Annotated in this window: 50 protein-coding genes and 2 riboswitches; of the genes, 40 read left to right on the forward strand and 10 right to left on the reverse strand. The window is 41.9% G+C overall.

Annotated features, from left to right (window positions below; translation table 11 throughout):
* The first annotated feature begins 392 nt into the window (after nucleotides 1–392).
* The 11 genes from M3593_RS22755 (at nucleotide 393) to M3593_RS22805 (ending at nucleotide 8,977) form a co-directional block, all read left to right on the forward strand.
* Nucleotides 393–635, forward strand: a complete 243-nt coding sequence (locus M3593_RS22755; RefSeq protein ID WP_144480178.1) for a hypothetical protein — start codon at nucleotides 393–395, stop codon at nucleotides 633–635.
* A complete protein-coding gene (locus tag M3593_RS22760) occupies nucleotides 589–1,491 on the forward strand; it encodes a GNAT family N-acetyltransferase (RefSeq protein ID WP_251544937.1) in 903 nt (300 codons plus the stop codon). The genes M3593_RS22755 and M3593_RS22760 overlap by 47 nt, the downstream gene beginning before the upstream one ends.
* Nucleotides 1,492–1,612: 121 nt before the next feature.
* Nucleotides 1,613–2,059 carry a DUF5381 family protein gene (locus M3593_RS22765; protein ID WP_251544938.1) on the forward strand — a complete coding sequence of 149 codons (447 nt, stop codon included), beginning with the start codon at nucleotides 1,613–1,615 and terminating at the stop codon, nucleotides 2,057–2,059.
* 13 nt (nucleotides 2,060–2,072) lie between these two features.
* Nucleotides 2,073–2,717 (forward strand): coiled-coil domain-containing protein, encoded by a 645-nt coding sequence (locus tag M3593_RS22770; RefSeq protein ID WP_251665140.1) that lies wholly within the window; start codon nucleotides 2,073–2,075, stop codon nucleotides 2,715–2,717.
* 171 nt (nucleotides 2,718–2,888) lie between these two features.
* On the forward strand, nucleotides 2,889–3,416 hold the full coding sequence (locus M3593_RS22775) for a YceI family protein (protein ID WP_144480170.1): 528 nt from the start codon (nucleotides 2,889–2,891) through the stop codon (nucleotides 3,414–3,416).
* A gap of 739 nt (nucleotides 3,417–4,155) precedes the next feature.
* A complete protein-coding gene (locus tag M3593_RS22780; RefSeq protein WP_483308944.1) occupies nucleotides 4,156–5,364 on the forward strand; it encodes an MFS transporter in 1,209 nt (402 codons plus the stop codon).
* A gap of 54 nt (nucleotides 5,365–5,418) precedes the next feature.
* Complete coding sequence (locus tag M3593_RS22785; protein ID WP_144480166.1) at nucleotides 5,419–6,522, forward strand: AI-2E family transporter; 1,104 nt, start codon at nucleotides 5,419–5,421, stop codon at nucleotides 6,520–6,522.
* 445 nt (nucleotides 6,523–6,967) lie between these two features.
* The gene (locus tag M3593_RS22790) at nucleotides 6,968–7,105 is read left to right on the forward strand and encodes a hypothetical protein (RefSeq protein WP_251544941.1); all 138 of its coding nucleotides are present in this window, start codon (nucleotides 6,968–6,970) and stop codon (nucleotides 7,103–7,105) included.
* 144 nt (nucleotides 7,106–7,249) lie between these two features.
* Nucleotides 7,250–8,242, forward strand: coding sequence for a DUF3231 family protein (locus M3593_RS22795; protein WP_251544942.1), 993 nt, complete (start codon nucleotides 7,250–7,252; stop codon nucleotides 8,240–8,242).
* A 203-nt stretch (nucleotides 8,243–8,445) separates the two neighbouring features.
* Nucleotides 8,446–8,583, forward strand: coding sequence for a hypothetical protein (locus M3593_RS22800; protein ID WP_251544943.1), 138 nt, complete (start codon nucleotides 8,446–8,448; stop codon nucleotides 8,581–8,583).
* Nucleotides 8,584–8,725: 142 nt separating this feature from the next.
* Entirely contained in the window at nucleotides 8,726–8,977 is a 252-nt protein-coding gene (locus M3593_RS22805) for a hypothetical protein (RefSeq protein WP_144480160.1), read from the forward strand.
* Nucleotides 8,978–9,050: 73 nt separating this feature from the next.
* Here the strand turns inward: M3593_RS22805 and M3593_RS22810 are convergent, their stop codons facing one another.
* Nucleotides 9,051–10,055 carry a DUF3231 family protein gene (locus M3593_RS22810; RefSeq protein WP_251544965.1) on the reverse strand — a complete coding sequence of 335 codons (1,005 nt, stop codon included), beginning with the start codon at nucleotides 10,053–10,055 and terminating at the stop codon, nucleotides 9,051–9,053.
* Between the two features lie 171 nt (nucleotides 10,056–10,226).
* On the opposite strand from M3593_RS22810, the gene yiaA reads away from it, so the two are divergent.
* The 7 genes from yiaA (at nucleotide 10,227) to M3593_RS22845 (ending at nucleotide 16,802) form a co-directional block, all read left to right on the forward strand.
* Nucleotides 10,227–10,697 carry an inner membrane protein YiaA gene (gene yiaA / locus M3593_RS22815; protein WP_144480158.1) on the forward strand — a complete coding sequence of 157 codons (471 nt, stop codon included), beginning with the start codon at nucleotides 10,227–10,229 and terminating at the stop codon, nucleotides 10,695–10,697.
* An 18-nt stretch (nucleotides 10,698–10,715) separates the two neighbouring features.
* Complete coding sequence (locus M3593_RS22820; RefSeq protein ID WP_251544944.1) at nucleotides 10,716–11,171, forward strand: PaaI family thioesterase; 456 nt, start codon at nucleotides 10,716–10,718, stop codon at nucleotides 11,169–11,171.
* A gap of 924 nt (nucleotides 11,172–12,095) precedes the next feature.
* Nucleotides 12,096–13,199 carry an ABC transporter ATP-binding protein gene (locus M3593_RS22825; RefSeq protein ID WP_251544945.1) on the forward strand — a complete coding sequence of 368 codons (1,104 nt, stop codon included), beginning with the start codon at nucleotides 12,096–12,098 and terminating at the stop codon, nucleotides 13,197–13,199.
* On the forward strand, nucleotides 13,196–13,999 hold the full coding sequence (locus M3593_RS22830) for an ABC transporter permease (protein ID WP_251544946.1): 804 nt from the start codon (nucleotides 13,196–13,198) through the stop codon (nucleotides 13,997–13,999). Before M3593_RS22825 ends, M3593_RS22830 begins: the two co-directional genes overlap by 4 nt.
* Before the next feature lies 1 nt (nucleotide 14,000).
* On the forward strand, nucleotides 14,001–14,804 hold the full coding sequence (locus M3593_RS22835; protein ID WP_144480150.1) for an ABC transporter permease: 804 nt from the start codon (nucleotides 14,001–14,003) through the stop codon (nucleotides 14,802–14,804).
* Nucleotides 14,801–15,874, forward strand: coding sequence for an ABC transporter substrate-binding protein (locus M3593_RS22840; protein ID WP_251544947.1), 1,074 nt, complete (start codon nucleotides 14,801–14,803; stop codon nucleotides 15,872–15,874). Before M3593_RS22835 ends, M3593_RS22840 begins: the two co-directional genes overlap by 4 nt.
* A gap of 142 nt (nucleotides 15,875–16,016) precedes the next feature.
* Complete coding sequence (locus M3593_RS22845) at nucleotides 16,017–16,802, forward strand: cupin domain-containing protein (RefSeq protein WP_251544948.1); 786 nt, start codon at nucleotides 16,017–16,019, stop codon at nucleotides 16,800–16,802.
* Between the two features lie 806 nt (nucleotides 16,803–17,608).
* Here M3593_RS22845 and M3593_RS22850 read toward each other — a convergent pair.
* Complete coding sequence (locus M3593_RS22850) at nucleotides 17,609–17,764, reverse strand: hypothetical protein (protein ID WP_251544949.1); 156 nt, start codon at nucleotides 17,762–17,764, stop codon at nucleotides 17,609–17,611.
* A gap of 189 nt (nucleotides 17,765–17,953) precedes the next feature.
* A riboswitch (cyclic di-AMP (ydaO/yuaA leader) is annotated at nucleotides 17,954–18,103 on the forward strand.
* A 97-nt stretch (nucleotides 18,104–18,200) separates the two neighbouring features.
* Between M3593_RS22850 and M3593_RS22855 the strand changes: the two genes are divergently transcribed.
* Complete coding sequence (locus tag M3593_RS22855; protein WP_251544950.1) at nucleotides 18,201–19,550, forward strand: TrkH family potassium uptake protein; 1,350 nt, start codon at nucleotides 18,201–18,203, stop codon at nucleotides 19,548–19,550.
* A gap of 43 nt (nucleotides 19,551–19,593) precedes the next feature.
* Here M3593_RS22855 and M3593_RS22860 read toward each other — a convergent pair whose 3' ends face one another.
* The 3 genes from M3593_RS22860 to M3593_RS22870 all read right to left on the reverse strand — a co-directional run bounded on the left by M3593_RS22860 (nucleotide 19,594) and on the right by M3593_RS22870 (nucleotide 21,830).
* Nucleotides 19,594–20,040, reverse strand: a complete 447-nt coding sequence (locus M3593_RS22860; protein ID WP_251544951.1) for a GNAT family N-acetyltransferase — start codon at nucleotides 20,038–20,040, stop codon at nucleotides 19,594–19,596.
* Nucleotides 20,041–20,536: 496 nt separating this feature from the next.
* Nucleotides 20,537–21,304, reverse strand: coding sequence for a DUF1129 family protein (locus tag M3593_RS22865; protein ID WP_251544952.1), 768 nt, complete (start codon nucleotides 21,302–21,304; stop codon nucleotides 20,537–20,539).
* A gap of 181 nt (nucleotides 21,305–21,485) precedes the next feature.
* Nucleotides 21,486–21,830 carry a PadR family transcriptional regulator gene (locus tag M3593_RS22870; RefSeq protein ID WP_144480139.1) on the reverse strand — a complete coding sequence of 115 codons (345 nt, stop codon included), beginning with the start codon at nucleotides 21,828–21,830 and terminating at the stop codon, nucleotides 21,486–21,488.
* Between the two features lie 188 nt (nucleotides 21,831–22,018).
* Here M3593_RS22870 and M3593_RS22875 point away from each other — a divergent pair, with 188 nt between their 5' ends.
* From M3593_RS22875 to M3593_RS22895, 5 genes are all read left to right on the forward strand, one after another.
* Nucleotides 22,019–23,002, forward strand: a complete 984-nt coding sequence (locus M3593_RS22875) for a c-type cytochrome (RefSeq protein WP_251544953.1) — start codon at nucleotides 22,019–22,021, stop codon at nucleotides 23,000–23,002.
* Between the two features lie 145 nt (nucleotides 23,003–23,147).
* A complete protein-coding gene (locus M3593_RS22880) occupies nucleotides 23,148–23,333 on the forward strand; it encodes a hypothetical protein (RefSeq protein ID WP_251544954.1) in 186 nt (61 codons plus the stop codon).
* An 83-nt stretch (nucleotides 23,334–23,416) separates the two neighbouring features.
* A complete protein-coding gene (locus M3593_RS22885; protein WP_251544955.1) occupies nucleotides 23,417–25,486 on the forward strand; it encodes a DUF4179 domain-containing protein in 2,070 nt (689 codons plus the stop codon).
* A gap of 192 nt (nucleotides 25,487–25,678) precedes the next feature.
* Complete coding sequence (locus M3593_RS22890) at nucleotides 25,679–26,269, forward strand: MEDS domain-containing protein (protein ID WP_251544956.1); 591 nt, start codon at nucleotides 25,679–25,681, stop codon at nucleotides 26,267–26,269.
* 713 nt (nucleotides 26,270–26,982) lie between these two features.
* The gene (locus M3593_RS22895) at nucleotides 26,983–27,318 is read left to right on the forward strand and encodes a hypothetical protein (RefSeq protein ID WP_144480131.1); all 336 of its coding nucleotides are present in this window, start codon (nucleotides 26,983–26,985) and stop codon (nucleotides 27,316–27,318) included.
* Between the two features lie 56 nt (nucleotides 27,319–27,374).
* On the opposite strand, the gene M3593_RS22900 is transcribed toward M3593_RS22895, so the two are convergent.
* From M3593_RS22900 to M3593_RS22910, 3 genes are all read right to left on the reverse strand, one after another.
* Nucleotides 27,375–29,258, reverse strand: coding sequence for a M48 family metalloprotease (locus tag M3593_RS22900; protein ID WP_251544957.1), 1,884 nt, complete (start codon nucleotides 29,256–29,258; stop codon nucleotides 27,375–27,377).
* Between the two features lie 302 nt (nucleotides 29,259–29,560).
* Complete coding sequence (locus M3593_RS22905) at nucleotides 29,561–30,016, reverse strand: GNAT family N-acetyltransferase (protein WP_251544958.1); 456 nt, start codon at nucleotides 30,014–30,016, stop codon at nucleotides 29,561–29,563.
* A 119-nt stretch (nucleotides 30,017–30,135) separates the two neighbouring features.
* The gene (locus M3593_RS22910; protein ID WP_251544959.1) at nucleotides 30,136–30,681 is read right to left on the reverse strand and encodes a GNAT family N-acetyltransferase; all 546 of its coding nucleotides are present in this window, start codon (nucleotides 30,679–30,681) and stop codon (nucleotides 30,136–30,138) included.
* A gap of 136 nt (nucleotides 30,682–30,817) precedes the next feature.
* On the opposite strand from M3593_RS22910, the gene M3593_RS22915 reads away from it, so the two are divergent.
* Together M3593_RS22915 and M3593_RS22920 are read left to right on the forward strand one after the other, a co-directional pair.
* Nucleotides 30,818–31,036, forward strand: a complete 219-nt coding sequence (locus M3593_RS22915) for a hypothetical protein (protein WP_251544960.1) — start codon at nucleotides 30,818–30,820, stop codon at nucleotides 31,034–31,036.
* Nucleotides 31,037–31,285: 249 nt separating this feature from the next.
* Nucleotides 31,286–31,756, forward strand: a complete 471-nt coding sequence (locus M3593_RS22920; RefSeq protein WP_251544961.1) for a peptide-methionine (S)-S-oxide reductase — start codon at nucleotides 31,286–31,288, stop codon at nucleotides 31,754–31,756.
* An 84-nt stretch (nucleotides 31,757–31,840) separates the two neighbouring features.
* Here the strand turns inward: M3593_RS22920 and M3593_RS22925 are convergent, their stop codons facing one another.
* Nucleotides 31,841–32,473, reverse strand: a complete 633-nt coding sequence (locus tag M3593_RS22925; protein ID WP_144480121.1) for a flavodoxin family protein — start codon at nucleotides 32,471–32,473, stop codon at nucleotides 31,841–31,843.
* Nucleotides 32,474–33,031: 558 nt separating this feature from the next.
* On the opposite strand from M3593_RS22925, the gene M3593_RS22930 reads away from it, so the two are divergent.
* Both M3593_RS22930 and M3593_RS22935 read left to right on the forward strand, forming a co-directional pair.
* Entirely contained in the window at nucleotides 33,032–33,400 is a 369-nt protein-coding gene (locus tag M3593_RS22930; RefSeq protein ID WP_144480119.1) for an ArsR/SmtB family transcription factor, read from the forward strand.
* On the forward strand, nucleotides 33,393–35,522 hold the full coding sequence (locus tag M3593_RS22935; RefSeq protein WP_251544962.1) for a heavy metal translocating P-type ATPase: 2,130 nt from the start codon (nucleotides 33,393–33,395) through the stop codon (nucleotides 35,520–35,522). Before M3593_RS22930 ends, M3593_RS22935 begins: the two co-directional genes overlap by 8 nt.
* Before the next feature lie 840 nt (nucleotides 35,523–36,362).
* Here the strand turns inward: M3593_RS22935 and M3593_RS22940 are convergent.
* Entirely contained in the window at nucleotides 36,363–36,863 is a 501-nt protein-coding gene (locus M3593_RS22940) for a ferritin (protein ID WP_144480115.1), read from the reverse strand.
* 189 nt (nucleotides 36,864–37,052) lie between these two features.
* Between M3593_RS22940 and M3593_RS22945 the strand changes: the two genes are divergently transcribed.
* The 12 genes from M3593_RS22945 (at nucleotide 37,053) to M3593_RS23000 (ending at nucleotide 50,267) form a co-directional block, all read left to right on the forward strand.
* On the forward strand, nucleotides 37,053–38,069 hold the full coding sequence (locus tag M3593_RS22945) for a DUF3231 family protein (protein WP_251544963.1): 1,017 nt from the start codon (nucleotides 37,053–37,055) through the stop codon (nucleotides 38,067–38,069).
* A 634-nt stretch (nucleotides 38,070–38,703) separates the two neighbouring features.
* Entirely contained in the window at nucleotides 38,704–39,513 is an 810-nt protein-coding gene (locus M3593_RS22950) for a class I SAM-dependent methyltransferase (protein WP_251544964.1), read from the forward strand.
* Nucleotides 39,514–39,814: 301 nt separating this feature from the next.
* A riboswitch (cyclic di-AMP (ydaO/yuaA leader) is annotated at nucleotides 39,815–39,951 on the forward strand.
* Between the two features lie 86 nt (nucleotides 39,952–40,037).
* Nucleotides 40,038–41,261, forward strand: coding sequence for a dicarboxylate/amino acid:cation symporter (locus M3593_RS22955; RefSeq protein ID WP_144480108.1), 1,224 nt, complete (start codon nucleotides 40,038–40,040; stop codon nucleotides 41,259–41,261).
* A gap of 992 nt (nucleotides 41,262–42,253) precedes the next feature.
* Nucleotides 42,254–43,108, forward strand: coding sequence for an alpha/beta fold hydrolase (locus M3593_RS22960; protein WP_251545055.1), 855 nt, complete (start codon nucleotides 42,254–42,256; stop codon nucleotides 43,106–43,108).
* Nucleotides 43,109–43,528: 420 nt separating this feature from the next.
* Nucleotides 43,529–43,873, forward strand: coding sequence for a YunG family protein (locus tag M3593_RS22965; RefSeq protein ID WP_251545056.1), 345 nt, complete (start codon nucleotides 43,529–43,531; stop codon nucleotides 43,871–43,873).
* A gap of 458 nt (nucleotides 43,874–44,331) precedes the next feature.
* Nucleotides 44,332–44,898, forward strand: a complete 567-nt coding sequence (locus tag M3593_RS22970; protein WP_251545057.1) for a hypothetical protein — start codon at nucleotides 44,332–44,334, stop codon at nucleotides 44,896–44,898.
* A 16-nt stretch (nucleotides 44,899–44,914) separates the two neighbouring features.
* On the forward strand, nucleotides 44,915–45,403 hold the full coding sequence (locus M3593_RS22975; RefSeq protein WP_251545058.1) for a hypothetical protein: 489 nt from the start codon (nucleotides 44,915–44,917) through the stop codon (nucleotides 45,401–45,403).
* Nucleotides 45,404–45,537: 134 nt separating this feature from the next.
* Entirely contained in the window at nucleotides 45,538–45,792 is a 255-nt protein-coding gene (locus tag M3593_RS22980) for a hypothetical protein (RefSeq protein ID WP_144480102.1), read from the forward strand.
* A 123-nt stretch (nucleotides 45,793–45,915) separates the two neighbouring features.
* Entirely contained in the window at nucleotides 45,916–46,425 is a 510-nt protein-coding gene (locus M3593_RS22985) for a GNAT family N-acetyltransferase (RefSeq protein ID WP_251545059.1), read from the forward strand.
* Nucleotides 46,426–46,640: 215 nt separating this feature from the next.
* Complete coding sequence (locus M3593_RS22990) at nucleotides 46,641–48,278, forward strand: Ig domain protein group 2 domain protein (RefSeq protein WP_483308947.1); 1,638 nt, start codon at nucleotides 46,641–46,643, stop codon at nucleotides 48,276–48,278.
* 328 nt (nucleotides 48,279–48,606) lie between these two features.
* The gene (locus M3593_RS22995; protein ID WP_144480100.1) at nucleotides 48,607–49,821 is read left to right on the forward strand and encodes a metallophosphoesterase; all 1,215 of its coding nucleotides are present in this window, start codon (nucleotides 48,607–48,609) and stop codon (nucleotides 49,819–49,821) included.
* Between the two features lie 152 nt (nucleotides 49,822–49,973).
* Complete coding sequence (locus tag M3593_RS23000) at nucleotides 49,974–50,267, forward strand: hypothetical protein (RefSeq protein WP_251545060.1); 294 nt, start codon at nucleotides 49,974–49,976, stop codon at nucleotides 50,265–50,267.
* Nucleotides 50,268–50,403: the final 136 nt, after the last annotated feature.

Below are 50,403 nucleotides of genomic sequence, written 5' to 3' on the forward strand. Positions count from 1 at the left end.
CAACAAGATAAAACAGCTAATGAAAAACCTTCCAAACGGTATTTGGAGGGTTATTTGGCGTGCCTTCAAAAGTATAACACGGAAGAACAAATATTTTAATAAGAAGTTCTTGACTCCTATTAGCTGGCTTTGTTGGACAAGGACTGTCATCTAAAGCCGGACCATTTGTTGTGCATCAAGATCATGGCGTATTAATGATAGTGCAAACTCTAATGTTCAAATGGCATAAATTCTTATGGCAACAATAACAGCATGCTAAAAATCATATGAGATTTAGCATGCTGTTTTTATTTTTTTCACTGTTTTAGACCGGTTTTTTAAAAAAATATTCTGGATGTTATTTTTACATGATGGTTTGTTAGAATTTTCTTGGGAGAAAGAGGTGTGAACCGGTGTTTAAGCGAATAAAATATACGACCAAACAGAAGAAGGATCAGTCTTTAGTCTATTTTACCCTATCAGGTTTTATGCTGTTGGGAATCATGGTGGCTGGGATCATGGAAGGGGTAGACCGCAGTATGGCGGTTCCGCTTGTTATCATGGTTACATCCTTTATTGTGGGGATTTTATACAGATGGGGTGCTGCTTGTGAGGAAAATCGGGAAACCGTGGATCAAATTAAAAGAGGGAATTGATGAAGATGATTATGAAATAGTCGGCCAACTCCAGGAGCGATGCATCGAACATGACGGTACCGCTTTGAAGCTGGAACTTGATTATAAACTTGGCGTAATCGGGAATGAAAAAGGCATTCAGGCAGTGAATGAATTCATGTACTTTGATGGGGAGAGGCTGATTGGATATATTGGCATTGGCAGCTTTGGCGGCCCATGGGAAGTAAATGGGATGGTCGATCCGGAGTATCGGCGCCAGGGGATTTTTTCAAAATTGTTTGAGCTTGTTGTCGGCGAATGGAAACGCAGGGGTACTGGAAGCATGCTGCTGTTAAGTGATCGCAATTCGGCCGCGGGGCAAGGGTTTATTGCCGGGAGTGGAGCACAATTTAAGCACTCGGAATATGAGATGTTTTTGAAAAATGAGGCGCTTGGCTTTGCGACAGAGAAGCTGGGAGGTCTCGCTTTCAGGAAAGCGACGAATGCGGACGCGAAGGAAATCGCCAGGCAGAATGTGATTTATTTTAACGATGACGAAGAAAGTATCGAAGCCGAGGATGTGATTCTTCCAGAGGAAGAGGAAAAGCGGGGGATGACTTCGTACCTTGTTGAAAAAGACGGACAAATCATCGGGAAAGTGAATCTTCAGCTGACCTCGAAGCTTGGCGCGATTTTTGGCCTTGGCGTACTGCCTGAGCACCGCCGAAAAGGATACGGACGGGCACTTTTATTGCTGGCAATCGAAAAACTGAAAGAGGCAAACGCAGAGGAAATCATGCTGCAGGTAGCGGCAGACAATTCCAATGCGCTTAACCTTTATAAATCATGCGGTTTTGAAGAGACATCCACGATGGATTATTTTGAACTGAGATCGTAAAAGCATCCGCCTTCAAGATGAGGGCGGATTTTTTGCTATAGAAGTTGTGGAAAATTTTTGAAAATGGAAGGATGAGAGTTTATAATTTTCCTATAAATGTCTATGGGAAGGTGGCAAAAGTATGAAGGTAGTGATGAAGCGGAGAAGGCTGGTTGTAAAATTTTTAGCGTCAGCGGTTTTCGCAGTTCCGGGTTTGCTGGCATTGTTGTTTGGCGTCCTAAATCTTAATTGGATTTTGATAGCATTTGGAATCGGGTGTTTGTTCTTTGTCCCGATTTTCATTCGTGCGACGATTTATTTAATCAAGCCGAAAGTGGTTTTTGTAGTTGAGGATGGATGGATCAAATCAGACCTGGAATCGGCAGAGATTAAGTCAATTAAAGGCTTTTACCATTTCTGGAGAGGGTCATCGAGCTACCTTGGATTATTGAAAAAAGATGATACCGAGGTGAATATTGAGCTTTTCAACATGGTAGAGCCTGAAGATTACTCTGATGAATTGAAAAAATACATTCCTCAAGTTGATCCGAATTGGGAGGACGCAGAAGAAGTCACTATGAAATTTTAAAAAGGCAATTGGGGTGAAAATGGTGGGCGGGAAGAAAAATTACGTAACCTCAGTACTCATTATTTTATTGGTCATCACAGTGATTGCTCTTTTGGATTATGCCAGAACAGCAGATTCGGCTTCGAGGTTGGCGGAGGACAAAAAGTGGTTAGAAGAGAAGGTTGCCAGTCTGGAAAAAGAGGTCGAAAACCGGTTGAGGATTGCGGATGATCTGAAGAATGAGAATGATACTTTGGCCGGGAATCTTTCAACCTTGGAGGATGAAATGGCCGCAGCGCAATCCGCTGTTTCATACCAGGACTTTTTGGATGCAATGGAAGTTGTTGAAGCATATAAAGCGGCCGGGAATATTGAAGAAGTGATGGAATTAATAATGCATCAAAATTTCATAGGTTATGGCACTTTTGATGGTGCTGGCAATTGTCCATGCACTATTACTTTTAAATATCGTACTCATGATTGGAACCCTGGTGTAGTCCTGGACCTTAGCGAGTTTAATGTTGAAAAAAGAAAAATTGTCCTTACTTATCTTACCGTTGACGATTTGGAAAACAATTATCAATTCGTCATGTCAAAAGGCGGGGGCTTTTACGATATGACGGAAAAATGGAGGATCGAGGAGATCAGGCTGAAAGGAAAGGAGGGAAAAGCATTATAAAATTTGATAAACAGTAACTTTAATTCTGCTAAAAAAAAATGTTGATAAGGTATTGACAGTCACCTTGAATTCATGATAAATTTATCTCGAATTAAAAATAATTAGTTTTGAGATATTTTTTTAGAATCATATCTCGAATTCGAGATAAAAACAAAACAGGGGGAATTTATAATGGCAAAATTTGTAGTAGACCAGGCGCACTCAGCAATCGGATTTGAAGTGAAACACATGATGGTATCAAAAGTAAAAGGACAATTCGGCTCTTATACAGCTGATGTTGAGGCAGCAGACCTGGCAGATTTAACAACAGCTTCAATCACATTCAAAATCGATGTTGCAAGCATCGACACACGCAGCGAGGACCGCGAGAACCACCTGAAATCAGCAGACTTCTTTGATGTTGAAAACTACCCAACAATTGATTTCAAATCAACAAACATCACTCGTGATGGCGACGATTACAAAGTAACTGGCGACCTGACAATCAAAGACGTAACAAAGCCAGTCACATTCGATGTCGAATACGGCGGCAAAGGCACAAACCCATGGGGCGTCGAAGTATACGGCTTCGAAGCAGAAGCAAAAGTAAACCGCGAAGACTTCGGTCTTACCTGGAATGCAGCACTAGAAACAGGCGGCGTTCTGGTTGGTAAAGACATCAAGATCAAAGTAGAACTAGAAGTAAACCCAGCAGCATAATTTCGATTTGGAAACCGTTCATGAGATACTCTGGACGGTTTTTTTGTTTGTCTGGGGGGTGGGAGATCTTGACAGGTTGGAGAGCTGGGGGTGCGAAGCTGTCAAGAAAACTAGTTGATTTTGACAGGTTTGGGTGCTGGGAGTGAAAAGCTGTCAAGAAAGGGAGTTAATCTTGACAAGTTCGGGTGCTGAGGGTGAAAAGTTGTCAAGAAAACGAGGTTATTTTGACAGGTTTGGATGCTGAGGGTGAAAAGCTGTCAAGAAAGGGAGGTAATCTTGACTAGTTCGGGTGCTGGGAGTGAAAAGTTGTCAAGAAAACGAGGTTATTTTGACAGGTTTGGGTGCTGAGGGTGAAAAGCTGTCAAGAAAGCGGGGTGATTTTGACAGGTTTGGATGCTGGAAGTGAAAAGTTGTCAAGAAAACGAGTTGATTTTGACAGGTTTGGGTGCTGAGGGTGAAAAGCTGTCAAGAAAGCGGGGTGATTTTGACAGGTTTGGATGCTAGAAGTGAAAAGTTGTCAAGAAAACGAGTTGATTTTGACAGGTTTGGGTGCTGATGGTGAAAAGCTGTCCGAAATAAGTCGAAGTTCGGACAGGTTTGGCGTGCAACGAAGAAAAGCTCTCGGAAGTAAGCCGGAGTTCGGACAGGTTTGATGGGTAACTGCCCTAGGAAAAACTCACCTTGTTAAAATTCCGAAAATTCGGTATTTTAATGTTAAAAGAGAGAGGCGGTGATGGGTTTGACTCGTTTGTTATGGACTTTATCGTTTGCTCAATTTCTGGCAATGCAGGTGTGGTTTAATTTTTCTGCGGTGATGCCGGTTGTGGAGAGGGAGTGGGGGTTGTCCTCGACGCAATCGGGAATAATCGTTGGTTTTTTTCATATTGGCTATGTGGCGGCGGTGTTTTTTTACAGCTTCTTGAGTGATCGTTATAATCCGAAGTACTCGTTTATGTATGGAGCTATGATCGCTGGGCTATCGGGTATTCTTTTTAGCGTTTTGGCGCAAGGGTTTTGGTCGGCTTTATTGTTGCGATTTATTTCGGGGGTGGGGATTGCGGGGATTTATGTGCCGGGAATGAAGATTGTCGCGCAGACTTCGAGCGACCGGGCGCGTGGGGCGGCCCTGGGACTTTTTGTTGGCTCGCTTGTGGTCGGCTCGGGATTTTCGCTGCTGGTTTCTGGCTTGTTCATTAATCTGGTGGGCTGGAAGGGCGTTATTTTCATAACTTCATGTTCTGCAATCCTTGCTGCTTCGCTTATTTACTTTTCAAGGATTCCGGAAAATATCCATATTCATAATCAGCGTTTGAGTATGGCGCTGTTAAAACGGGTCCTGACCAGAAGGAATTTGCTGGTGAATATCAGTTACACGGGGCATTGCTGGGAGCTTTATGCGATGTGGGCGTGGATTGGGCCTTTTATGGTGTATTACTTCCAGACCCATAGTGTCGCGAATGCGATTTCGGTTGGCAATTTTATTGGAGCGTTTGTGGTGATGATTGGCGGGGTTGCCAGTTTCATTGGGGGCAGGATGTCTGATTCGTTTGGCCGGTTAAAATCGATCAAATTGTTCATCTATATCAGCATCGCCTGTTCGCTGTCGATTGGTTGGCTGACACCCACAAGCATGTGGATTTTGCTTCCGCTTGTTTTCGTCTATGGATTTACCATCATCGCCGATTCCCCAATCTATAATACGATGATTACAGAAATATCCGAGCCGGAAATCACAGGGATCGCCCTGGGAATCCAATCTGTTCTCGGTTTTAGCGCAACGATTTTTTCACCGATGATTTTTGGGATGCTGCTCGATTATTTTAATTGGGGGATTGCATTCACGACGATTGGTGTCATGACGATCATTACGCCAATTTCCATTTCGATGCTAAGGAAGAAATTGAGTGTGGAGATCGAAGCTCAAAATCGAGACATCGATATACATTAGCTCTGAATTTTGCTATAATTTTACCAAAATAATCTAAGGCAAGAGGTACATACATTGAATAAATCGAAAGTGCAGTTTTGGCTGATTCAAATTTTGCTTATCACGTCCATTATTTATGTTTCAACGAAGATATCCTTTATGTTTGAACCAATCGGAATCTTTATCTCGACTATCTTTTTTCCAATTTTGATTACCGGTTTTCTCTATTTCCTGCTGAATCCGGTGGTTGACTTTCTGCAGCGCAAGAAGGTTCCGCGAGTGCTTGCGATCTTGATTATTTATGTGGTGTTCGGGGCGCTTCTTGTCCTGGCAATCGGGAATCTGGTTCCGGCGGTTTCCAAGCAGGCCACCGAGCTTGCTAATGACCTTCCTGAATTCGCCAACAAGACGACTGATTATTTCTATGATGTAGTTCGTTCTTCTGAGTTTAAAAGCTTCAGGGATGAGCAGCGGGAAATGATTGATACGGTGCAGGAGCGCTTGATAGAGTATGCGAATACTTTGCCAAACAAGCTGACGAGTGGCTTGAAAGGCTTCCTCGGCGTCGTTACCAACATAGCAATTATTCTTGTGACCGTGCCGTTTTTACTATTTTACATGTTCAAGGATGGACACAGGTTCCCTCAAGCTGTGTCAAAGTTTATTCCGAAAGAGTACCGTGATGAGGGGCTGAAGATCCTGAAGGAAACGGGCGAAACCCTGTCTGCCTACATCCAGGGACAGGTGACAGTTGCTTCGGCGGTTGGGATTTTGGCTTTTATCGGCTATATGATCATCGATTTGCGCTATGCGCTGATCATGGCTTTGATCGTCGCTTTTACAAATATTATCCCGTATGTCGGGCCGATTATCGGCGGAGCGCCGGCCGTGCTGGTTGGTTTCTTCGATTCACCGACGAAGGCGTTGCTGGTCGTAGTGGTCATCCTGGTGGCTCAGCAAATCGAAGGAAACCTTCTTTCTCCGTTGATCCTTGGTAAAACACTGGATACCCATCCGGCAACAATCATCATTATTTTACTGGCTGCCGGTAATCTGGCCGGTGTCCTGGGAATGGTGCTGGCTGTGCCGACATATGCGGTCATAAAAACAATTATTTTGAATCTCGTCAGATTTTTACGGGCGAGAAAAAGAGCAAGTATTTCCGTAGATGTGAAATGATGCTGTTCAATGGGCGATAGGGCTGTGTTTTGGCCGCTATCGCCTTTTTATACAAATCGGGGGGCTCTATATGTCAGAAGAAAATAGAGAGCGGTTGAAATTAAAGGAGCAGCGGAAAAATCCAGGTGCCGCCCTTAACAACGCGTGGGCACGAGCGGTTACAGGCTCCCCAAGCAGTGGGTGTCTGGTGAATATCATTTCGGTCGTGATGGTTTTGGGTGTGGTTTTATTAATCCGGGCGTGTTCGCAGTAGGAGAGGGTGTAATATCAGAGCCTTGGTCAGTTTTATACTGTTGCTTATAGGAAGTCTGCTTATTGGCGTAACGGTGGAGGATTCATTGATTGGAAATTGTATTGTAAAAGGAATCGGTGCCCTTTGCATTATCGGTTTTTTAAAAATCGTGCCTCGTAAGAAAGATAGCTTACCCTGAAAAGCAGGGAGTGAGTGAAGGCTATTATTATTTATACGAATGGGTTGTATTCCTCACCAGAGGATTCGACCTACTATCAAGTCAACGGAACCATCACACGCCTGTCTTTTTGGCTTGTAGAGATTGCGATGCTTGTAAATACTACTCTCTAAATATGCGTTGGCCGGGGAACTTTCTATATAGGAGGTTCCTTTTACTTCGTTTATTGGGCAGGAAAAACCGGTACGAGAATGAATGGATTTCCATTTTTGGGGGAATTTAAATGAAGTATCTTCTAAAGAAAGGAAGTTATTTCAGTGGACCAAAATAGGATGACATCAGCGGAAATAACGAATTTATGGATTCATTATATTCGTGAAACAATGTCAATTTGCGTCTTAGAATATGCATTGAAGTGTGTAAAAGATAAGGAAATAGTTTCAACTCTTGAATTCGCTATGAAGTTATCAATTCAACATATTAAAGATCTCCAAGATTTTTTCAATAAAGAAAACTTTCCGATTCCTCACGGTTTTACCAAAGATGACGTGAATTTAGACGCTCCTCCATTATTTTCTGAAAATTTTTGGTTAATATATATTTATAGTATGTCCATGCATGGATGTTCCTTATATCCAATGGCATTTAATTCATCGTCAAGAAAAGATGTAAGGGATTTTTATTACAGATGCTTAAACGAAGCAATGGATCTCTATAACATCACGGTTGATATTCTGCTATCAAAGGGTTTATATGAGAAATCACCCTATTTTTCGACTCCAAAAAAAGTAAGTTACATAAAAGATATCAATTATGTGACGGATGTTATTGGGAAACAGAGACAACTAAATACAATTGAAAGTGGAAACATTTTCTTTAATCTGAAAAAAACGATATTGCAAAAGGGACTTATGCTGGGGTTCAGTAAAGTATGTAAATCAAATGAAGTACGAAAGTTCATGGAAAAGGGTATGCAAGTAACCAATAAACATATTGGGTTATTTTCATCACTCTTGCAAGCAAATAACCTTCGAATTCCTCCGAGCTTGGATTCGGAGATAACTGATTCTTCGATTGCACCGTTTTCAGACAAACTAATGCTGTTTCATGCAGGCAGCCTATTTAATATGGCAGTATCCTATTACAGTTATGCTGCGATTACCAGCATGAGAGCTGATTTAATCGTTCATTGTGAGGTAGCAATTTCCAGAGACCTTAAAGTGTTATCACAGTTTGCCCGACTCCTGATTAAAAATGGCTGGCAAGAAGAGCCACCTGTTTCAGATGACCGTCAAAAAACAGAGTGTTGACAAAAAAACTGACAGGGCCTCTTTATAAAAGCTGACTTTTAATATCTAGAGGATGGTCCATTTTTTAGTAAGGTATTTCCGTTTTTCAATGCTGCTTTACATTAAATAAATGTAAATAATAAGATGGGATTTCTGAAAAAGGGGATCCCTCGGGAATCGAGCGTCGTGGTTTATTTTTTAAATGCATTGGAGGTCTGTATGATTTGAGTGAAACGAAAGAGGAGCTTAAGCAGCAGTTGAGTGTGCTGACGGCTCGCAGGGATCGGATGCAGAAGAATCTTTATGAGGTGGAGAAGGAGATTTCGGAAATCAACAGTAAACTGGCTAAGATGAAAAAGTGAAAGAATTTGAAATGGAAGGGAAGCTGCCGTTAAAGGTGGCTTCCTTTATTTTTGTGGACTGAAGTGTGTACCTGTCTATTCTAATATTTAAATCGTGAATAAAATATCGAGAGCATTTTTTTAAAAGGGAGGGGTGATGTAAATGGACAGGGAGATAACGAATCAAACGTATTCCAACCGTGTGTTGAGGGCGGAATTTGACGACAACTGGGAGACGACGATTACGGAGACTGGCTATGTTAAATATATCGCGCTGAAGAATAAAGCGTCGGTTGAGCTGATCCTTTCTGATGGTTCAAATAGGCTGGCTCTTTTCCCGAAAAACGGGTACATCCTGGTAGGGAGCGGAGGAACGAGCCATTTCAGTAAGCCGCATGTCACGATTCAGCGATAGAGATCAGGGCCGGGTTGAACCTGAATTTAAAGCGATAAAAAATGTCCAACCGATACGGAAGGACATTTGATCGTTAATTTTCACCCGAGAGTTCTTTTCGATTTGGCGCTAGCGGGGGTTGTTCCAGCCACTTGTGCTTTTTCATGATATCAAACCACTTTTTGGTCACCATTATATTTTTTAGGATGATGCTTTCGTACGTTGTGACTAAATCCGTCCGCATGGCAGATGCCAATCCTGTTCCGTAGTAGACTTGCGAGGCTTGGAACAGGAATCCTGTGTGATACATCATGAGCTTGTCTGAAAATGGGGAATCTGTAGAAGTTGTCACTTCTGTTTCCCATGAACGGGGAACTGGCAAGTTATCATGATGCATAATGCTGGTAAACTTTTGGATGTGCTGGTCCGCGGTTTTCTCTGATTCCACTAGGAACTTTCTGACTTCTTTTGATTGAGCCACTTGGCTAAAAGCAATCGAAAGTGTTTTGGCCATAATATTCTTCTTGATGTTGAAAGAAATGCTGATCACTTCCGTGGCAGATAAACATCTTCCTTTTCCAAAAATTCCATCGGTAAAATCTTCACTCTCAATAAAGCTAGGGTTTTTATCAGGATAAAATAGAGGATCTCTCTGGAAATTGCCTTTTTCAAGCAATAGTTCAATTGTCTGGTGATACATGTTCTTGGCATCGTTATCACACGAATCATAGAATTCCCGTAAATCTTTTCTGACTGATACGCTTAGTGCGGTGGTGTGCCCGATCAATCCGTGCAATGTCATGATATGTAAATAATTCAAGCAGAAAATATCAGAGAACAGCCTGTCAGCCCCGATATTGATATCATTTTCACCAAACCCGATTGGAACAGGAAACCCTTCATTCTCGATAAATTCAGTGAGCTGCGTCTTTTGTCGTGCGAATGTACTGATTGCGTCCTCAAAGATGCCCTTTATTGCCTCATCTTCAATGATGGAAATCATATATCTGTTTACAGTATCGATCATTGTCCCGTTTACATACTCGCCCCACAAGGAACCTATCTCAGACGAAGTAAGCTTTACTTTGTCATTATCCATATTCTCACCTCGCAACGTATTATCTCCTCTTTTGGAATAAATATGATTTTTTCCTGTCCTTACTGTAAAATCACAAATTTGAGAATTTTATCTATTATTTGTCATAAATTTCTATATAATAAATTTATGCATAAGCACTATTTTTATAGGTAAAAGAGGGGGAGAGCAACAATGTCTAATGATCAGGAGATTTTATTGAATAAAGGCGAGCAAAGTAAGCCGAAGGTAAGAGTGGAAAGGAAAGAGGGAGAGCCGACTTCGGCGTTCAAGGGGGCTTCCTGGGCGGCACTCGTGGTTGGAGTATCTGCTTATTTGATCGGATTGTTCAACGCAGCGATGGAGTTGAATGAAAAAGGCTATTATTTTGCTGTTTTGATATTTGGACTTTATGCATCAGTATCATTGCAAAAAGCGGTCCGGGACAAGGAAGAGGGAATACCGGTTACCAGCATCTATTATGGCATCAGCTGGTTCGCCCTGATCGTATCGATTTCATTGATGGCCATTGGCTTGTATAATGCAGGAAGTATCGTCCTAAGCGAAAAAGGATTCTACGGCATGTCATTTGTGCTTAGCCTATTTGCAGCAATCACGGTTCAGAAGAATATCAGGGACACACAAAGAGCAAGAGAGAGGGACTGATTTTAAGGGGAGGCCATTGTGAAGAAAAGAATTGACGAATACCAAATCCATGACAAGCACTATAAACAAATTTTGGAGCGGGTAAAAAACGACCCATACGCGCAGTCATTAGGCATTCAGTTAACAAAATTCGAAGCTGGCTTCGCGGAAGCAGTGCTCGATGTGCAAAGCCATATGGTCAACGCACACGGAACCGTCCATGGCGCGGTGATTTACGCATTAGCCGATCATGCTTTTTCCGTAGCCTGCAATGCCTATGGGAAAACATCGGTAGGGCTATCCACCACCATCCAATTCATTGAAGCGGTGAAACCGGGAGAGAGAATCGTGGCAAGGGCGACAGAAACAAGGCGGAACTTCCGGACAGGATTCTACAGAATCGAGATTTTTCATGGAGAAAATCCAGTAGCTACCATGGAAGCCGTTGCTTATCGGAAAGATCAATATTTCGTTGAACTCGAAGATCAGGAGTAATCGGGTTTATTTTGTTTGAAGCTGTCATTTAGGCAGCTTTTTTGTGTGGGATTTTAAGTCTTATTGGATTTTGACAGGTTTGATGGTGAAGGAGGAAAAGCTGTCAAGAAAAGGTCAGGATTTTGACAGGTTAGCGTTGTTAGGAAGAAAAGCTGTCAAGAAAAGGTCTGGATTTTGACAGGTTAGCAGTGTTAAGAGGAAAAGCTGTCAAGAAACGCTCGTAATTTTGACAGGTTAGCAGTGTTAAGAGGAAAAGCTGTCAAGAAACGCTCGTAATTTTGACAGGTTAGCGGTGTTAGGAGGAAAAGCTGTCAAGAAAAGGCCTGGATTTTGACAGGTTAGCGGTGTAAGGAGGAAAAGCTGTCAAGAAAAGGTCGTGATTTTGACAGGTTAGCGGTGTAAGGAGGAAAAGCTGTCAAGAAACGCTCGTAATTTTGACAGGTTAGCGGTGTAAGGAGGAAAAGCTGTCAAGAAAAGGTCTGGATTTTGACAGGTTAGCGGTGTTAGGAGGAAAAGCTGTCAAGAAAAGGTCGCGATTTTGACAGGTTAGCGGTGTAAGGAGGAAAAGCTGTCAAGAAACGGTCTGGATTTTGACAGGTTAGCGGTGTTAGGAGGAAAAGCTGTCAAGAAAAGGTCGTGATTTTGACAGGTTAGCGGTGTTAGGAGGAAAAGCTGTCAAGAAACGCTCTGGATTTTGACAGGTTAGCGGTGTTAGGCGGAAAAGCTGTCAAGAAAAGGTCTGGGTATTGACAGGTTAGCAGTGTTAGGAGGAAAAGCTGTCAAGAAAAGCCCGTAATTTTTCGGCCATTGTATTTTCCTCGCCCTATTGTATAATTATTTCGAATGCCAAATTACTTATTTATTTACCAAGGCTTTTAGGCCTTTTTTTATTGGAATGAAGCAAAATGAGAAGGGGGTTCGATAATGAGACATTCTACGATAATTCAATTCAACAATGTAACAAAGCAATATGACAATGACCCGCCAGTTCTGGACGATGTTAGTTTTGAGATTGAGCGGGGGAAGTTCTATACACTGCTGGGGCCGTCGGGCTGTGGGAAAACGACGATTCTTAGATTAATCGCTGGTTTTACGGAGGCGACGTCTGGGGACATCTTTTTCAATGGAAAGAGGATCAATGATCTGCCTGCGAATAAGCGCCAGGTGAATACGGTTTTCCAGGATTACGCGCTGTTTCCTCATTTGAATGTGTTTGAGAATGTGGCGTTTGGATTGCGGATCAAAAAGATGAAGAATGCTGACATTGAGGCGAAGGTGAAGGAAGCCTTGCAGTTTGTGAATTTATCAGGCTATGAGACTCGAGAAATCCGTGAGATGTCCGGAGGCCAGCGCCAGCGTGTCGCGATTGCAAGGGCGATTGTCAACGAGCCGGAGGTAATCCTGCTGGATGAGCCTTTATCGGCGCTTGACCTGAAGCTGCGGACGGAGATGCAGTATGAGCTTCGCGAGCTGCAGCAGCGTCTTGGCATTACGTTCATTTTTGTCACGCATGACCAGGAGGAAGCGCTCGCGATGTCGGATGAGATTTTCGTCATCAACCAGGGGAAAATCATGCAGAGCGGCAGCCCTACGGATATTTACGATGAACCGATCAACCGTTTTGTCGCTGATTTCATCGGTGAGTCGAACATCGTCAAAGGCACGATGATTGAAGACAATCTCGTCGAGTTCACCGGCAAGCGTTTCGAGTGTGTCGACAGGGGCTTCAACCCGAGTGAGCCGGTTGAAATCGTCATCCGTCCTGAGGATCTTGAGATCACGAAGACGGAGAATGGCAAGCTTCAGGTAAAAGTCGATTCCCAGCTGTTCCGTGGCGTGCACTATGAGCTGAGCTGCTATGACAACGAGGGCAATGAATGGCTCGTCCATTCTACTAAAAAAGCGGCAGTGGGTGACCAGATTGGACTCTATTTCGACCCTGAAGCGATCCACGTCATGCGCCTTGGCGAAACGGAAGAGGAGTTCGATGCGCGTCTCGAAGCATATGAGGATGGAGAAGTGAAATGAACACGAGACTGACACGTTCATGGTACACGCTGCCTTATACACTCTGGATAGTGTTTTTCGTTATCGCGCCTATAGTGCTTGTAGTCTACTATTCATTCCTGGACATCAACGGTGATTTTTCGCTTGTAAACTACCAGAAGTTCTTCACGCCGGTCTATTTGACGATGACCCTGAGCTCCTTCTGGTACGCATTCTTGATTACCTTTTTCTCATTCTTGGTTGCTTATCCAACTGCCTATCTTTTAACAAAAACAAAGCATAAACAGCTCTGGCTGCTGCTGATCATTGTTCCTTCATGGATCAATCTTTTGTTAAAAGCGTACGCTTTCCTGGGGATTTTCGGGACATACGGCATCAGCAATCAATTGTTGGAAGCAATCGGGATTGGCACGCAGCAGATCCTGTTCACCGATTTCAGTTTTATTTTCGTATCGGTCTATATTTTTATCCCGTTCATGATCCTGCCAATTTTCAATTCGCTGAATGAATTGAATCCGACGCTGATCGATGCGGCCAATGATCTGGGTGCATCAAAGTGGACGACATTCACGAAGGTTATTTTTCCGATGACGATTGAAGGGGTAAAATCAGGGATCCAGGTCACGTTCATTCCGGCTCTGTCCCTCTTCATGCTGACGCGCCTGATTGCCGGAAACCGTGTCATCACGCTTGGTACGGCGATCGAGCAGCATTTTCTTGTGACGCAGGACTGGGGAATGGGTTCGACGATTGCGGTATTCTTGATCATCATCATGTTTGCCATCATGGCTGTTACTGGTACTAGAAAGAGAGGTGTGTAAGGTGGAGCGAAAAACATCTAAACTAGCGAACGTATTCTTGATGATTGTATTCTTCATTTTATACGCACCGATCTTCTTCCTGATCTATTACTCATTCAATAGCGGCGGAACGATGTATCATTTCGAAAGCTTCACGCTTGATTGGTATAAGGAATTGTTCTCGGATGTGCGTTTGCTGATCATTGTGCTGAATACACTGGTCGTCGCCTTGCTGTCCGCGCTGTTTGCGACGATTATTGGTGTGATCGGGGCACTGGCGATCCATGAGGTAAAAAAACGATCCATCCGCAATGGGCTGCTGTCATTGAACAATGTCCTGATTGTCAGTCCGGATGTCATCATCGGGGCCTCGTTCCTGATTCTGTTCACCATTTCCGGCTATAAGCTCGGATTTTATTCGGTGCTGCTGTCTCATATTGCTTTTAGCGTGCCGATTGTTGTCTTGATGGTACTGCCAAAGCTTTCGGAAATGAGCTCATCGCTCGTGGACGCTGCGAGGGATTTGGGAGCAAGCACCTGGGAAGTATTGACGAAGGTCATCCTGCCGTTCATCTCGCCTGGCATCATGGCTGGCTTTTTCATGGCGCTGACCTATTCACTGGACGATTTTGCCGTGACGTTTTTCGTGACAGGCAACGGCTTCAGTACACTGTCCGTCGAAATTTACTCGCTGGCACGCCGCGGAGTATCCCTGAATATTAACGCGTTATCAGCATTGTTATTCCTGTTCACCATCCTGTTGGTCGTGGTCTACTACTTCATCACGCAGCGCCAGAAGCTGAACGCAGTGGGGGTGAAGAAATGAAGCAATTAGTCCGCGTGTTCATCGCGATTGCCATCGTATCAGCACTGCTGCTTGTGGCGATTTCGAAGCTGAATGACACCCAGGGATACTCAGGCGACAATACGTTGACAATTTACAACTGGGGAGATTATATCGACCCCGACCTCATCAAGCGCTTTGAAAAAGAAACAGGCATCAGCGTCGTATATGAAACATTCGATTCGAACGAAGCGATGATGACGAAGGTCAAGCAGGGCGGAACATCGTATGATATTGCTGTCCCTTCCGAATATATGATTGAAAAAATGCGGGAAGAGGACCTGCTGATTCCGATTGATCATTCGAAGCTGCCGAATTTGAAAAATATCGACGAACGCTTCATGGATCTACCCTTCGATCCCGACAATAAGTACTCGATTCCTTATTTTTGGGGAACAGTTGGGATTGTGTATAATCCCGAATTGCTGGACGGAAAGGAATTTAAAAGCTGGAATGACCTCTGGGACCCTGAGCTAAAAAATGAAATCCTGTTAGTCGACGGAGCCCGCGAAGTCATGGGTATGGGCTTGAACAGCCTCGGCTATTCCTTAAACGATACAAACAAAACCCATCTCCGCGAGGCTAAAGAGAAGCTCGACACCCTGACGCCGAACATCAAAGCCATCGTTGGCGATGAAATCAAGATTTTGCTGGCGAATGAAGAAGCACCGATTGGCCTCGTCTGGTCCGGAGACGCAGCAGACATCATGTCTGAAAATGAAAAACTGGATTATGTCGTACCGGAAGAAGGCTCCAATCTCTGGTTCGATAACATGGTCATCCCGAAGACAGCCAAGAACGTCGAGGGGGCGCACCAGTTCATCAATTTCATGCTGGATGCGGAAGTATCTGCTCTCAATACTGAATGGGTGAGCTACTCGACGCCGAACAAAGCAGCACTTGAGTTCATGCCAGAAGAGATGGTGACGGATGAAAGATTCTATCCATCGGCAGAGCTGACAGAGAAGCTTGAGGTCTATGAAAATCTCGGCCAGTCAAACCTTGCTTTTTACAATGAGTTGTTTTTAGAGTTCAAGATGCATAGGAAATAATGAGGAGCCCTGACTTTTTGTCGGGGCTTTTTTCGAGGGCAAGAAATACATGCAGTTTTTAGGCAGTCCTTTTTCCTGCTAAGTACATTCCTGTCACAAGTGCATAGGATATTCTGAGAAATTGTGAAGGGATTGAGCAAAAATGTACTATGGATATTCAAATCCTTACCCTTATTATGTCAATGGGCAGATGTACTACAATAATGGAAGACAATGCGTAAACTGGGGCCAGGGGAATGGTTATCATTCTTTCCACTATCCTTACAGGGAACTTGTTTTAAAGGATTATGGTCCAAACCCGTATGTAGTGAATATCAATGAAGCATCGATTCAAAACCAGAATTATCGGACAGCCTTGTGGACAGGGAAACATCTTCAGGTCACCTTGATGAGCATCGAGGTTGGCGACGATATCGGTTTGGAAATCCATCCGAAGGTCGATCAATTTTTGCGGATTGAGAAAGGCCAGGGAATTGTCCAAATGGGCAAAAGCAGAGATAACCTGACCTTCCAAACCAATGTCGCCGATGATTCCGCCATCATGATTCCCGCAGGAACATGGCATAACGTGACCAACACAGGCAATACTCCACTCAAGTTATACTCCATTTATGCTCCGCCAAACCATCCATTTGGTACAGTGCATGTGACCCATGCAGATGCAATGGAAAGACCAGTAGCGAGCAATGGAGTTCCAGAGGTTTTTGGAAAGACCCCGGACGAATGGGTAAAACACACCGAGTTTTTAGTGCAAGAAGGACTGGAGGACGTGAAAAGAGGAATCAACGCCACCCACATCCTGCAGGAATTCATTCTAATGGGCGTGCTTGTCGGAAAAGGATACACACCAGAAAAAGCATATGAGACAGTAGAAGAATGGGAACGCACAGGAAAGTCCCAACTTCTTCAGCAGAGCAAGAATATGTAGGTTTGGATGGGACACGAGACGTTCTCGTGTCCCTTAATATTTTACGTGACTTGATCTCCCGATTAAGGATTCAGACAAGTTTGCGGTGTTTTGAGGAAATGTTGTCAGAATAAGCCCGTGATTTAGACAGGTTTGAGGGTGGAAGGGGAAAAGCTGTCAAGAAAAGCGCGTGATTTAGACAGGTTTGAGGGTGGAAGGGGAAAAGCTGTCAAAAAACTCCCGTGATTTAGACAGGTTTGATGCTGAAGGCGGAAAAGCTGTCAAAATAAGCCCGTGATTTAGACAGGTTTGAGGGTGGAAGGGGAAAAGCTGTCAAGAAAAGCGCGTGATTTAGACAGGTTTGATGCTGAAGGCGGAAAAGCTGTCAAGAAAAGCTCGTGATTTAGACAGGTTTGATGGTGAAAGGGGAAAAGCTGTCAAAAAACGCCCGTGATTTAGACAGGTTTGAGGGTGGAAGGGGAAAAGCTGTCAAGAAAAGCGCGTGATTTAGACAGGTTTGGGGTGCTAAGAGGAAAAGCTGTCAAAAAAAGCTCTGGATTTAGACAGGTTTGATGCTGAAGGCGGAAAAGCTGTCAAAAAAAGCGCGTGATTTAGACAGGTTTGAAGGTGGAAGGGTAAAAGCTGTCAAGAAAAGCTCTGGATTTAGACAGGTTTGGGGTGCTAAGAGTAATAGCTGTCAAAAATAGTCCTGGGATTAATCAGGGCTAAGGGTGTTAAGAAAGAAGCTAGAAAAAGTGGAGCAATGAGAAGTACAAAAATGGACAAAACGATTATGAACATAGAAAAAACCACTCTAAAGTGGTTTTTTAATCCCGCATGGCTCCTGCTTCCCGGGAGGTCATCGCTCCCTGGCCTGCCTGTACATCTTTTTGGATTTGCTGTTTTACTTGCTGTGCATCTGTGCCTGCAAATCCGGCAGTTGTAGCATTGCCGCTTTTTGCTTTTTGTTGATTCTGTTGCATATTATGGATTCCTCCTCAGTTATCGTTTTATCAGCATTAGTATTTACTAAAGTAGTATCAATATGTGCTCGTATCTTGCCTAAGTTAGACGGAAGAACTGTCCTATCGCCTCCAATCTGGGCTAAACTGTAAAATGGGCATTGACACCAAAATGATATAGGAGTAATTTATATGTATTCATTTTAATAACAAACCTTTTTGCTGAATCCTATGAGCGGGGGAACCATTTTTGGATAAATTGATTTTATCTTGGGGTGAATTTTAGCGTGTGCAGCTAAAAGGGGATGCTCTCAATCCCTAATCCGACAGCTAACTCCGTAAGCGCGGTTGGGAGAAGGGTCTTATGGCCATTCTTTATTTGGGATGGTTTTTTTGTGGTTTTTTAAGGGATGGGGATTCTATCCCGTATAAGTTGAAAAGTAAAGAAGGGGTATCTTTGGTCAATATTTTGAGAAGGAATCGCTTAAAGCCGGCTCAGATCATTGTTTTGTTTTATGTTTTCGCTGTTTTGATCTCGGCTGCGTTACTTAGCTTGCCAATCGCGTTGAAGCCGGGGGTGAGCTGGACATTCATTGATGTCTTGTTTACAGCAGTGAGTGCGGTGAGTGTAACCGGTCTGGCTGTGGTGTCTACGCCGGATACCTTCAGCACAACCGGCATTTTTATCCTGATGTTCATCCTCCAGTTCGGTGGAATCGGAATCATGACGCTTGGTACATTTTTTTGGCTGGTGCTGCGAAAAAAAATCGGCCTTAAAGACCGGCAGCTAATCATGACGGATCAGAACCAATCCCAAATGTCGGGCCTGGTCAAACTGATGAGGCAGATTTTGATTATCATCCTGTTGATTGAAGCACTGGGAGCGTTGATTTTAGGGACTTATTTTCTAGGGTATTTTCCGACATGGGAGGAAGCGTATCTTCAGGGAGCGTTTGCGGCTGTCAGTGCAACGACCAATGCGGGATTTGATATTACGGGAAGCTCGATGATTCCGTTTGCGAATGATTACTTTGTGCAGACTGTGAACATTATTCTGCTGACCCTGGGTGCGATTGGATTCCCTGTCTTGGTCGAATTAAAGGAATTTTTCCTGAATCGCAAAAAACACAATCGAACCCATTTTTCTTTGTATACCAAGGTGACTTCCTTGACCTTTTTTGCACTGATGTTCTTCGGTGCATTCGCCATCTTGCTGTTTGAGTATAATCACTTTTTTAAAGATTATAATTGGCATGAATCCTTCTTCTTTGCCTGGTTTCAATCGTCATCCACCAGGAATGGCGGCCTTGCTACGATGAATGTCAGTGATTTTTCTGACCCGACATTGCTGCTTCTTTGCTTCTTAATGTTCATCGGGGCTTCGCCAAGCTCGGTGGGCGGGGGAATACGGACGACGACTTTCGCTGTAATATTATTGGTCATTATCAACTTTGCAAAAGGGCATAACTCGATCAAGGTATTTGGCCGTGAATTGCATGAAGAAGATATCCGGAAATCAGTGGTCGTAAGCTTTTTGGCGATCATCCTCTGTTTTGCTGCGGTGGTCATTTTGAATGCAACAGAGAAGTTCTCGATGATGGAAATCATGTTCGAGGTCAGTTCTGCTTTCGGAACAACTGGCTTGTCAATGGGGATAACACCTGATCTGAGTTACGCAGGGAAGGTCGTCATCATTGCCATGATGTTTATCGGAAGAATCGGGATCCTGTCCTTCATTTTCTTGTTTAACCGTGGAAAAGCAGAGCCTAAATGCCATTATCCGAAAGAAAGATTGATTGTGGGGTAAAAGTAAAAAAACGCTGTTAGCCTCAACAGCGTTTTTTTTGATATTATAAAGAAATCTTCATGAATTTGCTGACATCCTTAAATCCCATTTTCTCATATAACTTTATTGCTTTTTCATTGTGTGAATAGACGTTCAGCCTTACATCGCTATATCCGTTTTTACGAAACTCCTTAAACGCTTCTTCCATCAATAATTTGGAATAGCCTTTGCCTCTGTAGGGCGCTTTTACATATAAATCATTGATCCAGCCGATTTCATCCCCCGTTAAGTAATCGAATGCTTTATCAATTTGAACCCAGCCAATAAGTGTGTCGGCATCCATCAAGCAAACAAAATAAGCATTATATTTCGCAGAATGCTCATATGCTTCAATCATTTTTTGCTGATTATCTTCTGAATCGTGATTTGTTGCTTCTTTACGGTTGACTCCAGCATATTCATAGATTTCGTGCAGCTCCATTTCGTCAGCGATTTTAAAGCTCAGCGCCATGCGTTCACCCTCTCAAAATGACTATAGATTTTAGGCTTATTATATACGACAATTGTTCACGAAGTCCTTCTTGGTGAAACCCTGCTAATTGGTTAATGCCATCATTATCTGCAGTTTGACCATGAAAAGGGTGCTCAAGACTGTATTTTTAAAAAATGTCGTTCTATTTCAGTATAGAATCTGTTTACATCCTTGTTTGAAAGGCATTAGCGTTCCTATTTGGACCTGCTTGCCATGTTTTTTGGCGAAAAAATAATTTTATTGGCGATGTTCACAACTTTTTTGGCGACTTGGAAATTTTCTTTGATTTTTACCAGTTCGGCTGTGCATAGGTGCATCCAATTTTTCTTGGAACAACCAGCATATTAAAGTCAGCCTCGGCGGTGCAATAACCGTTGAGTGCAGGATTTTTGTTGACAATGAATTGATTTATCCTGAGCATGAGATCCACTAAAATACAGAAAGGAGCTTAACTTAGTTGAGCTCCTTTGAAATATTAAATTTTCTTTTGCTCTTTTTTTCTCTGGTAAAAATAGATGGCGATTAACACAGCTGATGCAAGTAAAAATGTAAGGATAATAATCGTGATGTACAGGGAATCATTGTTTGTTTCTTCCGGGATGAATCGGGTGGCAATTGAACCAATGGATATAAATAAAGGAATCAGGACAGTGAACCAGGTTTTGGTGTAAAGTGCTGCACCAATGAAAATCACGGCACAGAGGACGATGATCCAGTTGTTTTGCGCTGGGGTTGCAATAAAGGTGGGTTCGAAATCCTGTGCTTTGTACCAGAGCAGGAATACCACGATTAAACTGGTTGTCGCTATAGAGATACCGAAAAAAATAACATAGCCCCATTTAGAATGAAAGAATTTTGGCAGCACCTTGAATAAGAATAAACCGTAGGTCAGGATGCCTATGCCGCTAATGATAATTGCAAACCAGATGGTGCCTTGAGAAACGGAAAACGTCCCTTCAATTGCCGGCCCAATGCTTAAATAGGCTGTGATCATCAGGATCATCAATGGAACAAGGCCGGCCAACTGACCATAATCGGTCTTCATTGATTCGCCGATGCTCTTCATATAATTCTTCGGACTGTCTCCGATGATATGGCTGACATCCTTGCCGGCAGCTTCTGCCTCCATTAAATGCACTTCAAGTTCTTCGGTGATTTCATTGATTTCCTGGTCGTTTTTCCCCTTTGAGATCAAATACATCCGCAGTTCCACTAAAAATTCTTCCGCTTTTTTCGAGACCATCCCATCATTTCCCCCTTTTGTTTAGGCTCTTTTCTCAAACTTTTTTGCTATTGGCTACACCATAGAAGTGAATGAACTATGCTTCTTCTTTAAGTAGATTCTTGCTATGAGAAAAGAGCATACCAACTTAATACCGACCTACAAAATAGCTTTGTATTACGTTAAAATTGGCTTTAGGATTTTAACAACTATCATTACGAAAATAGCCTTTATTCAATACATTGTTCACCGAGGCGCTCAGCTGCGTCCACCGGATGATGAATTGCTCCAATTCCTGCTCACCTTTTTCGGTCAATGTGTAATATTTACGTTTCGGCCCAGCAGTGGATTTCCTTAGGGTTGTGCTTACCAGGCCTTCTTTTTGCATCCTCAGCAGCAGGGGATAGATCGTCCCTTCGCTAAAAGAATGGAAGCCATAGGACTCTAACTTGGCGGCCAATTCATACCCATAGATTTCGCCCTCTTTGATGATAGATAAAAGGCATCCATCCAGGATACCTTTGAGCATTTGTGTCGTATCAGCCATATAGAAGGCTCCTTTCAGTAGCTTGTATTGCAAGGTATTTGATGCGAAGAGTGGTACCTTGTATTACAAGATATACATATACTCTACATTACGGTATCTTGCAATGCAAGGGTTAAAAACTTCTCGGCGAATAATTTCGATAAAAAATTAAGAAGCTATTATATGAAATTATTTTAGGAGTTGAAAAAATGCGGAAGAAGCCAATTTGGGTAGTTTTTTTGATGTTGGCGCTTGTGTTTTCATTTGCAGCCTGCAGCAATGATAATGCCCATAAAGATCCTGAAGAGAGTCAAAGCAAGAATACGGAAGGAAAGACGAATGAGCAGGCCGCTGACAGTAAAAAGGGCGGGGGAGAAAATGAAGGCGGGGATGCGGCTTATAATCCGCCGTCAATGGACGATCTCGATCCGAAAAATCCCATGACCGAATATATTACGTATGGGCAAAAGGTATTCCATGAAACGGATACTGTTCTGGATGGATATGTCGGGAACCAGTTGTCCTGTTCCAGCTGTCATGCCGATGCAGGGCTTGCGAAGTCTGCTTCGATGGTGGGGGTGACCACTCAATTTCCTCAATACCGGCCAAGGGAAGGTGTTGTTTATACGCTTGAAGACCGAGTAAATGGCTGTATGGTCCGAAGCATGAATGGAAAAAAGCTGCATAATGACAGCAAAGAGATGCGGTCGATGATTTCCTATCTGACTTATATCTCAGAGGGGATTGAAGTTGGCACTGAGCTCCCGTGGAGAATGCAGAACACGATGAAAGAAATCCCGCTGCCGAAAGTCGAGGATGGCGAGAGACTGTATACCGAAAAAGGCTGTGTCGCCTGCCACGGTGAAAATGGCGAAGGGAAAGGTGCGACAGTTGGACCGTCCCTATGGGGAGAAAACTCCTTCAACGATGGGGCAGGAATGGGAAGATTGTCAAAAATAGCAGGGTATATCCAGAATAATATGCCGCCGAATGGCGGAACCTTAACGGATCAGGAAGCAGCAAATCTGGCAACTTTTATCCTTTCCCAGGATCGTCCGGTCTGGGAAGGCCATGATAAAGATTGGCCAAATGGTGGCAGACCGACAGATATCATTACTAAAGACCGCCGCGAAAAGATTCGTGCAGGAACCTTCGACTGGTCTGAGATTGATAATGTCATCCAGCCAGATTAGTCTGAAAAGAAGCAGCCAGGAGCAAAATCAATCCTGGCTGCTTTTTTATTAGGACGGTCAGAAAGAGCTCCAAAACCTATGTCTCTATTTGCCAATTTGTGGTATTGTTGAAGTGGTAGACAGTTATAAGAAAAGGGTGGTCAGCTTGAAGAAAATAATCATTTTCCTATTGATCACTTTAGCTTCTTGTAATCCTGATAAATCATTTACATATTGGACAGACACTACAGAAAATCAGTTACAGCGTCTGGATGAAGCGAAGATCAAATATGAAATCAGAGATGGCGAGATTTGGGTGAGAGAGGAAGACTTAAAGAAAGTCATGGCTTGATGTTCTTGAAGGTAAGGTGTTTTTAAAGGTGACTGATTATTCAAAAATTATGCTCGGGATCGCTGTCCCTGGGGGGAATATAGATGATACTGGAAAAACTAGAACCGATTTCGATAGCGGCGATCCAGGATAAAGGGATTGAATCTGTCGTTGATTGGTTTGATCGGCATATGGAATATTTTTATACGTTGGGCTGGTTTTATGTTCAAAATCAGCAGCAGATGGAGGAGCTCTTTTACCGGTCAATTGTGAGGGTGCATAAGGAGTGGCCGAGGTATAAAGGGGATATCTCTTTTAAAATATGGGTGACAACGATTTTTGTTCAGAACGCACGGGAGCTTTCTAAAGATGGCGGTTTGCAAGACTCTGAGGAAACGAGGGAGGACTTATTCAAAGCGATCAACCACCTGAATAATGATGATAAGGAAGCGCTAATCCTTACTTATGCAGCGAGCTTTTCCCTTGAGGAGGCATCACAAATCCTTGGGATTACCGTGGATAAAATAAAGGTCCATCTGTTCTCTGGGATTCAGTCTGTCCGGAACCAGCTGTATGGAAATGACTATCATGGCTGTGAAGAATACCATAAGCATTATATCGATTATCTGGAAAAATTGATGGATCGTCCGGCAAAGATTGAATTTGAAATGCACCTTTATAACTGCCCGGAATGCCAGGCTGATTTAGGGAGCTTTCAGGAAATGGCAATGACCAGTCTGAACCAGGTCGAGGAGATGCAAGGACTTAAGGTACCTTCTCAACTCCTCGAAAACGTCAGGAAAAGGCTGTCAGAAAAAAAGGAAAACCGGCAAAAGAAGAATAAAAAGCGTAAGAAGCTGGCCCTTATTTTTGCAAGTGTATTTGCATTTGTAATGGCGTTTGGTTTCATGACGGGTGCGCTGCCGAAGGTCTACTATGCATGGGCGGAAGATGATGAACAATTACGTTCCTTTTTGCAGCAAGGCCTTGGTAAAAGGCTGAGCCTGGAAGCGGAAAGTGCAGGAGTAACGGTGAAAATCAACGGGGTGGTTGCTGATGACATCCAGACGCTGGTTTTTTATGAGATTCATGCTACGGAGGAGAATAAGCAATATTTCATGGGCTTTGATGATGGAGTTTCCGTTGAGAATGAACAGGACATTATGGAAACGCAAAGCTATCCGCGGTTTTCTATTCCTGATGCTGAAGCGGAAATGAACAAAAGGGAGAAGAATGTGTTTTACGGCAAGGTTGCTCTCAGTCCGCTAAAAGAGGAGGAGGGGCTGATCAAGCTGAGGATCACCAAGATCCAGGAATTGACGAACGACACTGCATTGAGATTTGGTTTCACTCCTGGTGAGTATAAAACAGGGGATTGGTCATTCGAATTCCCGGCAACCAAACAGCCTTCCCTGGAATACTCTGTCAATCAACAAAAAGAAATCGAGGGAGTCCCAATCAGGATTGATAAATTGACGATTGCTCCAACGACAACAATTTTACAGTATGCGATCAATACAGAAAAACTGGAGAAACGGATTGATAGGATTGATTTCCGTACTCTGGAAGTCAACAAGAACGAAGTGGAGGCTGACATGTATAGCAGCTACTTTATGGATTACCAGCAGGAAAATGATTGGATTGCTTTTCAAACTTACTTCGATCCCGTTCATGGGGAAAAGCCAAAAGAGGTGAGAGCCAAGTTAAAATCGGTGTACTTATCCGTAATCCAACCTAAAACCATCGACCTTGGCGAAACCCAGCAATTCCCCCAGACAATCAAGTATGCAGGCAGTGACATCAGCATCGATAAGGTTGAAAATGGGCAGATGACCAATGTCGTGATAACAGATAACGAAATCAAAAATCGGGAATACGACTCGCTTCAGTTCGATTTTAACGACGGTTATGCAGATCAGCCAATCATCAACCATATGGAATCTAAAGGAGTGCTCATTGATAAAAATGGCATCGAATACGATGAGAATAAAGGGCCGGTCGATTATGAAAAATTGGAGCAGCCCCGCTATTTTGTCACCGAACAGACACTGGGAATCGATGGCCTCGAAAAGAATGATATGAAACTAAAGATAACGGGGTATAATGCTTTGAAATATGTGAAAGAAGTCTGGGACCTGGCGCCGGTTAAGCTGTCCGAGAAAAAAGGGGAATAAGCATACTGTGGCACGGGATGGACTTCGTGAGGATTCTGGTGTCCCGGAGAACAGGAGTGAACATGTGTTTTGAGGGGATGGGAGAACCGTCCCTTTTTGTTTTTTAAGGGTAAGTTTTTCAAAAAAAAAAACAAATAGTATTCTCTTCGGAAACCGCGTAAAATGGAAGCAAACAAAAAAAGGAGTGATCACTTGAAATATAAAATGGCTCAGATGTTAGGGGACCAAAAGAATGTTCATATCCTATACTCATATGATGGTATGAGAAATTACATAGAACAGGCCATAAGATATATAGAAGAAGGTGTTCTGTCGGGGGATTATGTGATCCTGATTGAAAATGATCGGATTTACAAAATCCTGCATGCAGAACTGAACAAACGGTTAACATCAGTCCAAATGGAATTGGTTCACTGGGTCAATAACTTCGATTTTTATTATTCAAGTGGAAGTTACCATCCTCCTGCGATTACGGAGTATTTTCAAAAAACAGTCCAGCCATATGTGGAAAATGAAATTTCTTTCCGGTCATGGGCACATGTCGAGTGGGCTTCTATGAAAGAGCCTCTGAATATTATTGAAGATTTTGAGAGAATAGTAGACGATGCTGTAAACGAACTATTCTTTCCATTGATTTGCGCTTATCAAGGGGTGAAAATGCCAGAGCACCTCAGAAAAATCCTGATGGAAACACATCCTTATGTCCTGCTGGAGGATGAGCTTGTTCCATCCGAACAGTATAGTGAATTGGAGACGGTTCTGGCAGCGGAAGAAAGTGAATAAGAAGTAATTTAGAGGGGGCGGGATAACCGTCCTTTTCTTTTTTGGCGTGATTGGTATAAAATTTGCCACGATCAAATATATAAAGAATATGGACAACTACTGCTTTTCGATAAATTGGAACTATAAGGTGCTGATCGTTTGAATAGGAATAAGAATTTGCAATTAGCCATCTATTTGCTTTTAGGTTTGCTTATAGTTTTAATTGTTCATGTCATACTCCACACAAAGGTCTATGTCGTGTTTAGTGCAAGTCTTGGTTCAGTTTTCATGATTGGATTGATCATCTTTCTGATTATATATCTTTATTTAAATGGATAAAAAGGTGGGACTTGGGGTCGGTTCTGGTGTCCTGGAAAAGGAATATAAAAACTTTATGGGACGGGTGAACCGTCCTTTTGTGTTATGTTGAAACATTTTGTTGTTTAAAACGTAAGTGTTAGTAAGAAATTCTTTATACTTCTGCTCTTAACAGGTTTTAAAAACCATCTAATATATCCAACCATTCAAAGGAGTGATTTAATGTCCAGGCATGGCCGAGATGATGATAAAAGTAAAATAGATGGTGATGACGGTTGGAATAGGGCTGTGTACGGTAGTCCTACAAAGGGTGGTTGTTTTGTTTTTGTACTGATTATCATTTTGATTGTCTGGTTTATGAAGTAGCCTGATGTTATAGGGATGGAGGGAACGTTCTGGGCAAAATAAAGTGCGTTTTGGTCATCAGCTTAATCATATTTTCTCTTTTGGCCCTGATATCGGTTTTGTTTACTTCAACCATCCACAGAGATGTGATTGGTCTGGGGGGAATTGCAGCAGGTATTATTTTAATGCTGCCATCTGTTAAAATACATCGGCTAATCTTCTTTGGAGGCCGAGCTAAACAAGCAAATGAGATTTTTCCAGATGAACATCTGCAGCAAAAGATCCTTAAACAAATCGAAAAAGAAGAACCTTTTAATGAGGAAGGTAAAACCAACATAATATTAGACTCTCTTGGATACTCAGGAATGGTGATATTCGTTCTATCTCTGTTCATTGTTCCATTATGATCGAATTCAATTCAACAGAAAAGCAGCGTAGCCCATTAGCTTCGCTGCTTCCGTTATTAAGAGACTTGTTCGTTATCCTCCACAGTATAAATCAAGGAATTTTCCACGTTTAGCATGCTTTTTCGCAAGTCCTTCTTATCGTTGAGGATAATCACACATGTATCCTCGAACTCTCCTAGACCATTAATATACTTTTCATATAAAGCCTCTTCAGCTTCATCTAGATCCGTGCTTTTCGGAAGTGACAGGTCAAGTCCAAGCACATACTGTTTACGCTCAGGAATTGAGTTGAGCTGCTTTCGTACAAGGTAAGCATTTGTGATTTCTTTGTACTGTGCGAGTTGATTCATTCCTGCGATGATTTCTTTGCTTTCTTTGTCGTGAGTGATAAAGCGGTCCTTTGGCTGGATAAAGTCGCATTCTTCGTTGGAAGCTTCTACGATTTCTTCCCACTTTTCCAGTTCCTCTCTCGTCTTTTCGAATAACTCGCTCTGTTCTGTTTCATAATAGTATCCGCATAATAGGTCAAGCCCTGGCAAACGCAATTCCCAATCGTACGACATAGCCAGGTTGATCAATTGGATTCCTTTTTCCGCTGTGTCCCTGGACTCCAGATAATACTCACCTAAAGTCATTAATGCTCCTGCGGTTCGCTGATCTTCCGAGTGTTTTTTCGCTATTTCTTCATACAATGGAATCGCGGCTTCCAGACTATTGAACTCTACTGTCAAAAAAGCCTTTTCCAGCAATTCTTCAAGGGTGGCAACTTGTTTGGCCGATAATTCTTCGAATCGCTGCTTCGAATCATTGAAGTTTTCAATTTCTTGTTTCCAGTCATCCTGATTGTGGTCCACCCACATTTTATTGAAGTCATTCAGGATCCGGCCTGGGTAGGCGAAGAAGTAATCAAGCGCAGAAGCTTGTTGTCTCTCTGGTAACAGTGCTTCTGCCCCCAGTGCTGAAAGTCTGTCTTTTAAACAAGGATGGGTATCCGTCACATAACTCTCAACTTCCAGCTGTTCGCTGAAATATTTAGTTGCTTTTTGCTCGCTAAGTGACCGGTACTGCTCGGCAAAGTTTGAATATGGCTGAGGTACACTATTGGTCTTCGCACATTCTTCAAACAATTCACTGTAAAAATCACGGTAGTAATAGGGGGCCGCCACAGAGATCATAGCTAACGCTTCTCCCATTGCCTGCTGGGATGTGACCGATGCTGCGGAGCGGTCTGCATCGTATTCTTCCTGCCTGGCCATGGCGAATGAATAGGCATCAAACCTCGGGTAATACCACTGAAAAAACTTCCTGAAAATAAAAGTGCCAAATTGTTCGTTTTCCTCAAGGGAATGCATTAAGCGCCCCCAGCTCATTCTCAAACGGTATATTCTTGCACCCAGGGCCGTATCGGAATTCGAAATATGGGCAAGTTCGTGGGCAAGAACAGCCGTAAATTGTTCCTGGGAAAGAGTCGACAGTAGCGGGATGCCGATGACCAGGACGTTCCGCTTTTTCCCGATGAATCCATAGCGTGAAATTTGGGCGACGGAGGCATTGAATTCGCTGTCGAGTACAATTTCATCAATCGGTGGTGTATTCATTTTTAGACGCAAAGAGTCAATCATCTCAAACAGCTTCGGAGCTTCCTCCTGTTGCAGATAATATCCTTCAGGCATTTCCATTTTCACAATCAGGGCTCTGATAATGAAGAATGACAAGGTTCCCGTCAAGAGCAGAACTTTCACATTCCCAAAGGTGAAATTCCCATCCAAAATCATGGCTGCTGAAATCGCCATTAAAAATAAAAATAACGACAAAAATAATGCGACATAACCAAAACCAAGACCAGTGAGCATGATGACCTTGAATCTGTAAAGCTTAGGGTTGGCAGAAGCCTGTTTTTCAAGCTTGTTCACCAGTGATTCAAACTCTTGAATTGTCATTCTCATTCCCCTTTATTAAGTTATCGATAGTATTATAGCAGGGAGGAAGTTATTGCTAAAAGATGTTTTTTATTGGAAAAGTAAAAATTATTAGATAGGGAGGGAATTCCTTACGTCCAGAAATGAAGGCAGGGCGATTCATCCCCATTCTCTCGATGAGGGGGATGTTATTTTTCAAATGAATAAGGGGGACAGAACATATAAGAATTGGTGCTAATAATCAATCAGTATAACAACGGCCCGGTTTTATGGCTCTTTAACTGCCGCAAAACCAGGTCGCCTGTTTCTCCAGCGGCGTTACTTTACAATTCTTTCTTCATAAATAAGCTATTCGGGTCCTCGGTATAATCTGCAAAAGGCGGGCAATAATCAAAGCCGTATTTTTCATAAAGTTTCCTTGCTGGTATGAACGCTTCCATTGAACCTGTTTCCAGGCTCAGTTTTTTATAGCCGCGGCCTTTGGCTTCTGAAATGATGTGCTCAAGCATGGCCTGCGCGACACCTTTACGAAGATGGGCAGCTGCGGTTCTCATCGATTTCACTTCACCATGCTCGCGATCGAGCTCCTTCAATGCACCGCAGCCCATCAACTGGTCCCCATCCCAGACTGTCCAGAATGTGATCTCAGGTTTTTTCAACGCTTCGAGTCCAAGGGCGTGTATGCTCTCAGGCGGGGAGTGAAGTGTCATTCCATGCAAGTGCTCCCCGATTAATGCTGTCACCTTAGGACTTGTTAGATCATCCACTTTAATTTCCATTTTGAACCTCCAGATTATTTTAAAAAAGTAGTTCAATTTCACGTTTTTTTGTCCGGATCAGGGAAATCGACCTGATCATGCTAATATGATTGGAAGAAAAAGTGCGAATGGAGCGCCCCCTATAGTGAATCACTTTTTGAATTCCTAAGAACGGTAATGAATCCATCTAGAATCTGATGGCTTATTTTAAAGCCTTTACTTATGTAGAAATTTAGCGCCGTATCATTCCCATTGGAAACATAGATGAACTGGTCGTCGATGCCGTCAAATGAATCGAGCCAGCGCTTTGATTTTTCAAAGAGAACAGATCCGATTCCCATGCTGCGATATCCATCTTTGATATAAAATTGCGAAAGGCAGCCGACATCACTTCCCTTTACCGAATCCATATCGAAAAAAACAGCGAAATCATTCGAATAAACTTCTTTCGGGGAAACATTGCTGTACACGTATCCGACCAGCTCATCACCGTCCATCGCAGCAATGATTTGATTCGCCTTCGCGTTTTTAACCGAAGGGATCATTCTGGTTTCAAAGCTCATGCCATCAAAGAGCTCGGGACGTATAGTGGCTAGTGACTTTTGGTAGGCCATCAGCTCATTGCAAAGATGTTTCACAGTATCCATCTGCTCATCAGGGATTAACTCGTAACGAATTGCCATCATTCAACGCCCTTTCTTACAAGGTTTTTAATCTGATTATATCGTAATCCCACCATTCTCGATATCGAAAAACTAAGGTTAACAGCTTGTCATGATTAGGTACCATTGTTCATAGACTCTATCAAAAGGGGGTGTAGAGTTGAACCGCATACCTAACAGGGTGGATTATTATCTGAAAGAAAAATGTCTTTTAAGTGCCAATGTAAAACATTGGGAGCACTATATTGCAGCATTGAGGGCGAGTAATACAGTAACGATCAACAAGAAAGAATATATGGTAGAGAAAATCAATATGGTCCATGACCCATCAACCGTTGTCCTGAAAATCAGCGTTGAACCGCTTAAAATCTATGTTTGAGTATCCTTCGGGATGCTTTTTATTTTTGTCGCTGGGGACGGCTCCATCTTGTTTTGTAAAAGGAAAAGGGAATACTCATTGTGGGGGATTTTTGAAAAGTGTTGATCGGTTATTTATAATTTTCTTATGTTTATTTACAGGGATGCTTACTTTTGCTATATTCCTATCATTCTATTATATAAATGTTCTTTAAGGACCTTTCGGTAAATTAAGACCCTATTTCACTTTTAAACAAAGAGGAGAGTCAATATGGAAATAATCTATTTTGCAGGTGGTTGTTTATGGGGGGTACAGGCTTTTATAAAAACTTTGCCTGGAGTCAAGTTTACAGAAGCGGGAAGAGCGAATGGGACCAGTCAAACACTTGATGGTGATTATGATGGCTACGCCGAATGTGTAAAAACTGGATTTGATCCAAAGATGGTGACGGTCCGGGAATTGATGGGGTATTTTTTTGAAATTATTGATCCCTACAGTTTGAATAAACAAGGAAAGGATGTTGGGAAGAAATACAGAACTGGAGTGTATAGTGAAAAGCCTGAACACTTAACCGAAGCGAAGGCGTTCCTTAATGAGAGAGATGATTATGACCTTATCGTTGTGGAAGTATTGCCTCTTACAAATTATGTGAGAAGTGCGGAAGAGCATCAAGATCGCTTAGCTAAATGTCCAAATGATTATTGTCATATTCCAGATGAATTATTAAGTAAATACTTATAAAAAAAGCAATCCAGTTCTGTTTGAATTGGATTGCTAATTTAGCATGCTAGTTGATTTTTCACTCCATTGTTTCTAGACATCTTATTATTGGCTGTCACTCACATTTCCTTCTGCCGGAATCGGATGTTCCTTCAGCAGCCGGGCAAAATGCAGTAAATTGTAGGCAGTGGTTTTTACGTGTTGCATCGTAAATTCGTTCTCTCTCCCGTTTGCCTCGATAAAGGAAGGGCCAGGGCCCGCTTCACCTACCCAATAGGTATCGACATTTGGAGGTATTGTAAACCCAATATGGGACAAGGCGTAAATTAGGTAGCTAGAGACATTTTTCGCCCCGTCTTCATTCCCGGTCACTGCCACTCCGCCTACCTTGTTATAGTAGATATACTGGCCTTTTTCGTTCGTAAGGCTGCTTCCGCCATACAATCTTTCCACCACTAAAGTGGCCAGACTGCTCTGTTCGCCAAGCCAAACCGGCGAGCCAAGCAAAAGGATATCCGCCTGCTTCACTTTTTCAAAGATTTCTGGCCAGTGATCCTTTTCATTAACTGCCTCATGGGTAATCCCAAAGCCGATATGGTAGTCAGCCATCCTGAGTACTTCCGTCTCCACTCCGTTTTCATCAAAAATCTTTACAATCTCGTCAATCAGCGCACGGGTATTGGATTGCTGCGTGCTGTCTTTCAAACTGCAATTCAAAACTAGCGCTTTAATGCTCATTGCTACATCTCCTTATGTCATGGTATTAGTATTTCTTTACCCTGAGGTTTTTTAAAAAAACCAGGAATCCGGTTTTGTACGCGGCATAATAGGCAGTTGAAAAGGGAATGGAAGGGCAGTTAAATAACAAGCTCACATACAGGCTTATTTTTTGACTGGTAAGTGGAAGAATATATTAAGATTTTTGTAGCTAAAGAAATTGGTTGTGCTCAATATGGTTTACCTGGTTGCTATACAACATGATGCGAAGGCTCTGGACCAGCCCCAAAAAGGTATGAAAACTTTAAAAAACAGAGAATAATTGGTACACAGAAAAGAATGGGCTTCCATTCTTTTTTTAATTGTTAATTGTTTAACTAGCCTGTACTTCTTAAGTAATTACACCAGTAATTGAAACAGTACATCCTTCTAGAATCGACCCGTAAAATGCAGTCCCTTAAAATCTGACCATATCCAACCGGATCGGATCTTATAATATTCTAATAATCGTTTGACTATTTGAAATCCATTGCATATACTGATACTCAAATGAATGTTTGAATGAGAGGTGAGAATCGTTTGAAACATGATGATGTGTGTGAAATAACATGTTTTGATGGACCAAAAGTGAACAGGGTAAAGGAATCTTTATCTAAACATAATACAGTTTCTGTTTCTAAAATGTTCAAGGCATTGGCAGACGATACAAGACTAAAAATAGCTTTTGCATTAAGTGAAGAAGATGAGCTTTGTGTGTGTGACGTCGCCAATATTGTAGAGTGTACAACAGCAACTGCTTCTCATCATTTACGCCTGCTCCGCAACATGGGGCTGGCAAAACATCGTAAAGATGGAAAGCTTGTGTTTTACTCGCTGGATGATGAACATGTCAAACAACTGATTCAACTAGCCTTCACTCATGAAAAGGAGGGGAAAGTGCATGGATAAAGCGATTGAGCAATCAGCCGAAAAACATGTATACCGTGTACAGGGATTCTCCTGAGCAGGCTGTGCTACTACGTTCGAAAAGAACGTAAAACACCTGGAGGGTGTTTCAGATGCAAGTGTTAACTTTGGCGCTTCCAAACTTGTTTTATACGGGAATGCTTCCATTGAACAACTTGAAAAGGCCGGGGCTTTCGAGAATCTTAAAGTCATACCGGAGAAGGAACGATTTGAAGAAAAGAAAGAGCCATTTTTGAAAAAGCATGCTACAGTCATCACCTCATTTGTTTTCTTGCTGATGGGATGGATTTCCGGACAATTGAACGGTGAAGAGAATATTGCGTCCATTATTGCATACGCAGCCTCTATCTTAATAGGGGGCTATCGTCTGTTTAACACAGGATTGAAAAACCTGTTTCGATTAAATTTTGATATGAAAACCTTAATGACCATTGCCGTCATTGGTGCAGCAGTCATTGGTGAATGGGGAGAAGGTGCTACGGTTGTCATCCTGTTTGCCATCAGTGAAGCCCTTGAAACCTACTCGATGGATAAAGCCCGTCAATCCATTCGGTCATTAATGGACATTGCACCAAGGGAAGCCCTGATCAGAAGAGGCAGTCAGGAACTGATGATCCAGGTCGATGAAATTCAAATTGGAGACATCATGATTGTTAAACCCGGGCAAAAAATTGCGATGGATGGCATCGTTTTAAAGGGAACTTCTGCTGTTAACCAGGCAGCGATCACTGGAGAGTCCGTACCAGTGGCTAAAAAAATCGATGATGAAGTTTTTGCCGGAACTCTTAATGAAGAAGGACTGCTAGAGGTTAAAGTAACCAAGCATGTAGACGACACGACCATTGCGAAAATTATTCATCTGGTTGAAGAAGCTCAAGGTGAGCGAGCACCTTCACAGGCGTTTGTTGACCGCTTTGCTAAGTACTATACGCCTGTCATTATGTTAATCGCCCTTGGAGTTGCCGTACTTCCCCCGCTTTTCGGAGCTGATTGGAGCACCTGGATTTATCAAGGGTTGGCTGTACTGGTGGTCGGTTGCCCTTGCGCCCTTGTAGTTTCTACTCCTGTTTCAATTGTTACTGCAATCGGAAATGCAGCCCGGAACGGTGTATTAATTAAGGGTGGAATTCATCTGGAAGAATTGGGATCGATAAAAGCCATTGCTTTCGATAAGACAGGAACATTGACAAAAGGGGTTCCTGTCGTCACCGATTACCTTCCGCAAGATGGAGCCTCAAACGAACAATTAAAAATCATTGCTGCCCTGGAAAATGGATCACAACACCCGTTGGCTTCGGCGATCATGAAAAAGGCAGAGGAGGTAAGCCTGGATTATCAAAGTGTTGATATTCATGACTTTTCCTCCATAACGGGTAAAGGAATAAAAGGAAATATCAACGGTGAGACCTATTTTGTCGGCAGCCCGAATTTGTTCGACGAAATCCTTGCTGGGGGGATTAGCTCCGAACTAAAGAAGAAAGTGGAAGCCCTGCAAAATCAGGGTAAGACTGTGATGGTTGCTGGAACGTCAACGAAAATTACCGCATTGATCGCGGTTGCAGATGAAGTGAGGGAAAATAGTCAAAAAGTGATACAAAAACTTCACTCCTTAGGTATCGAGAAAACAATCATGTTAACAGGAGATAACTCAAGGACTGCGAATGCCATTGGACAGCAAGTAGGCGTTTCGGATATTAAAGCAGAGCTTTTACCGCAGGATAAGCTTAACTACATCAAAGACCTCAGAAATGAATTTAACCGCGTATCCATGGTCGGTGATGGAGTGAACGATGCTCCTGCTCTTGCAGCCTCAACTGTTGGGGTGGCAATGGGAGGTGCGGGGACAGACACAGCATTAGAAACCGCTGATATTGCCCTGATGGCCGATGACTTAGGAAAGCTTCCCTTTACGGTAAAACTAAGCAGAAAAGCTTTAACGATCATTAAACAAAATATAACCTTCGCTTTAGGCTTAAAGCTTATCGCGTTATTGCTCGTGATTCCAGGGTGGCTCACCCTTTGGATTGCAATATTCGCTGATATGGGCGCAACTTTACTTGTTACCTTGAACAGCCTAAGACTTCTCGGAGTTAAAGACAAATAAACAACAGCTTCCCAGGAATGGGGAGCTTCTTTTATGCTGAAAAATGCTGATTCGAAATAGTTTCTGTTGAGCATTAGATTTTCTTTGAGAAATTCTGAAACAAAATATTAAATATCATTGCACCTGGTAAAACGGCATCTGTGTACTGTGAAATTTGAGGATATTTCCTCTTTTTGTAACGTGTACACTTTTGTAAGTACAGGGAAAAAGACAGTAAAAGAGATAATTTCATATGTAGTCAAAATGGATTAGTGACTGTTGCACTGTTTAAGAAGACTGTAAGTTCAAAGCAGAAGAGAGATTAACCTTATGGGTTATGAGTTGGGCTCAGTGTGATTTTTTTGTTAGGAAGCCCGTTTAATAAGGGTTTAGTTTATTTAATCAAACGTTTGATTAAAATTGGAGGATTGATTGGCTGTGTTTTTCAGTAGAGATATCATGCTTTGGAAAAATACAGAGCAGATCCCTTGGTGCCCGATTCTAACTCCTTGCCATTTCCTGCATTTACACCTTAATGGTTTTGGATTTTCTTAAGGGCAGTGAGCGGGGCATTTTCTAGCTTAAGAAATGAACTTGCCATGAAATCCATCGTGTTCGCTAAAGGTGTCTACTTCTATGATATGGAAGGTATTGGGATTTTGAATTAAGACCGGCTGGTTTGAGGAGCCACCGCAGATGGAGGACAGAACGGCGATTAAAAACAAAGGGCAGTGAGGGGCTTTGGAAAGCTCCCCTTGTATCCTTCCGTTTAAAATCCAAAAAGGCAAAGGGGATGCCCCTTTGCCTTTTAACGTGAAATTGAGATAGTTATCAGCCAGCTGAATGTAACTATACTAAAATTTAGCCTGCTGCCGGGGCAGCCGCTCTGGCCCCTAATTCTTGATCAATCAGTAAAAGAGCAGAAGGGTTATTTCCCGCAAGTTTAAGGCGATCAATGATGGTTTTGGCTTGTGCTTCTTCATCTATTTGTTCCCTTAAAAGGTCCTGGACGATCAAAGCAGCCTGAGGGTCGATTGGATTCACATAGTTATAGGCCTGGCGGTAAGTATTGGTGACATATTGTTCATGGCTCAATACCTTTTGAAATGTCTCAAGCGGAGTTCCGAAGTCGGTTGGCTGGGCAGGAATGCTGTTGATTTGGACTGTACCATCCCGGTCCAGGACAAAATCAACTAAGGTCAGCATATGGGTTCTCTCTTCTTCTGATTGCAGCCTTAACCAATGAGCAATCCCTGTATAATTCTGTCTGGCCATAGCAGCGGACATCGCGAGATATAAGGTTGAAGAAACATGCTCCAGTTGAATTAAATCATTAAACAAGCTTTGAAGTTCCTCATTCATTTTTTTTCACTCCCCGATTTCAATAAAATCTACAGTTTAGTTTATAGGAAATGGGCATTTGTGAAACTTGTTTTATATGTTTTTATTCGGGCTCTTTTTTTCAAGGAGGTCTTAAGAATTCAAATACATTATTTGGATGGAACAGGAAAAACTATAATAACATCTTGTTGTTTTTCTGGAGGGGTATGTATGGAAGCATCAAATCAAAAGGTTCATTTAACCTGTGCGGAGATTTCGAATTTATGGGATACATATATTAACGACAGTGTTGTTAAATGTATACTGACTCATTTCCTTCAAATGGTTGATGATCCGGAAGTAAAACCACTTCTTGAATTCACGATCGAAGTGGCGGACTCTCATTTGGAAGACATTAGTGGAATTTATGAGCAGGAGGGCATCGCCAGGCCAGAAGGATTCCCGGTTGAAAAGCACGTGAATCTGTCTGCTCCACGGCTCTTTTCTGATATTTTTTACATGGAGTACATGCAGCATATGAGCAAGTTTGGCTTGACGAGCCATTCCAGTGCCATTGCGACTTCATCCAGGGATGATATCCGAGCCCTTTTTGAAAAATTCCACAAACAGGCGACGGAGCTTTACCGTGAGATTACCACACTGATGAAGAAGAAAGGGGTTTACATCCGGCCTCCATACATGAACTATCCCAAGAAGGTGGACTTCGTGGAAAAGCAAAACTTCCTGACAGGCTGGTTCGGGAAAAAGCGGCCGCTTCTGGGGAATGAGGTAAATCATCTCTATTTGACCTCGCTTCATAATGAGCTGGGGAAATCCACACTATTAGGCTTTGCCCAGGTAACCCAGGATCGTGATCTGAAATCTTATTTTTATTCAGGTGTCCAATTTTGCGACAAAATCTTGAGGGAGAGCCATCATGTTTTGATGGAAAGCAATGTCCCCAACTCGATGACCTGGGATGCTATCGTCAGTGATTCAACTGATGCGCCATATTCTGACCGGCTGATGCTCTTTGTGGTAGGCATCCTTTCCCAATTGGGCATAGCTGCTTATGGAATGGCTTTGTCCCTGAGTATGAGAAGAGATGTAGGAGCCATGTACAGCGGTTTTATTTTAAGAGCTTTAGCCTATTCCGAAGATGGAGCCCAGATGATTATTGAAAGAGGCTGGCTCGAGCAGCCTCCGATGTTTGTGGATCGGGAAAAGCTCATTAAAGGGGAAGAGTAGGAATGTTCACAGGGAAGCGCCTGATCATAGGCTCCTCCCTTTTTCAGGTTCAACGAGGAAGACACATGTAAAGCAGTTAATAAAAACTTTTCAGCCAGGAAAATGCAAGGAGTGATGACGAAAAGGAATGCTGAAAAAGCTTCATTATAACTGGGTATTCTCGGTCTCTCTTAGTGCATTTCAGGTGGGAAACCTGTAGCCTGAGCGGCCGCTTTTTATTGAATTCTTTTATTAAATTAAGGAAGTAGGTTAATTTAAAGAAGGATTATTCTTTATCAGGAAGAATAATACAGTTTAGTAAAGTTTATGAAAAGATGAATTATAACGATGGATAGACAAAGAACACTTTTCTATGGAGATATAATTTACCCCAGTACCAGATGTGTTGTATTGGATGGATGATTACGATTAAGCATTTCGTTATATTGGGTTTATTATCTCCCTTATTTGTGACGCTCGGTTAATCATGGATGTAATTCTGGTCTTTTAAAAGATCTGCAGGATTTTAAAGGGAAATAAACTTGCAAGAAGGATTAAAGCACTCTTATGAAGGTCTTATTGAATAACGAGGGAGTTTAGCTTAAAAGGATATGAAGGCTTTTCATTAGATAAAAAGTGGAATATGGGTGAAATAATGAATAAAATCATTAACTATTACAATCAATTTGATGAGTGGGGAAGATTAGAGCGTGAACCAATTGAATTCCAAGTGAATTGGCATTTTATAAAAAAACATATGCCCCAAAATGGTTACGTCCTTGATAATGGTGCTGGACCCGGGAAGTATTCAATGGAACTTGCAAAAGAAGGTTATAAGGTAACACTCACGGATTTAACCCCACGATTAGTTGAAATCGCAAAAGATAAAGCTAAGGAATTGAAATTAGAAGGGCAATTCGAAGGGTTTTATGCAGCGGATGCCAGAGAGCTTAATATGATTAAAGATGAACAATTCGACGCATCGTTAATGCTTGGTCCTATGTATCATTTACAAAAAGAAGATGAACGTATCCAGGCTGTCGAAGAGTTAAATAGAGTAACCAAAAAAGGCGGACTAGTTTTCGTTGCTTTTATGCCCAGAATTAGGCACATACTTACATCGCTGATAAATCCGATGAATTGGAAGCCGAATGATAATATGGATACCATTAATCGGTTTTCTCAAACAGGTTGCTTTAACCACGCTGATGAGGGACGTTTTACAGGGGCGTATTATTTTAATATTGCAGACATCAATCCTTTTATGGAATCACAAGGATTTGAAACATTGGATTTAATAGGTTCGAATCCAGGAGCGATACTTAACAATGATAGTTGGAGTTATTGGAGAGATAAAGGTGATCAAGAAGTAAGAAAAATTATTGATTTAATAAAAGAAAAAGCTACTGACCCTAGTATTCTTGGGGTTTCAACACACTTACTTTATATTGGCAGGAAGAAGTAACATTTTAGAAAAATGGGGAAAAGAAGATAATTACAATGGAGTTGTAAACGGAGGGAATTCACCCGGCATTTTTGTTGTGAAAAAAACTGATATATCGTGACTATCAGATTTCGTCATACGTTTTAGATTTAGGTTTTATAGGGATTTTGGTCAAAATTGCAAACAATAAAATTAGTTAAAAGGCCATAGGATCAATTAGTTATTTAGTCGGTTCCAAGGGGGGAAGATTGCCAACGGGATGAATCAGGAAAATTTTTTTTGTTCCCAAAATCGGATAAACCTGATATTATATTAAAAAAATAATACATAATCGCTTAATCCTTTGAGCGGGGGAACCAATTGTTACTTTTTTTAGTAATTGGGGTGAATCCTTAACAGGTAGGGTACTCTCAAAACCCGAACCCGACAGCTAACCTCGTAGGCGTGTTGAGAGGAAAACACTGCATTCATGCACAGTGGTTTTTGCCTCTGTGTATTTTTATTGCCTTTTTCAGGAAAATATTCACAACTTGGAGGTTACCTTTATGAAACTGTCTACCAAAATTATCATAGCCCTTATAGCCGGCGGAATCACTGGGCTGCTGATCAATCTGTTTGCACCCGGCATTTTTCCGCAGCTCGATCAGTTTGTGTTCACACCGCTGGGGAAAATCTTTTTAAACCTTATCAATATGCTCGTAGTGCCAATTGTCTTCTTTTCGATTACACTTGGAACCGCGGGACTTGGCGATCCGAAGAAGCTTGGCAGGATCGGCCTTAAAACCATTTCCTATTTCCTTATGACTACGACTATGGCTCTCATCATCGGCATCTCTCTGAGCTATGTTTTCCAGCCTGGTAATGTCGGTACTTTTGACACCGCCAATGCGGAGTTCCAGTCAAAAGAAGCTCCGCCGGTTTCTGATACGCTGTTAAATATTATCCCTAAAAATCCTATCCAAGCCTTTGCAGAAGGAAACATGCTCCAAATCATCACCTTCTCCGTCTTTGTCGGCTTCGCCCTGACCATGCTTGGCAACAAAACGAAAGGGATACTGAACCTCGTTGAACAGGGGAATGACCTGTTAATGTACTTAGTCAACCTGGTGATGAAGTTTGCACCATATGGTACATTCGGGCTGATTGTTTCAGCAGTGGGCAGCCAGGGACTCGATGCCATCAAAGCCATGGGCCTTTACATGTCTGTTGTCCTGCTGGCACTTCTGATTCATTCCATTTTCGTTTACGGATCTTCGGTGGCACTGTTGGCAAAGAAAAGTCCGATTTGGTTCTTTAAAGGGTTTGCCCCAGCGATGGGCGTTGCTTTCAGTACTTCGAGCAGCAATGCTACCCTGCCGATTTCCATGAGCACCGCACAGAAAAATCTAAAAGTCCCTGAGTCAATCAGCAGTTTCGTTCAACCGCTCGGTGCGACAATCAACATGGATGGTACCGCCATCATGCAAGGGGTAGCGACAATTTTTATCGCACAGGTATTCAACGTGGATCTGACCTTCACCCAACTGATCACGGTTGTCCTGACAGCTGTTCTGGCCAGCATAGGAACCGCGGGTGTTCCGGGAGTGGGGCTGATCATGCTGGCGATGGTCCTCCAATCCGTTAACCTGCCAGTGGAAGGGATCGCCCTGATTATCGGAATTGACCGTTTGCTAGACATGACTCGCACGGCTGTAAACATCACAGGTGATGCTGCCTGTGCCGTGATTGTAGCAGAGACGGAAGGAAAAAGAGAAACTACAAAAGCGTAAAAAAAGGAGCCGGTGAAGATTGTTAGTGGCCCGGTTCAAAACTTAGGATACGGATTTATTTGCAAGCGAATTTTTCATAATTCGCTTGTTTTTTTATTATAAGGAAAAGGCTTGCTAGGTTTTAGCGTGGGAAATAGCAGCAGATATGGCAACATGGTTTCTGAACGATGTTTTGAGTCAAGAACTAGCCACTAACTACCCGCATCATCCTGGATGATTGATAGCTTTTTGGCTTCAACCCCCGAACCTGTCAAAATACCGATGCTATCTTGACAGCTTATCAGCTTCTGCCCCAGAACCTGTCAAAATAACTATGTATTCTTGACAACTTTTCGGCTTCAACCCCCGAACCTGTCAAAATACCGATGTATTCTTGACAACTTTTCGGCTTCAACCCCCGAACCTGTCAAAATACCGATGTATTCTTGACAACTTTTCGGCTTCTGCCCTCGGACCTGTCTAAAAAACGATGCTTTCTTGACAGCTTATCGGCTTCAACTCCAGAACCTGTCAAAAAAACGATGCTTTCTTGACAGCTTATCGGCTTCAACCCCCGAACCTGTCAAAATACCGATGCTTTCTTGACAACTTTTCGGCTTCTGCCCTCGGACCTGTCCAAAAAACGATGCTTTCTTGACAGCTTATCGGCTTCTGTCCTCGGACCTGTCAAAATACCGATGTTATCTTGACAACCTTTCGGCTTCTAGCCCCGAACCTGTCAAAATAATGATGCTATCTTGACAACTTTTCGGCTTCAACCCTCGGACCTGTCAAAATACCGATGCTTTCTTGACAGCTTATCGGCCTTGATTAACATCCTCAACCAGTAATTTAGAATCATTGATATAGTGATTTAACAAACAAATCTCTTCCATATAGTTGGATACTAAGAGGGATTATTGAATGTTTTATAGAAAGTATTTAAAAGCAATGAAATGTTTGTTCCAGGACGATCAATGTAAAGATAACTAGGAAAGTAAGGAGATTCAATAATGTCCTATTGGGAAACGAGAATAATTAATACCGCACGTGGATACTTTGAGGTTTTTGTTAAAGGAGAGGGCAGTCCGATTTGCGTTACTCATCATTATTCAGAGTTTAACCATACAGGTGATTACTTCGCAGATACTTTTACAGAGAATAATATGGTCTATCTCGTGAATTTAAAACAAACCGGAAATTCCAGTAAGGCAAATGAGGCTCATGAGTTGAGTATGTTTGATGCTGTTTACGATCTTGAAGCAATCCGGGAGGCCCTGGGTTATTCCCAGTGGAGCTTTGCCGGTCACTCGACAGGAGGTATGATAGGGGTCATTTACGGTATTCATTGTTCTAAGTCACTCACTTCACTAATAATTGTCGGAGCAGCCGCAAGAAAATATGCTAATTCATCCTCTGAATGTATCTATCATCCTGACCACCCACAGTTCCACCGAATGCAGCAGCTTATAGAGACTTTAAAAAGCACTGAATTAACACCTAGTGAAAGAGAGCGTTTCTCAAAAGAGAGAACTAAACTGTCTTTATTTCATCCGGATAAGTATGATGAATATTTTACTTTAGGCATATATAAAAAGATGTCTGCTCCTAGAATGAATTTTTTTATTAGAGAAGAAATGATCTTTGATGTAACCCGTGAGTTAGAAAAGATCTCAACTCATACCTTAATTTTGAGTGGCCGACATGATGTACAATGCCCGTATTCTTTCTCCGTAGAAATGAGCGAGTTAATCCCAGGGTCACAACTAATTGTTTTTAATGAGAGCAATCATTACCCTTTCCTAGAAGAAAAGTTGTTGTTTAAACAAGTCATTTCAACTTTCTTAACAGAAACTGTTTTTTATTGAACTATTTACGCAGCAAAGTTCAATAGAAGGACAATTTATATATAGAAACTAAATGTTAGAATACAGCGAAGAAGGTTAAAACTTGGATTCAATAGAAGGTAAGCATCCATCAGTGTTTGGCAATAATTGTATAAAAAAGGAGTGTTTGGAATGGTCCTTGTTCTCACTCTTACAATAGCTGCAATTATAGGTATAATCTATGGAATAGGTAAGAAAAACAAACCTTCGATAGTCGGATCAGCCGCTCTATTAGTTTTTATTATAATTTCCTTGCTCGTATATACTTACCTTTACTCAAAAAATCCTTATTGAATTAGCGGGTTGCGATGCTTTAATAACATGGGCGTCGCTTTTCTTATGGAACAAACCTGTAGGTAGTTAAAGTAGAAACGGTCCGAAATTAAATGGAGGAGATCCTTTATGAGGGAAGCAATAATTATGAAACTGCAAGAAGCATTCTTAAAATCTTGGTCAAAAAATTCAAGTTCCAAATGGACGAAAGACAATCCAGCTGAAGGCCAATGTGGTGTAACGGCGTTAGTAGTAAATGACTTGCTTGGCGGACAAATAAGTAAGACTTTGTTAGTAGAAGGCTGGCATTTTTACAACGAAATAAATGGGGTGCGTTATGATTTTACAGTGTCACAGTTCAATGAAGATATCAGGTATATGGACATACCATCAAATAGAGAAGAGGCACTCTTGGATACTAATCAGGAACAATATGACTACTTGATGAATAATGTAAAGCTGCATTATTGTTGAATAAGAAGTGACATACATTTGGTGGGGATATTTGTAATAATAGGAGTACAATATTGAAAAACAAGTTTAAGAGAAAATGTTATTACGGTAGGGTGATAAATGATTAAAGTCAGAAACTTATTAATTGTAATTAGTCACTATTTTCTTTGGGGAATAGAAGATTTTATACCATTTTCGTGGGGATGGGCTTATAGTTCAGCTTCCCATATTTATCACTTTGTCCTTTTGATTTCAGCGGTTGTCTTTACTGTAATCTTTTTTTAAAAGAAAAGGTTTATTTCTTTTGCGGTTTTACTGGTCTACTCTATGGCTATGGCATTGACTATCCTGGCAACTGTTCAAGGTCTATAGAATTTGACGTTAATTTTAAATTGATTAAAATCTCCTTCTTCCACTAAAGGTGCATTATGTTGAAGCAGGTAGTAACCGATTTGAGAATTTCAAAGGGGATTAGATATATGAAAGATGGAAGAAATGTAAAAGAAGAATTAGAAAAAGACAAACGAAGTTTATTTAAAGCACAAAAAACATCATTATATTGGTTGCTAGGATTAATATATGTTTCTTTTATAGGTATGCAGCTTGGTCGGGTCCAGGCTATAACTGAATATAATTATTCAGTACACGAAATGTTGTATTTACCCGTAACTTTGTCTGCTTTTCTTGTTCCTATTGTGTTTTTGATCTATATGTATTTTGCAATTAAATACTTGCGAAAACAGGGGATACAAAAGCCGAATATAAACACTAGTATAGAAGCAGTAATAGTGATAATTTCGCTAATAACAATATTTTCTTTAGTGAATTATCAATCTAATGAAGTTTCTACCGGTGGAGTATTTAAGGTTGAACAGAAAATTCAAGAAGATACAAAATACTTTTTGATATTAAACGAGAAAAAAATCAGGGTATCAAGGAATGAATTTTATTTAGTTGATTTGAATAAGGAATACCTAGGGACTTTTATTTGGAATTCACAAACTAACAGAGGAAGGCTTGAAACTATTGAGCCAATTTTGAAATGAAGAATGATTTAAGGGCATGAAAAAGTCTTGTATACGACTAAGTAGGGGGGAGATAGATGAAAAATCTTTAATTACTCTTGTAACCTTATTCGTTTTAGTTATAGGGATATATTTTGCTATCGGGTTATTAAATTCTTATCCACCTTCGCCAAATATAACAGTTGATGATAAGAAACTAGAAGTTGCACGAGGTTCGTATTGTTGGGAAGGATTATTTAATGCTGCTTGTGTTGATACTATCTCTCCTCCAATGTTAATTAAACATCATGAAATTATTCCTGTGATTGTATCGCCTGAATCTGAATTAAAAATTGAATTTAAAAAAGAACCTGAAGAAAACACATTGGGAGTTACTAGATTGCTTAGTAATAACGAAGTAGAAGATGTTTCGGTAAATAATAATGTATTGGTGGCCCCAAAAGAAAAAGGTGTTTATATTTACGATGTGCATGCAAGATGGGACAAAGGAGATTCAAGTTATGCCTTCGTTATTGAAGTTCAATAACGCCCCTTATAGTAAAGGGTTCAATGAACCTTTAAGGGTAGACGCCTTTTGTTGCTTTTGTTATTGAACAAAAGCAGTTTAGTTAATTAAGGAATTTCAGAAGAATATAAAAACACCAGATCAGGGGGGGAATAATGAGGAAGCTCAAATACCTATTTCTATTGATAAGTTTTTTGGGATTTTGTGTTGTTGCCGGAATATTGCATATTGAATATATAAAAGCAGATGAGTATGCAAAGTTTGACGGAAGTCTGGAGGCAGCTAAAAAAGCATTGAATTTAGAAATTATAAATTCAATATATTTCCCCGTAATACTAATCATTCATCTAACTCTTTTTATTATCTTTAAATTCAAAGGATCACGGAAATCACTTACAAATAAAAATTAATACCTGGATGAAATGATAACACGTCTCTCGAATTGGACTAAGGAAGCAGGATAATGGAATGGATTGTAATTAGCAATAACACTTAATGAGAATGCATATTCGTATTATTGGGGATGAGGACTGATGGGTACACAAAACAAAGAACCAATGAAAGATAATGGTGTTAAATTGGAATTCTATAATTCGGAGTATGAGTTGGCGTTAAGTGAATTTTTCTTACCTGGCTCTCAACAGCAATTTACAGCACTGCCTATAGAGATGTTAGAAAAAGCAAAGACTGATAAGAGTAGACACCCGATAGTAATCTTGAGCGAAGAAGAACCAGTCGGCTTCTTCGTATTACGTACAGGAGATGAAATATTGGAGTTTACTGAAAATCCACGAGCATTGCTCTTAATAGCATTATCAATTAACTCTTCTGAGCAAGGCAAGGGTTATGCGAAGTTAGGAATGAACCTATTAAACGATTTTGTACTCAGAAACTACCCAAATTCAAATGAGGTTGTTTTAGCAGTTAACAGCAGAAATATCCCTGCTCAAAAGCTATATGGAAAGGTAGGATTCGTTGATACTGGGAGACGAAAAATGGGTAAGATAGGTGAACAAATGATATACGAACTAAAAATTAATTAGAAGGATTTCACAGAAAGTTGAGTGACTTCTAAAAACTATCCATAAGTGAACAGTAAAAGTGTTATTCAAGTAAAGGAGCCATTATTACTTGAACTGCCCTCGAAAGCATAGGGACGTACCCTTTGTTGGGAAATTTTCAAATTAGTGGTTTCTTAACATTCTGTCAATATTGGTGTGGTAAGTTAGTGAGGAAAACACCAATAAGGAGTGAGAAAATGTTCCGTCAAAAGTTTTCTGTTTTTGCCTTGATTTTAATGCTGCTGTCTCCAACTTTGTTCCATTTCCCGCCCGAAGCGTCTGCGGAAAATGCGCTTGACCAGGCACCTGAGCTTCAGCCCTACGGAATTGCGAATGGCAAGAGGGTGCTATTCGACAATACTCATGGCCAAACGGCAGGTGCTGCCGACTGGGTTCTCGATGGGGCCTTCTCTGATTTTGCCAGCGCCCTGGCGAATAAGGGATACTATGCGAAAGAACTGAGGAAAAACACTTCCATTACGTACGAGGATTTAAAAGCCTATGATGTCTTTATCATCGGCGAAGCGAATATACCATACAAATCGTCTGAACAGGCTGCGATGCTCCAGTATGTGCAAGATGGCGGAAGCATTTTTTTCATCGGTGATCATTATAATGCGGACCGAAACAAGAACCGCTGGGATGCTTCTGAGATTTTTAACGGATACCGCCGCGGTGCTTACTATGATCCGGCAAAAGGAATGGGTTCAGAGGAAGCTTCATCTTCAGCCATGCAGGGAGTCACGGGTTCTGACTGGCTTGGAGACAACTTTGGGGTGCGATTCCGCTACAACGCAATTGGCGACGTAACGGCGAATGACATTGTTGCGCCGAGTCAGGCGTTCGGGATTACATCCGGAGTCGGGACTGTGGCGATGCATGCAGGGTCAACTTTGGCGATTATGGACCCAAACAAGGCAAAAGGTGTTGTCTACTTGCCTCAAACTACAGCGGCCTGGACACATGCTGTTGACCAGGGTGTCTATAATGGAGGCGGCAGGGCAGAGGGACCTTATGCAGCGGTTTCCAAGGTTGGATTAGGGAAGGCTGCGTTCATTGGGGATTCTTCTCCGGTAGAAGATTCAACTCCAAAATACCTGCGTGAAGAAACGGGCGGTACGAAAACTACCTATGATGGATTTAAAGAGCAGAACGACAGTACTTTGCTTGTCAATTTGATTGACTGGCTAGCCAAGCAGGAAAATTATACTTCTTTATCACAGGTTAGCGGATTGCAGCTTGATCAGCCAACAGACCTGTTAGCGATGGAAACACCTGAGACTTCCACTGAACCAGAAGCGGAGCCTTGGTCACAGCCTTCAGCCGGCTACAAGTGGTATGACCCATCAACCTTCAAGTCGGGATCATATGGTTACGATGATGGCGGCACTGTGGGACCAGCAACAGTGGATGAGGATTTTGAGTCAGGGACAAAGGGAGCGTATTCTGCAGGGAATGTGTCGCTATCAAGTGGATCCTGGTATTTTGACAATGCGTTGCTTGGCAATTTATCCAGTGATAAGAAAAATGGTATACAGTCTGCGCGCGTCCGGTCATATGGGACCCTTACAATGAATTTTGATGTAAACGGGGCAAAAAGTGTACAAGTTTCCCACGCGAACTTTGGAACCGACACTGGTGCCTCATGGCAGCTGCAAATGTCGACGAATGGAGGAACGTCTTGGACCAACGTCGGCAGCTCGAATACCAGCGGATCGGCATTAGCGGTTAAAACTTTTACATTAAACCTAACCTCACCTGTAAGGTTCAGGATCGTTGTTTCTGGAACTTCCGGAAAAAGGCTCAATTTCGATGATATTTTGATCAGTAATTAAGTTTTGCATCCGGGCTTGCCTTCCAATTGAGGAGGCAGGCCTTTTTTGTATAGCCTGCATTTTGAACGAGCTGCACCAGATTCCCTTATGAACCGTAGGCTATGTACTTAAACTCTCCATTCCCGATTCCGGTAAGCGGTCCATCTATATTGGCTCTAGTTAGTATGGTCACCTGCTTCTTCAATCTCCTTGAAAGCATACATGGAAAAGCTGGTTCCTCCAGAAGAATTTCATTTTACATTCTCTTCATGTTTTTTTACATAAACAAAGCAGACTTTTAAAATCCCTTTGCTATTCTATCAATAGATTGAATAGGGGAGGGATCTTTATGTCGAATAAGGGATTAGGTAAAGGAATTGAAAGGCGAGATTTTTTAAAGGCGGGAGGAGTGGGTGCTCTTGCATTGACACTGGCATCCACGGGAATTCCGGCTAATTTGTTTGAACCAAAGGCATATGCGGCGGCAAATGTGGAAATGAAGCTTCAATTCAAACCTGATGGTAAATTTAAGATTGTCCAGTTCAATGATACGCAGGATGATGAGAATATTGATAGAAGGACGATTGAATTAATGGGAAAAGTCCTTGATGAAGAAAAGCCGGACTTTGTGGTGCTGAACGGAGACAATATAACAGGCGGCTGTGATACCCCTGATGAAATGAAGCAGGCCATCAACAATGTAGCCCAGCCAATGGAAAAAAGGGGAATCAAATGGGCTATTACATATGGGAATCACGACGAGGATTCCACACCAAAAAGCGGCCTGAATGAGGATGACATGCTCAATATTTATATGTCCTACAAATTCAATATGAATCAGCCGGGTCCGAAGGGAATTACTGGAACAGGCAATATGAATCTCCTGATCAAGAATTCCCACGGAAAAAAAGCTGCCTTCAATCTTTGGCTGCTTGACAGCGGACGGTATGCGCCGAAAACGATTGCCGGACAGGACTTCAGCGGCTACCCAACATGGGACTGGCTGCGTTTCAATCAGGTGAATTGGTACTATGAAACATCAAAGAGTCTCGAACAGCAAGTCGGCCATAAAGTCCCTTCCCTTATGTTCATCCATATTCCACTTTGGGAGCATCGTTTTATGTGGTTCGCAAGCGTCGATGGTAGAACGGATGCACATCATGCGAACGCTGTGGAAAAGCATGGAATCACTGGCGAAAGAAATGAAGACGAATGTCCCGGTCCGATCAACAGCGGCATGTTCTCTGCCATTCTTGACCGCGGTGATGTCAAAGGCGTATTTTGCGGGCATGACCACATCAATACGTATTCAGGAAACTATTATGGAGTCATGCTTGGATATGGAGGCAGTACAGGTTTTGGCACCTATGGCCTGCCTGGAGCCGACCGCAACCGGTTAAGAGGCGCAAGGGTTTTCAATCTGGATGAAAATAATGAAAACGTGCTGGTTGAAACACATATGGTCTTCGCAAAGGACTATGGCATCGATTTAACCGCAAATGACCAGAGCGTTGCTCCTGCTCCAATTGATGAAAGCAAGAAGAAAGAAAAAGTAGTTAGATAGGTTTTAAAGAGAATCAATTTGGACGAATCTTAGAAGAACGAAGTCGCTTACCGTCATTAAATATTTTAAAAAATTCAAGAATGTCTATCCCTCGGGATGGGCGTTTTTTGTGTAAAAGGATACTAGCCAGGATCGATAGGGATTTGATCACGATGTATCCGGCATGGGGTTCAGGATATGTAAAGGATCATAAGTTAATCGCAAAATATGATGAAAAGTATTTCGGCCTAAATATGATAGAGATGATAAAGGAACAGAACAACCTAGATCAAGTTTTTATTGATTGTGTGAAATGGGATATTGTAAATGCAATTATGGAAAGTTCATTTAGCATAAAAGAAAATGAAGTCAGCTTTTTTAAAGAATTACTAAAATTGTATGAATCGGGTAATTACCCTTGCGGAGCTCAAGTGAAAGGTAATGGAGTAACATTATTGATTTACTAAGTTTCATCAACTAAACCAGCTAATAGTTTGTCAATATTTTTCATTAAAATTTCGAAATCCATCGTGATATACTAAAAAAGGGTATACCAAATAACCTTCATATTCTTAGAATTGGAAGGTTTTTCGTAATTTAGTT

The sequence above is a fragment of the Mesobacillus sp. MER 48 genome (genome assembly GCF_023714225.1).
Classification (GTDB): Bacteria; Bacillota; Bacilli; order Bacillales; family Cytobacillaceae; genus Mesobacillus; species Mesobacillus oceanisediminis_A.

Bases quoted from the DNA above. Each gene is read 5' to 3' on its own strand.
- M3593_RS22865 (WP_251544952.1), bottom strand. From the start codon at position 21,304: ATGGTCTCGAAAAAAGCGGAAGAATTTTTAGTGGAACTGCGGATGTAT.
- M3593_RS22845 (WP_251544948.1), top strand. From the start codon at position 16,017: ATGTACTATGGATATTCAAATCCTTACCCTTATTATGTCAATGGGCAG.
- yiaA (WP_144480158.1), top strand. From the start codon at position 10,227: ATGTCTAATGATCAGGAGATTTTATTGAATAAAGGCGAGCAAAGTAAG.
- M3593_RS22995 (WP_144480100.1), top strand. From the start codon at position 48,607: ATGTCGAATAAGGGATTAGGTAAAGGAATTGAAAGGCGAGATTTTTTA.
- M3593_RS22965 (WP_251545056.1), top strand. From the start codon at position 43,529: ATGAGGGAAGCAATAATTATGAAACTGCAAGAAGCATTCTTAAAATCT.
- M3593_RS22955 (WP_144480108.1), top strand. From the start codon at position 40,038: ATGAAACTGTCTACCAAAATTATCATAGCCCTTATAGCCGGCGGAATC.
- M3593_RS22920 (WP_251544961.1), top strand. From the start codon at position 31,286: ATGGAAATAATCTATTTTGCAGGTGGTTGTTTATGGGGGGTACAGGCT.
- M3593_RS22905 (WP_251544958.1), bottom strand. From the start codon at position 30,016: ATGGAAATTAAAGTGGATGATCTAACAAGTCCTAAGGTGACAGCATTA.
- M3593_RS22990 (WP_483308947.1), top strand. From the start codon at position 46,641: ATGTTCCGTCAAAAGTTTTCTGTTTTTGCCTTGATTTTAATGCTGCTG.
- M3593_RS22875 (WP_251544953.1), top strand. From the start codon at position 22,019: ATGCGGAAGAAGCCAATTTGGGTAGTTTTTTTGATGTTGGCGCTTGTG.
- M3593_RS22840 (WP_251544947.1), top strand. From the start codon at position 14,801: ATGAAGCAATTAGTCCGCGTGTTCATCGCGATTGCCATCGTATCAGCA.
- M3593_RS22885 (WP_251544955.1), top strand. From the start codon at position 23,417: ATGATACTGGAAAAACTAGAACCGATTTCGATAGCGGCGATCCAGGAT.
- M3593_RS22765 (WP_251544938.1), top strand. From the start codon at position 1,613: ATGAAGGTAGTGATGAAGCGGAGAAGGCTGGTTGTAAAATTTTTAGCG.
- M3593_RS22900 (WP_251544957.1), bottom strand. From the start codon at position 29,258: ATGACAATTCAAGAGTTTGAATCACTGGTGAACAAGCTTGAAAAACAG.
- M3593_RS22940 (WP_144480115.1), bottom strand. From the start codon at position 36,863: ATGAATGAGGAACTTCAAAGCTTGTTTAATGATTTAATTCAACTGGAG.
- M3593_RS22860 (WP_251544951.1), bottom strand. From the start codon at position 20,040: ATGGCGCTGAGCTTTAAAATCGCTGACGAAATGGAGCTGCACGAAATC.
- M3593_RS22980 (WP_144480102.1), top strand. From the start codon at position 45,538: ATGAGGAAGCTCAAATACCTATTTCTATTGATAAGTTTTTTGGGATTT.
- M3593_RS22830 (WP_251544946.1), top strand. From the start codon at position 13,196: ATGAACACGAGACTGACACGTTCATGGTACACGCTGCCTTATACACTC.
- M3593_RS22950 (WP_251544964.1), top strand. From the start codon at position 38,704: ATGAATAAAATCATTAACTATTACAATCAATTTGATGAGTGGGGAAGA.
- M3593_RS22825 (WP_251544945.1), top strand. From the start codon at position 12,096: ATGAGACATTCTACGATAATTCAATTCAACAATGTAACAAAGCAATAT.
- M3593_RS22960 (WP_251545055.1), top strand. From the start codon at position 42,254: ATGTCCTATTGGGAAACGAGAATAATTAATACCGCACGTGGATACTTT.
- M3593_RS22775 (WP_144480170.1), top strand. From the start codon at position 2,889: ATGGCAAAATTTGTAGTAGACCAGGCGCACTCAGCAATCGGATTTGAA.
- M3593_RS22910 (WP_251544959.1), bottom strand. From the start codon at position 30,681: ATGATGGCAATTCGTTACGAGTTAATCCCTGATGAGCAGATGGATACT.
- M3593_RS22945 (WP_251544963.1), top strand. From the start codon at position 37,053: ATGGAAGCATCAAATCAAAAGGTTCATTTAACCTGTGCGGAGATTTCG.
- M3593_RS22850 (WP_251544949.1), bottom strand. From the start codon at position 17,764: ATGCAACAGAATCAACAAAAAGCAAAAAGCGGCAATGCTACAACTGCC.
- M3593_RS22970 (WP_251545057.1), top strand. From the start codon at position 44,332: ATGAAAGATGGAAGAAATGTAAAAGAAGAATTAGAAAAAGACAAACGA.
- M3593_RS22985 (WP_251545059.1), top strand. From the start codon at position 45,916: ATGGGTACACAAAACAAAGAACCAATGAAAGATAATGGTGTTAAATTG.
- M3593_RS22925 (WP_144480121.1), bottom strand. From the start codon at position 32,473: ATGAGCATTAAAGCGCTAGTTTTGAATTGCAGTTTGAAAGACAGCACG.
- M3593_RS22810 (WP_251544965.1), bottom strand. From the start codon at position 10,055: ATGGATAATGACAAAGTAAAGCTTACTTCGTCTGAGATAGGTTCCTTG.
- M3593_RS23000 (WP_251545060.1), top strand. From the start codon at position 49,974: ATGTATCCGGCATGGGGTTCAGGATATGTAAAGGATCATAAGTTAATC.
- M3593_RS22975 (WP_251545058.1), top strand. From the start codon at position 44,915: ATGAAAAAGTCTTGTATACGACTAAGTAGGGGGGAGATAGATGAAAAA.
- M3593_RS22870 (WP_144480139.1), bottom strand. From the start codon at position 21,830: ATGGCTGATACGACACAAATGCTCAAAGGTATCCTGGATGGATGCCTT.
- M3593_RS22805 (WP_144480160.1), top strand. From the start codon at position 8,726: ATGGACAGGGAGATAACGAATCAAACGTATTCCAACCGTGTGTTGAGG.